53 protein-coding genes (1 of these 53 running past the window's edge) are annotated in these 56252 nt (G+C 67.2%); 29 read left to right on the forward strand and 24 right to left on the reverse strand.

The annotated features are described in order from the left end of the window. Positions 1–132: 132 nt before the first annotated feature. The 4 genes from AC1RM6_RS12395 to AC1RM6_RS12410 form a co-directional block, all read right to left on the reverse strand. The gene (locus tag AC1RM6_RS12395) at positions 133–405 is read right to left on the reverse strand and encodes a hypothetical protein (protein WP_493101588.1); all 273 of its coding nucleotides are present in this window, start codon (positions 403–405) and stop codon (positions 133–135) included. A gap of 189 nt (positions 406–594) precedes the next feature. Further along, on the reverse strand, positions 595–3096 hold the full coding sequence (locus AC1RM6_RS12400) for an ABC transporter permease (protein ID WP_493101590.1): 2502 nt from the start codon (positions 3094–3096) through the stop codon (positions 595–597). 130 nt (positions 3097–3226) lie between these two features. Further along, on the reverse strand, positions 3227–3907 hold the full coding sequence (locus tag AC1RM6_RS12405) for an ABC transporter ATP-binding protein (RefSeq protein WP_493101592.1): 681 nt from the start codon (positions 3905–3907) through the stop codon (positions 3227–3229). Between the two features lie 14 nt (positions 3908–3921). After that, entirely contained in the window at positions 3922–5223 is a 1302-nt protein-coding gene (locus AC1RM6_RS12410) for an efflux RND transporter periplasmic adaptor subunit (protein ID WP_493101594.1), read from the reverse strand. A gap of 243 nt (positions 5224–5466) precedes the next feature. Here AC1RM6_RS12410 and AC1RM6_RS12415 point away from each other — a divergent pair, with 243 nt between their 5' ends. The 4 genes from AC1RM6_RS12415 to AC1RM6_RS12430 all read left to right on the forward strand — a co-directional run bounded on the left by AC1RM6_RS12415 (position 5467) and on the right by AC1RM6_RS12430 (position 8767). Further along, positions 5467–6003: a hypothetical protein gene (locus AC1RM6_RS12415; RefSeq protein WP_493101596.1), complete on the forward strand. Its 537-nt coding sequence runs from the start codon at positions 5467–5469 to the stop codon at positions 6001–6003. A gap of 103 nt (positions 6004–6106) precedes the next feature. Next, on the forward strand, positions 6107–8002 hold the full coding sequence (locus tag AC1RM6_RS12420) for a CHASE2 domain-containing protein (protein WP_493101598.1): 1896 nt from the start codon (positions 6107–6109) through the stop codon (positions 8000–8002). A 103-nt stretch (positions 8003–8105) separates the two neighbouring features. Further along, a complete protein-coding gene (locus tag AC1RM6_RS12425) occupies positions 8106–8333 on the forward strand; it encodes a hypothetical protein (RefSeq protein WP_493101600.1) in 228 nt (75 codons plus the stop codon). Then, positions 8330–8767, forward strand: coding sequence for a TA system VapC family ribonuclease toxin (locus tag AC1RM6_RS12430; RefSeq protein WP_493101602.1), 438 nt, complete (start codon positions 8330–8332; stop codon positions 8765–8767). The genes AC1RM6_RS12425 and AC1RM6_RS12430 overlap by 4 nt, the downstream gene beginning before the upstream one ends. Positions 8768–8861: 94 nt before the next feature. On the opposite strand, the gene AC1RM6_RS12435 is transcribed toward AC1RM6_RS12430, so the two are convergent. Continuing rightward, on the reverse strand, positions 8862–9275 hold the full coding sequence (locus AC1RM6_RS12435; RefSeq protein WP_493101604.1) for a YybH family protein: 414 nt from the start codon (positions 9273–9275) through the stop codon (positions 8862–8864). Positions 9276–9480: 205 nt separating this feature from the next. After that, positions 9481–10047 (reverse strand): hypothetical protein, encoded by a 567-nt coding sequence (locus tag AC1RM6_RS12440; RefSeq protein ID WP_493101606.1) that lies wholly within the window; start codon positions 10045–10047, stop codon positions 9481–9483. A gap of 278 nt (positions 10048–10325) precedes the next feature. On the opposite strand from AC1RM6_RS12440, the gene AC1RM6_RS12445 reads away from it, so the two are divergent. Next, a complete protein-coding gene (locus AC1RM6_RS12445; RefSeq protein WP_493101607.1) occupies positions 10326–12731 on the forward strand; it encodes a PQQ-dependent dehydrogenase, methanol/ethanol family in 2406 nt (801 codons plus the stop codon). A 259-nt stretch (positions 12732–12990) separates the two neighbouring features. Beyond that, complete coding sequence (locus tag AC1RM6_RS12450) at positions 12991–14181, forward strand: cytochrome P450 (protein WP_493101608.1); 1191 nt, start codon at positions 12991–12993, stop codon at positions 14179–14181. A 146-nt stretch (positions 14182–14327) separates the two neighbouring features. On the opposite strand, the gene AC1RM6_RS12455 is transcribed toward AC1RM6_RS12450, so the two are convergent. Beyond that, positions 14328–15317, reverse strand: coding sequence for a L,D-transpeptidase family protein (locus AC1RM6_RS12455; RefSeq protein WP_493101610.1), 990 nt, complete (start codon positions 15315–15317; stop codon positions 14328–14330). An 81-nt stretch (positions 15318–15398) separates the two neighbouring features. On the opposite strand from AC1RM6_RS12455, the gene AC1RM6_RS12460 reads away from it, so the two are divergent. The 4 genes from AC1RM6_RS12460 (at position 15399) to AC1RM6_RS12475 (ending at position 20257) form a co-directional block, all read left to right on the forward strand. Further along, positions 15399–16562 (forward strand): AraC family transcriptional regulator, encoded by a 1164-nt coding sequence (locus tag AC1RM6_RS12460; RefSeq protein ID WP_493101612.1) that lies wholly within the window; start codon positions 15399–15401, stop codon positions 16560–16562. A gap of 74 nt (positions 16563–16636) precedes the next feature. Then, positions 16637–18106, forward strand: a complete 1470-nt coding sequence (locus AC1RM6_RS12465; protein WP_493101614.1) for a S41 family peptidase — start codon at positions 16637–16639, stop codon at positions 18104–18106. A 100-nt stretch (positions 18107–18206) separates the two neighbouring features. Then, the gene (locus AC1RM6_RS12470) at positions 18207–18467 is read left to right on the forward strand and encodes a hypothetical protein (RefSeq protein ID WP_493101616.1); all 261 of its coding nucleotides are present in this window, start codon (positions 18207–18209) and stop codon (positions 18465–18467) included. 116 nt (positions 18468–18583) lie between these two features. Continuing rightward, positions 18584–20257 (forward strand): DUF885 domain-containing protein, encoded by a 1674-nt coding sequence (locus AC1RM6_RS12475; protein ID WP_493101618.1) that lies wholly within the window; start codon positions 18584–18586, stop codon positions 20255–20257. 160 nt (positions 20258–20417) lie between these two features. On the opposite strand, the gene AC1RM6_RS12480 is transcribed toward AC1RM6_RS12475, so the two are convergent. From AC1RM6_RS12480 to AC1RM6_RS12490, 3 genes are all read right to left on the reverse strand, one after another. Continuing rightward, the gene (locus AC1RM6_RS12480; RefSeq protein ID WP_493101620.1) at positions 20418–20906 is read right to left on the reverse strand and encodes a methyl-accepting chemotaxis protein; all 489 of its coding nucleotides are present in this window, start codon (positions 20904–20906) and stop codon (positions 20418–20420) included. Between the two features lie 5 nt (positions 20907–20911). Further along, entirely contained in the window at positions 20912–21454 is a 543-nt protein-coding gene (locus tag AC1RM6_RS12485; RefSeq protein WP_493101622.1) for a heme NO-binding domain-containing protein, read from the reverse strand. 108 nt (positions 21455–21562) lie between these two features. Then, positions 21563–22660, reverse strand: a complete 1098-nt coding sequence (locus AC1RM6_RS12490) for a calcium:cation antiporter (RefSeq protein ID WP_493101624.1) — start codon at positions 22658–22660, stop codon at positions 21563–21565. Positions 22661–23055: 395 nt separating this feature from the next. Here AC1RM6_RS12490 and AC1RM6_RS12495 point away from each other — a divergent pair, with 395 nt between their 5' ends. Beyond that, the gene (locus AC1RM6_RS12495) at positions 23056–25005 is read left to right on the forward strand and encodes a transglycosylase domain-containing protein (RefSeq protein WP_493101626.1); all 1950 of its coding nucleotides are present in this window, start codon (positions 23056–23058) and stop codon (positions 25003–25005) included. A 146-nt stretch (positions 25006–25151) separates the two neighbouring features. Here AC1RM6_RS12495 and AC1RM6_RS12500 read toward each other — a convergent pair whose 3' ends face one another. Both AC1RM6_RS12500 and AC1RM6_RS12505 read right to left on the reverse strand, forming a co-directional pair. Continuing rightward, positions 25152–25592, reverse strand: coding sequence for a chemotaxis protein CheW (locus AC1RM6_RS12500; RefSeq protein WP_493101628.1), 441 nt, complete (start codon positions 25590–25592; stop codon positions 25152–25154). A 24-nt stretch (positions 25593–25616) separates the two neighbouring features. Then, positions 25617–27056: a methyl-accepting chemotaxis protein gene (locus AC1RM6_RS12505; protein ID WP_493101630.1), complete on the reverse strand. Its 1440-nt coding sequence runs from the start codon at positions 27054–27056 to the stop codon at positions 25617–25619. Positions 27057–27416: 360 nt separating this feature from the next. Between AC1RM6_RS12505 and AC1RM6_RS12510 the strand changes: the two genes are divergently transcribed. The 5 genes from AC1RM6_RS12510 to AC1RM6_RS12530 all read left to right on the forward strand — a co-directional run bounded on the left by AC1RM6_RS12510 (position 27417) and on the right by AC1RM6_RS12530 (position 32303). Further along, positions 27417–28802: a sigma-54-dependent transcriptional regulator gene (locus AC1RM6_RS12510; protein ID WP_493101632.1), complete on the forward strand. Its 1386-nt coding sequence runs from the start codon at positions 27417–27419 to the stop codon at positions 28800–28802. Positions 28803–28928: 126 nt separating this feature from the next. After that, positions 28929–30293 (forward strand): sensor histidine kinase, encoded by a 1365-nt coding sequence (locus AC1RM6_RS12515; RefSeq protein ID WP_493101634.1) that lies wholly within the window; start codon positions 28929–28931, stop codon positions 30291–30293. A 173-nt stretch (positions 30294–30466) separates the two neighbouring features. Next, a complete protein-coding gene (locus AC1RM6_RS12520) occupies positions 30467–31108 on the forward strand; it encodes a hypothetical protein (RefSeq protein ID WP_493101636.1) in 642 nt (213 codons plus the stop codon). 227 nt (positions 31109–31335) lie between these two features. After that, complete coding sequence (locus AC1RM6_RS12525) at positions 31336–31635, forward strand: UrcA family protein (protein WP_493101638.1); 300 nt, start codon at positions 31336–31338, stop codon at positions 31633–31635. A 203-nt stretch (positions 31636–31838) separates the two neighbouring features. After that, positions 31839–32303 (forward strand): GreA/GreB family elongation factor, encoded by a 465-nt coding sequence (locus AC1RM6_RS12530; protein WP_493101640.1) that lies wholly within the window; start codon positions 31839–31841, stop codon positions 32301–32303. Between the two features lie 53 nt (positions 32304–32356). Here the strand turns inward: AC1RM6_RS12530 and AC1RM6_RS12535 are convergent, their stop codons facing one another. Together AC1RM6_RS12535 and AC1RM6_RS12540 are read right to left on the reverse strand one after the other, a co-directional pair. Beyond that, entirely contained in the window at positions 32357–32647 is a 291-nt protein-coding gene (locus AC1RM6_RS12535; RefSeq protein ID WP_493101642.1) for a GIY-YIG nuclease family protein, read from the reverse strand. 78 nt (positions 32648–32725) lie between these two features. Beyond that, on the reverse strand, positions 32726–33658 hold the full coding sequence (locus AC1RM6_RS12540) for a LysR family transcriptional regulator (protein ID WP_493101644.1): 933 nt from the start codon (positions 33656–33658) through the stop codon (positions 32726–32728). Between the two features lie 107 nt (positions 33659–33765). Between AC1RM6_RS12540 and AC1RM6_RS12545 the strand changes: the two genes are divergently transcribed. The 4 genes from AC1RM6_RS12545 (at position 33766) to AC1RM6_RS12560 (ending at position 36580) form a co-directional block, all read left to right on the forward strand. Then, positions 33766–34098, forward strand: a complete 333-nt coding sequence (locus tag AC1RM6_RS12545; protein WP_493101645.1) for a hypothetical protein — start codon at positions 33766–33768, stop codon at positions 34096–34098. Positions 34099–34178: 80 nt separating this feature from the next. Next, the gene (locus AC1RM6_RS12550; protein ID WP_493101647.1) at positions 34179–34877 is read left to right on the forward strand and encodes a pirin family protein; all 699 of its coding nucleotides are present in this window, start codon (positions 34179–34181) and stop codon (positions 34875–34877) included. A gap of 272 nt (positions 34878–35149) precedes the next feature. Further along, positions 35150–36073, forward strand: a complete 924-nt coding sequence (locus AC1RM6_RS12555; RefSeq protein WP_493101649.1) for a pirin family protein — start codon at positions 35150–35152, stop codon at positions 36071–36073. Positions 36074–36196: 123 nt separating this feature from the next. Then, positions 36197–36580: an OsmC family protein gene (locus AC1RM6_RS12560; RefSeq protein WP_493101651.1), complete on the forward strand. Its 384-nt coding sequence runs from the start codon at positions 36197–36199 to the stop codon at positions 36578–36580. A 144-nt stretch (positions 36581–36724) separates the two neighbouring features. On the opposite strand, the gene AC1RM6_RS12565 is transcribed toward AC1RM6_RS12560, so the two are convergent. The 4 genes from AC1RM6_RS12565 to AC1RM6_RS12580 all read right to left on the reverse strand — a co-directional run bounded on the left by AC1RM6_RS12565 (position 36725) and on the right by AC1RM6_RS12580 (position 40630). Further along, positions 36725–37915 carry a M48 family metallopeptidase gene (locus AC1RM6_RS12565; protein WP_493101653.1) on the reverse strand — a complete coding sequence of 397 codons (1191 nt, stop codon included), beginning with the start codon at positions 37913–37915 and terminating at the stop codon, positions 36725–36727. Positions 37916–38072: 157 nt separating this feature from the next. After that, a complete protein-coding gene (locus AC1RM6_RS12570; protein ID WP_493101655.1) occupies positions 38073–38489 on the reverse strand; it encodes a c-type cytochrome in 417 nt (138 codons plus the stop codon). Positions 38490–38491: 2 nt separating this feature from the next. Next, entirely contained in the window at positions 38492–40078 is a 1587-nt protein-coding gene (locus AC1RM6_RS12575; RefSeq protein WP_493101657.1) for a flavin monoamine oxidase family protein, read from the reverse strand. Between the two features lie 51 nt (positions 40079–40129). After that, a complete protein-coding gene (locus AC1RM6_RS12580) occupies positions 40130–40630 on the reverse strand; it encodes a RidA family protein (protein ID WP_493101658.1) in 501 nt (166 codons plus the stop codon). Positions 40631–40925: 295 nt separating this feature from the next. On the opposite strand from AC1RM6_RS12580, the gene AC1RM6_RS12585 reads away from it, so the two are divergent. The 5 genes from AC1RM6_RS12585 (at position 40926) to AC1RM6_RS12605 (ending at position 47315) form a co-directional block, all read left to right on the forward strand. Further along, complete coding sequence (locus AC1RM6_RS12585; RefSeq protein ID WP_493101660.1) at positions 40926–42179, forward strand: bifunctional alpha/beta hydrolase/OsmC family protein; 1254 nt, start codon at positions 40926–40928, stop codon at positions 42177–42179. Positions 42180–42375: 196 nt separating this feature from the next. Then, positions 42376–42705 carry a hypothetical protein gene (locus AC1RM6_RS12590; RefSeq protein ID WP_493101663.1) on the forward strand — a complete coding sequence of 110 codons (330 nt, stop codon included), beginning with the start codon at positions 42376–42378 and terminating at the stop codon, positions 42703–42705. Positions 42706–42961: 256 nt separating this feature from the next. Further along, the gene (locus AC1RM6_RS12595) at positions 42962–44185 is read left to right on the forward strand and encodes an HlyD family secretion protein (protein WP_493102281.1); all 1224 of its coding nucleotides are present in this window, start codon (positions 42962–42964) and stop codon (positions 44183–44185) included. Continuing rightward, positions 44182–46287 carry a peptidase domain-containing ABC transporter gene (locus tag AC1RM6_RS12600; protein ID WP_493101665.1) on the forward strand — a complete coding sequence of 702 codons (2106 nt, stop codon included), beginning with the start codon at positions 44182–44184 and terminating at the stop codon, positions 46285–46287. Before AC1RM6_RS12595 ends, AC1RM6_RS12600 begins: the two co-directional genes overlap by 4 nt. Positions 46288–46466: 179 nt before the next feature. Then, on the forward strand, positions 46467–47315 hold the full coding sequence (locus tag AC1RM6_RS12605; RefSeq protein ID WP_493101666.1) for a transglutaminase-like domain-containing protein: 849 nt from the start codon (positions 46467–46469) through the stop codon (positions 47313–47315). A gap of 28 nt (positions 47316–47343) precedes the next feature. On the opposite strand, the gene AC1RM6_RS12610 is transcribed toward AC1RM6_RS12605, so the two are convergent. The 4 genes from AC1RM6_RS12610 to AC1RM6_RS12625 form a co-directional block, all read right to left on the reverse strand. After that, positions 47344–48135, reverse strand: a complete 792-nt coding sequence (locus AC1RM6_RS12610) for an SIMPL domain-containing protein (protein ID WP_493101668.1) — start codon at positions 48133–48135, stop codon at positions 47344–47346. 107 nt (positions 48136–48242) lie between these two features. After that, complete coding sequence (locus tag AC1RM6_RS12615) at positions 48243–49733, reverse strand: tetratricopeptide repeat protein (protein WP_493101670.1); 1491 nt, start codon at positions 49731–49733, stop codon at positions 48243–48245. Positions 49734–49833: 100 nt separating this feature from the next. Then, complete coding sequence (locus tag AC1RM6_RS12620; RefSeq protein WP_493101672.1) at positions 49834–50586, reverse strand: SDR family NAD(P)-dependent oxidoreductase; 753 nt, start codon at positions 50584–50586, stop codon at positions 49834–49836. Between the two features lie 231 nt (positions 50587–50817). After that, positions 50818–51831, reverse strand: coding sequence for a hypothetical protein (locus tag AC1RM6_RS12625; protein ID WP_493101673.1), 1014 nt, complete (start codon positions 51829–51831; stop codon positions 50818–50820). 86 nt (positions 51832–51917) lie between these two features. Here AC1RM6_RS12625 and AC1RM6_RS12630 point away from each other — a divergent pair, with 86 nt between their 5' ends. The 4 genes from AC1RM6_RS12630 (at position 51918) to AC1RM6_RS12645 (ending at position 55453) form a co-directional block, all read left to right on the forward strand. Further along, entirely contained in the window at positions 51918–52391 is a 474-nt protein-coding gene (locus AC1RM6_RS12630) for a GNAT family N-acetyltransferase (protein ID WP_493101675.1), read from the forward strand. A 114-nt stretch (positions 52392–52505) separates the two neighbouring features. Continuing rightward, the gene (locus AC1RM6_RS12635) at positions 52506–53327 is read left to right on the forward strand and encodes a DUF2711 family protein (RefSeq protein ID WP_493101677.1); all 822 of its coding nucleotides are present in this window, start codon (positions 52506–52508) and stop codon (positions 53325–53327) included. Between the two features lie 123 nt (positions 53328–53450). Next, positions 53451–55040, forward strand: coding sequence for a flavin monoamine oxidase family protein (locus tag AC1RM6_RS12640; RefSeq protein WP_493101679.1), 1590 nt, complete (start codon positions 53451–53453; stop codon positions 55038–55040). 2 nt (positions 55041–55042) lie between these two features. Further along, the gene (locus AC1RM6_RS12645; protein ID WP_493101681.1) at positions 55043–55453 is read left to right on the forward strand and encodes a c-type cytochrome; all 411 of its coding nucleotides are present in this window, start codon (positions 55043–55045) and stop codon (positions 55451–55453) included. A gap of 55 nt (positions 55454–55508) precedes the next feature. Here the strand turns inward: AC1RM6_RS12645 and cofC are convergent, their stop codons facing one another. Continuing rightward, positions 55509–56081: a 2-phospho-L-lactate guanylyltransferase gene (cofC, locus tag AC1RM6_RS12650; RefSeq protein ID WP_493101683.1), complete on the reverse strand. Its 573-nt coding sequence runs from the start codon at positions 56079–56081 to the stop codon at positions 55509–55511. A gap of 21 nt (positions 56082–56102) precedes the next feature. Continuing rightward, positions 56103–56252 carry the end of an NADPH-dependent F420 reductase gene (npdG, locus tag AC1RM6_RS12655; protein WP_493101685.1) on the reverse strand. Its footprint extends 507 nt past the window's final position, so only the last 150 of its 657 coding nucleotides appear in the window; its start codon lies off the right edge, out of view; the stop codon is at positions 56103–56105.

A 56252-nucleotide genomic window follows, 5' to 3' on the forward strand; every position in this document is an offset into this window, starting at 1 on the left:
CCTGAAAAGCCCCGTGGCAGCGTCGCAGCGCTTGCACGGGGCAGACCAGCCCGCGCTGCGCGCTGCTTCTCGCCACGAGCCTTTTCAGGGCAATCCCGGTGGGTCAGATTTACGGCTTGCTGCTCTAACGCCTCAGCTCTTCTTGTTGCGGTTGGTGAACAGCAAAGCGGCGACGATCGCGGCGGAGCCGATGCCGATCGCGGCGCCGGCGGCATATTTGCCGACATTGGATTTCTCGCCCTCGGCCTTCGGCTTCTTCGCCTTGGGTTCGGGCTTGGGCTTCTTCTCGGCCTTGGTCTTGGCCTTCTTCGCGACCGGCAGGTCGGCGCCGGGCTTGGCGACCGGCTCGGGCTGCGCGGGGAAGGGGGGCGTCGCGGCCTCGGGGACGGGGGGGACGTCGCTCATTCTTCGTTCTCCATACGCTGGCCGGTCAACGGGGTGGAGGGCATTTGGGTTCCGAGGCGCGCGAGGTCAAGGGCTGTGGGAGGGCGTGAGCCATCCGAGCGTTGCGCAACGTAAAGACCAAGGGCATCGAGCCCTTGGTCTTTACCACCCACCCCCTGCCCCTCCCTTGAAAGGGAGGGAATCGAAGGGTCACTCGTACCTGAGCGCGTGGATCGGGTTGGCGCGGGCGACCTTGATCGCGTGGGCGGCGATGGTGGCGATGGCGATGGCGAGCGCGATGCCGCCGGCGAGCAGGAAGGGCAGCGGCCCCAGCGCGATGCGGGTGTCGAAGCCGTTGAGCCAGTCGCGCATCACCCACCAGGCGACCGGCCAGGCGATCAGATTGGCGATCAGCACCGGCCGGGTGAACTGCCACACCAGCAGCCGGACGATGTCGCGGGTGCGCGCGCCCAATACCTTGCGGATGCCGATCTCCTTGGTGCGGCGTTCCGCGGTGAAGCTGGCGAGACCGAACAGGCCGAGGCAGCCGACCAGCACCGAGAGCAGCGCGAACGCGGCGAAGATCTCGGCGCGCGACGTTTCGGCCTTGTAGAGCCGGCCCATCACATCGGTGCTGAATTCGGCCTGATAGGGGACGGTCGGCGCCATCCGCTTCCAGACCTTTTCGACCCGGTTGCGCACCGCCTGCGGATCGCCGGTGTAGCGTGCGATCACATAGTCGCCATTGGTGTCGTCGCGATAATACATGATCGGTTCCATCGGCGTACGCACCGAGCGGAAGCGCGAGTCCGACACGACGCCGACGATCGTCACCGGGGTCGGGCCATATTTGCTGTCGACCATCGTCGTCCGGACGGTCTTGCCGATCGCCGCCTGCGGGCTGGCGAAGCCGAGCCTTTTGGTCGCGAGTTCGTTCATCACCACGTTGATGCCGCGCTTCGCCAGCGCCGCCTCGGCCGCGGGGACCGACGGGAAGGGGGTGGTGGCATCGTCCATCACCCGGTTGCGATCGAGCCGGCGGCCGGCGATCAGGCGGATCCCCATCGTGTCGAGGAAGCCCGGATCGGTGGCATAGGTGCCGATCGTCACCAGATCGGTGCGGCCGTCGACCTGGAAACCGCGGTTCGACGAGTTGCGGGTGTTGACCCCGATCGCGGTGGTCGCCACCGAGGTGACCCCGTCGGCGCGGCGGATCTCGTCGACCATCGCCTGCTTGGCGCCGGCGTCGCGGATGCGGCCGATATTGTCGATCTGGAGCAGGCCGTCGCGGTGGAAGCCGGGATCGACGGTCTGGGCATAGATGGTCTGGCCATAGATCACCGCGGTGCAGATGATCAGCCCGATCGACACCGCGAACTGGCCGACCACCAGGATCGAGCGCAGCCGCCCCGACCCCTGCGCGTCGGCGCTCGACTTGTTCGCCTTGAGCACCTGCGCCGGGCGGAAGCCCGACAGGATGAAGGCGGGATAGAGACCGCCGGCGACGCCGACCAGCAGCACCAGCGCGATCATCGGCAGCAGCACCCCGTCGATGCCCCAATAATAGAGCTTGAGATCGGCATCGAGGAAGTTGGCGAACATCGGCAGCAGCAGTTCGACCATCGCCAGCGCGACCAGCATCGCGATCGCCGAGATCAGCACCGATTCCCCCAGGAACTGGCCGATCAGCTGGCCGCGGCTGGCGCCGAGTACCTTGCGCAGCGCGACCTCGCGCGCACGCTGGCTGGCGCGGGCGGTGGCGAGGTTGGTGAAGTTGACGCAGGCCATGCCGAGGATCAGCAGCGCGATGATCGCGAAGGTGACGACGGTGCGGCGATCATTGCCGGGGGTCATCGACCCGCCCTGCGCCTTGCCGAGATGGATATCGCGGATGTTGGTGAGCACCCAGTCCTGGTCGTCGCCGGCATTGGTGCGGATCTGGCCGACATTCTCGTCCTGGATGTTGCGCTTTTCCCAGGCGGGCATCTGCGCCTGCATCGCCTTGATGTCGGTGCCGGGCTTCGTCGAGAAGAACACCCAGCCCGACTGCCAGCCCCAGCTGTCGAGGAATTCGGGGATTTCGGCGAAGAAGCTGGCGACGTCGATGCGGCCGACCATGCTGAGCTTGATCGCGCTGTTCTTCGGCGGATCCCGGACGACGCCGGTGACGTGATAGTCGGTCATCTTGCCGCGGCTCATCATCGTCAGCGTCTTGCCGACGATGTCGATCGACCCGAAGCGCTTGCGCGCCTCGGTCTCGGTCAGCACGATCGATCCGGCGGCGTTGAGCGAGGTCGCGCGGTTGCCGCGGACGAAGGGGAACTGGACGACGTCGAAGAAGGGGCCGTCGACCAGGATGACGTCGTCGGTCGGGCTCGCCTCGCCATCCTTGATCACCACCGGGTTGCCGCCGAGCGCGTAGACCAGCTTGTCGATCTGGGGAAAATCCTTCTTCAGCCGCGCGCCCGAGACATAGGCGGTCATCTGCAGGTCGTTGACCTCATTGGTCTCGCGCGACGTGTAGTGCGCCTGGAGCTCATAGGTGTTCTCGACGTTGGGCAACGTCTTGTCGTAGCTCAGCTCGTAGCGGACGAAGAGCAGGATCATCAGGCAGGCGGCCATGCCGATCGCCAGCCCGAGGATGTTGATGAAGGCATAAGCGCGGTTCTTCGCCAGCGCGCGGATGCCGACCGTCAGATAGTTGCGCCACATGGCCCCGTTCCTTCTCTTCGTCGTTCTTGCCCTCCCTCGTCATCCCGGACTTGTTCCGGGATCTCGGGAGGTGAGGGCACCGTCCTTGCCGCCTGAGATCCCGGCCTCCGCCGGGATGACGGGATGCGCTTCACGCCGCGCGGCGGCGCTCCACCAGGATGCGGCCGTCGAGCATGTTGACGACGCGGCTGGCATAGTCGGCATGCGCCGGCGAATGGGTGACCATGACGATCGTCGCGCCATCCTTGTTGAGCGCCTGGAGCATGCTCATCACCTCCTCGCCATGCTGGGTGTCGAGGTTGCCGGTCGGTTCGTCGGCGAGGATCAGGTCGGGCTTGCCGACCACCGCGCGGGCGACCGCGACGCGTTGCTGCTGGCCGCCCGAGAGCTGGCTCGGCCGATGATCGGCGCGGTGGGCGATGCCGACCCGGTCCATCGCCGCGCCGACCCGCTTGCGGCGCTCCGACGCCGGGATGCCGTGATAGAGCAAGGCGAGCTCGATATTCTCGGCGACGCTGAGTTCGTCGACGAGGTTGAAGCTCTGGAAGATGAAACCGATGTGGCGTTTGCGGACATCGGCGAGCTTCGCTTCGCTCAGGCCGGCGACCTCCTGATCGTGAAACAGGTAGGACCCCCCGGTCGGGCTGTCGAGCAGGCCCAATATGTTGAGCAGGGTCGATTTGCCGCAGCCCGACGGGCCCATGATCGCGACGAATTCGCCGGCGGCGATGTCGAGGTCGATCGCGTCGAGCGCGGTCGTTTCGACGGTGTCGGTGCGGTAGGCGCGGGAGAGGTTGCGCAGGGTCAGCATGGGCAGGATCCTTTTCAGTTGCGCGTGATGTCGAGGCCGGTCTTGTCGACCAGGCCGGTGTAGGAGGAGGTAATCACCCGCTCGCCGGGATCGAGCCCGTCGAGCACCTCGATATAATCGGCGTTGCGGCGGCCGAGCCGGACCTGGCGTTTGACCGCGCTGCCGCCGTCGGGGGCGACGACGAACACCCAGGTCCCGCCGGTGTCGTTGTAGAAGCTGCCGTTCGGGATCAGCCGGGCGGGGGTGGGGTCGCCGAGGGTCAGCTTCGCCTGGATCGTCTGGCCGCGCTGGATGCCGGCGGGTTCTTCGCCGAGGAACCACAGGTCGACCTCGAACTCGCCATTCTTCACCTGCGGATAGATTTTGGCGACCTTCATCCGGTAGGTCTTGCCGTCGCGGTCGAGGGTCGCGGTCTGGCCCGGCTGGACCCGGCCGAGATAATATTCGTCGACCCCGGCGACCAGCTTGGTCTTGCCCGGGCTGTCGATCTGGCCGATCCGCTCGCCGCGCTGCATCGACTGGCCGACCTGGATCGAGAAGGCGGTGAGCTGCCCCGCAACCGGCGCGCGCAGCTTGAGCTGCTCGAGATTGGCATGGGCGATGGCGAGCGCCGACTGGAGCGAGCTGGCGGTGGCGCGCAGCTGAGCAAGCTGGCTCGACTGGAGCCGTTCGTCATTGGCCTGCGCCTCGCGCAGCACCTTGCCGCGCTTGACCTGATATTGGAAATCGTCGCGGGTGTCGTTGAACACCTTGCCGGCGACGAAGCCCTTGGCGGCGAGCGGCTGCTGCAGCTCATAGACCCGGCGCGCCTTGGTGGCGTCGAGATCGGCCTGGATGATGTTGCGCTCATTATCGAGCCGGGTGCGCGACAGCGCCAGTTCGGTGGTGCGCAGATTGTTGAGCTGCTCGGCGACCTCGGTCTCGCGCGCCAGCGTCGAGAGCTGGAGATCGGCGTTGGACAGCTCGGCGAGGAGCTGGCCCTTCTGGACGGTGGTGCCGTCCTCGACCAGGATCTTCTCGACCCGCCCGCCCTCGACCGCGTCGAGATAGACGGTGAGCAACGGCGTCACCCGCCCGCGCAGCGGCAGGAAATCGTCGAACACGCCCTTCTTCACCTCGGAGATGGTCAGCCGGTCGGCGGCGACCTTCTGGCTGCTGCCGGTCGGCGCGAACCAGATCGCGAGCGCGATCAGCAGCACCCCGAGCGCGGCGCCGCCCGCGATCTTATATTTGCGCGGCAGGCCCTTCTTTTCGATCACCTTGTCCATCGCGCCGCCCGAGGCGGCGGTCGCGGGGCGCGGGGTATCGGATTTCATCGGGACGATTGTCATGCCCGGACAGACGCAAGGGGCGTGCCAGAGCGGAAAGTGCCTGGATTCGGGGGGCTTCGCGACCTGCCGTGAGAAGCGGGTGTCCGATTTCGGACAATCGACTGTCCGGCTATGGACAGTCGGTCAGCGGCGGCAGAGCCTTGGAATGGCGCCGTCCTGCCTGTAGACTGACGGCAGGCGGGAGAGGGCGCCCGTCTTCATGGTGCGTTGCGATCGCAGGAGGTGCGCATGGCCGATGATGGCCCGGGTCTCAACAAGACACAGATCTGGGTGACGGTGATCACCGTCATCGGCGGACTGCTGACCGCGGTCATCGTCAATGCCGACAAATGGATCCACCACGACCCGGCCCCGGCCGCCGCCCCATCGGCCACGACGCCGGCCGGCCCCGGCGCGACGGCCCCCGCCGCCGGCGCGAGCGACAGCAAGGCCGTCGCCGCACCATCCGCGCCGGCGCCCGATGTCGCGACGGCGGCGCCGCCCGTGGCGATCGTCGACATCGCCGGCGAATGGCGCGACGACGACGGCGCGCGCTTCACCTTCACCCAGAAGGGCACGCACTACGACTATGTCCACACCGCCAGCAACGGCACGATGCAGTCGGCGGGCAAGGGCCGCATCTCCGGCCGCGACCTGGCGCACACGTTCGAGATGGCGACCGGCGAGACCGGCACATGCACCGCGCGGCTGAACGCCGCCGGCAACAAGATCACCGGCAACTGCCTGTTCCAGGATGGCGGTTGGACTTTCGTGCTGGAGCGGTGAACGGCGTTTCGGATAATCATGGACGCCCATCGGCGGGCATAGCAGAGTGCGGCGAAATCGATCCCTGCTTCGGGGAGCGCGTATCCCGCTGACCAGGATGGCGATGGCCGACACCTCCGCACGACCTTCGCTCCTCGCGGGCATCGACCGGATCTGGCTGGCGCTGGCGCTGCTGGCGAGCGTGCTGGTCGCCGGGCTGGTGCTCGGGCGGTTCACCGACCGGCTCGACTATATCGTCTACGACCATCTGCTGGCCTCGGCCGAGCGCGCGCCGCCCGAGGACATCGTCATCGTCGCGATCGACAATCGCAGCCTGCAGGCGATCGGCCAGTGGCCATGGCCGCGCAGCGTCCATGCGCAGCTGCTCAACCGGCTGGCGGCGGCGCATCCGCGCTCGGTCGGCTATGACGTGCTGTTCGTCGAGCCGACCGCCGACGACGCCGTGCTGGCGGCGGCGGTGCGGCGCAACCGCACTTTTCTGCCGCTGCTGATCGATGTGCCGGGAAGCAATGGCGCGCCCTATGACATCGCTCCGCCGGCCGGGCCGCTCGCCGCGGCGGCGGCCGGGATCGCCCAGGTCAATCTCCATTTCGACGACGACCGGGTGATCCGCCAGGCCTATATCGAGGAAGGCGACGCCAACCGGTCGTGGCTTCAGCTCGGCGCGGTGATGGCGGGGCTCGCGACGAGTCCGCATGACGGGACGGCCAAGGTGATCGGGGGTGGTGCGGGGCTGCGGCAGGCGCGCCCGGTGCTGATTCCCTATGGCGGTACGACCGGCCATATCCCGACCTTCTCGTTCGTCGACCTGCTCGACGGCAGTGTGCCGCCCGAGCTGATCGCCGGTCGTCATGTGCTGGTCGGCGCCAATGCCGAGGGGCTCGGCGACAGCTATCCGACCCCGACCTCGGGCGAGACCAGCCAGATGGCTGGGGTCGAGATCCAGGCGCACCTGCTCGACGCGCTGCTGCGCGGCGACGCGACGATCCCGGCGTCGCCCGGCTGGATGCTGGCGGTGGCGCTCGCGGCGATCTGGATCGTGCTCGCCGGGCTGTTGTGGCTGCGGCCGCGCTGGACCGCGTTGCTGGCGCTCGGGGTCGCGCTGGCGTTGGTCGCGGCGAGCTTCGGGCTGTTCCGCTTCGCGCATATCTGGCTGCCGCCGATCGCCGGGCTGATCGGGCTGATGTTCGTGATGGCGGTCGCGGCGTGGCGCGAGCGGGTGCGGCTGCGCGAGACGCTTGTGCGCGAGCGGATCGCCGCGGCGGCGGTCGAGGGCGAGATGCAGGCGGCGCGCAGCATCCAGCTCGGCATGCTGCCGCCGCGCGGGGCGCTCGCCAGCCTCGACCCGCGGATCGATGTCGACGCGCTGATCGAGCCGGCCAAGTCGATCGGCGGCGATCTTTACGACGTGATCCGGATCGACGCCGACCGCATCGCCTTCCTGGTCGGCGACGTCACCGGCAAGGGGGTGCCGGCGGCGCTGTTCATGGCGCTGTCGAAGGCGCTGGCGAAGAGCGTGGTGCTGCGCGGAATTCCGGACCTTGCCGAGGCGGCGTCGATCCTCAACGAGGAACTGACCCGCGACAATAGCGAGGCGATGAACGTGACGATGCTGATCGGCATCCTCGACCTGGCGACCGGCGACCTCAGGCTGATGAGCGCGGGGCACGAACATCCGCTGCTGGTGCGCGCCGATGGCAGCGTGACCGTCCACAAGCTCGACGGCGGTCCGCCCTTCTGCATCGTCGACTTCCCCTATCCCGACGAGCCGATGACTTTGCGCGCCGGCGAGACTTTGCTGCTGATCTCCGACGGGGTCAGCGAAGCGCTGAACGGATCGGGGGCGCTGTTCGGCGGCGAGCGGCTGCTCGGCGCGATCTCGGGACAGGCGAGCGCCACCGCGATGATCGAGGCGGTGCGCGGCGCGGTGCGGGCGTTCGAGGACGGGACCGATCCGACCGACGACCTGACGGTGATGGCGGTGCGCTATCTGGGGTGAGGGACCTGGTTACGATCCTGCTCGACCTGCACCGATTGGAAAATCGGCGCGCCCGGTATATATGATGTTTGATGTTTGATGTTTGATGCGTGTGGAGAAGGTCATGCGAACGACATTGGCGATCGACGATGATATATTGATCGCCGCCAAGGCGATTGCGCGGCAGCAACGTAAAAGCCTGGGCGAAGTGGTGTCGGATCTGGCTCGCCACGCGTTGCGACCTCCGCAATCCGGGACTATGCGAAATGGCATCCCGCTCCTGGCGATATCGGAAGACGCGACGGTGGTGACTCTCGATACGGTCAACCTTCTGCGCGATGAGCTTCCGTGACCTTTCTGCTCGACGTCAATGTGCTCATTGCGTTGATCGATCCCGCACATATCAGCCATGATTCTGCGCATCGTTGGTTCGAGACGGTCGGCGGCAAATCATGGGCAAGCTGTCCGATCACCGAGAATGGCGTCATCCGGATCGTCGGCCATGCAAACTATCCCAACCGACCGGGGTCGCCGGCCGATGTTGCGGCCATCATCAAAAAGATGCGCGGTCTGTTGGGTCATGTTTTCTGGGCCGATACGCTCAGCCTGGTCGACGCTGCCGGTATCGATCCGTCACAGGTGCTGACCTCGGCGCAGGTCACGGACACTTATTTGCTGGCGCTTGCTCACGCCCATGGCGGAAAGCTTGCAACCTTCGACAGGCGCCTTTCGACCAAGGCGGTCAAGGACGGGAAAGACGCGCTCCACATCATCGGTCATGCATAGGCGTTCTCGGGGAGAGCCGATCGGACGGGTGTATTCGGAGTAATCCACCGTCGCAGGGGCCCGAACCGACCTCATCCATCGGGGGCGATGACGGCTATGATCTCAGGATCGCGTGCCCGGTGCGCGGGTCCGTCAGCGTGACATTTTCCAGGGCCTGGATACGCCAGGGTCCTGCAATCCGCACCAGCACGGCCTGGATGAGCGTATCGACCTCATGGGGGCCGGCCGGGTGCGACCTGCCGGCGGCGAGGCGGCTCCAGAAATGGATGATCGCGACGTCGGCGCCGACGAACACGGCGTCGATCAACTCGTTGTCGAGCGTGGAATCGCTGTAGATCGTCTGATGGATCGGTCGGTGAAGGTCGATGATCGCGCTTGCGCCCCGCACATAATGGCCGAAGCGGTTCACGAATGTCGCATCGTCGTGGAACAGCGCGCCGAACGCCGCCATGTCGTGCGCATTCCAGGCGAACTGAAATGCCTCGGGGGCATCCTCGGGCCGTTTCATTGAAAGTCCATTGGTCTCTAATGCAAGGACGCAGTTAGTTGAAGCGTTCTGGAGCATCCCCCACATTTACCGTCGAATGTTGACGGCTTAACGGTCGTTCTATAACCTGCAAATGCATAGAGGCGCACTCCTTATGGAAGGGAGTGCGCCTCTATTCCGTACCTCTTGTGGAAGGAGGTCGGGCTATTGCCGTCGCGGGCAAGATTCAACCAAGATCGAGTTTCCGATCGCCTTGGTTATCGGATGAAGGGGTTGCAGCCCCTTCAGTATCTGGGGAGGCTTTGGCCTCCCCATTCTCATAAAGACGTACTTTTAACGCAACTTTCATACCGTCGCGTTCAATTGTGCCATCTTGTTTCATATCTGAAAGGCCGGGCGATACCGAACTCATAGGAATTTCGGCACCCCTTAATTTGCTAGCGTTCTCTTGAACCTCATTGGCGGTAAGCCATAATTGGTCAGCGCGATGCAAAATTTCCCACATGTACGCCTTATTGGTGAACTGGCGATAAGGGTTTTCATAGCGATCGTTCAGGTCAAATTGCTCAGATGTTTGCCGCGATTCCTGGTTATTTATTGCTGTGGTCAGCACGGGATTGAAGCCGCCTAAGCGAGATAGAACTCGTTCGGCTGCCAACAAATCGCCTATCTCACCTTGGAGATCATCAATGCGCTTGCTCGCCGTTTCGATCTCGCGCTTGGCGGTCTCAATCTCAGCGTTCACCGCGTCAATGCGGTCTTTTATGGTTTCATATGTGAGTGCGATCGCCATGATTCGGCTTTATGCTAACTCCTTGGTGATTGCAAGCGTAAAGGGCCAAATCGAGAACGAATCGCCAAGCCATCAATGGAATATTCAGATCCGTACAAACTTGCGACAATGTCCCCCCTTCCGTGAAATCCGCTTGCAGAACGTAAGTAGGCGGGACCGATAGCGCGAATTGACCATCGCTCCCACAGTATGAGCCATCCTGCCTCATAACATCTTCCCCCCGCCGCGCGGCGATGCTAGCCAGCGTCGACAAGCGATAAACAAGGTGGGGGATTTCCGTGCAGAGCGCTCTCGTTCGATCCATGCTGGCGCCGGCGCTGGCCGCTCTCGTGCTGCTGTCGGCGGGCTGCAACCGCCCGGCGCAGCCGATCGAGGCGGCGATGGTGGCGGATGGCGACGACTGGCCAAGCTGGGGACGGACCGGGCACGAGACCCATTATTCGCCGCTCGACGAGATCAAGCTCGACAATGTCGCCGACCTGAAGCTCGCCTGGCATTATGATCTCGAGCCCGGCTACACCGCGACCCAGCCGCTCGAGGCGGAGGGGAAGGTGTTCCTCACCACCGGCCATTCGCATATCCGCGCGCTCGATGCGGTGACCGGCAAGCAGATCTGGGAATATGATGGTGGCACCCGCGCGCGGGCGACGTCGGCGCTGCAGATGTCGTGGGGCAACAAGGGCATCGCCTATTCGAAGGGCCATGTCTTCCTGGTCACCACCGACGGCTACGCGATCTCGCTCGACGCGAAGACCGGCAAGGAGGCGTGGAAGGTCTATACTTATCCCGACCAGGCGCCGCGCAACTCGAACGGCGCGCCGCGGGTGTTCGCGGGCAAGGTGATCGTCGGCTTCGGCGGCGCCGACATCAGCTCGGCGCGTGGCTTCGTCTCGGCCTATGACGAGGCGACCGGCAAGCTCGCCTGGCGCTTCTACACCACCCCCGGCGATCCTTCGAAGCCGGCGACGACCGCGGCCGAGAAGCTGATCCGGCCGACCTGGAAGGGCGACTGGTTCGGCAAGGGCGGCGGCGGCACCGCGTGGAACGCGTTCAGCTACGATCCCGAGCTCAACCTGATCTATCTCGGGATCGGCAACGGCTTTCCCTATAACCAGAAGATGCGCAGTCCCGGCGGCGGCGACAATCTGTTCCTCGCCTCGATCGTCGCGGTCGACGCGACCACCGGCGACTATAAGTGGCATTTCCAGGTCTGCCCCGCCGAGCAGTGGGATTGCACCGCGACGATGGACATGACGCTGGCGACGCTCAATATCGACGGCAAGCCGCGCAAGGTGCTGATGCAGGCGCCCAAGAATGGCTTTTTCTATGTGCTCGACCGCGCGACCGGAGAGTTCATCTCGGGCGAGAAGATCGCCAAGGTGACCTGGGCCAAGGGGCTCGACAAGACCGGCCGGCCGATCGAAAATCCCGGTATCCGCTACAACGGCAAGCCGGGGCTGTTCGAGAATTGGCCGGGGCCTACCGGCGCGCATAGCTGGATGCCGCAGGCGTACAGCCCGCTGACCGGGCTGGTCTATATCCCGGTGATCGAGAATGGCGCGCTGATCGGCGACGGCCAGAAGGGCGGCGGCGAGATCACCGCGGGGATGGGGGTGACGCTGATCCCCGAGGCGAACCTGCCCGGCGGGCATCGCAGCTTCCTGAAGGCCTGGAACCCGGTGACCCAGACCGAGGCGTGGCGGGTCGAGCTGCCCGGCGACTGGCCGGGCGGGGTGATGACCAGCGCCGGCGGGCTGGTCTTCCAGGGGCATATCGACGGGCGCTTCGTCGCCTATGACGCCAAGACCGGCAAGGAAGTCTGGTCGTTCAAGACCGAGAGCCCGATCGTCGGCGCGCCGATCAGCTACCGGGTCGGCGGCAAGCAATATGTCACCGTCGTCACCGGCAATGGCGGCAATGGCGCGGGGATCACCTCGACCGGCAATGCGCCGTATCGCACCGACTATCTGTTGCCGCGCCGGGTGCTGACCTTCGCGATCGGCGGCACCGACAATATTCCGCCGTACAAGATGCCCGACCTCGTCCCGCCGGCCGATCCCGACTTCAAGCCCGATCTCGCCCGCGCGCAGGCCGGCGCGATGCTGTTCGGCACCCGCGCCTGCCTGGTCTGCCATGGCTGGAACGCGGTCGGGGGCGGCGCCGCCCCCGACCTGCGTTTTTCGCCGGTGATCACCAGCGCCGAGGCGTTCAAGGCGATCGTCAAGGAGGGCGGGCTCAAGATGAACGGCATGCCGCCGTTCCCGGCCTTCACCGATGCCGAACTCGAGACGATGCGCTTCTACCTGCGCGCCCGCGCGGTGCAGGCGCCGGCCGAGCAGAAGGCGCTGCTCGACAAGGCCAAGGCGGCCAAGGCGAGCAACGCCAAACCGGCGGACTTCGCCGGCGCCTGGAACATCGTCATCCAGACCCCGGTCGGGGCGCAGAAGGCGGTGATGACGCTGGCGCCCAAGGGCAATGTCATCACCGGCAAGGTCGTCGCCGAACAGGGGACGGTCGACATCGCCGGCGCGGTCGCCAACGGGCGGGCGAAGATGCAGGGCAAGGCGAGCATGCCGATGCCGATCACCGTCTCCTACGACGTCACGATCCGCGACGGCGAGATGAGCGGGGATAACAGCAATGGGCCGTTCGGGACGTTCCCATTGGTCGGGACGCGACCGTAGGGCCTGCCGCCATTCGGCCCATGCCGGGCTGCAAATGGCGCCGCTCTGCGCTTCCGGTGCTCACGTACATGAAGTACGCTGCGCTCCGGGTCTTGAGCGGCACCATTTTCGCCGCGGCCTGAGCCGAATGACGACAGGCCCAGCGGCACAATTGCGATCCAAGGCAAGGAGCAGCGCCGGGAGCGTCATGTCGCCACGTTGCCGGGCATCTCTGCGAGGTTTATGATCCACAGAATATCATAAATATCAGGAGACCCGCATGGCCACCGCATGTCCGATCGATCCGGACCGTGACGATCGCAAGACGCTGGCGGCCTATGAGCAGGGCGTCACCTTCAAGCCCGGGGCCGAGCTGGTGCGCGATGCCGAGGGGGTGAAGGGGGTGTTGCGCAGCCCGGCGCTGCTGCAGGATGCGCTCGACGCGGCGACGATGAAGAATTTCGCGGTCGACGAAATCCCGCTGATCTTCCTCGACGGCAAGCTCCACCGCGAGCGGCGCAAGCAAATCACCGATTTCTTCTCGCCGCGGTCGATCAAGGAGAAGTTCGAGCCGCTGATGCGCGCGACCGCCGACATGCTGGTCGGCGACCTCGTCCGCGACAAGAGGCTGCGGATCGACGAGGCCTCGTGGCAGATGGCGGTGACCCTGGTCGGCGAACTGATCGGGGTGACCCGCGGCAAGTCGCGCGACGAGATGAAGGCGACCGCGCGGCGGATCGAGCGCTTCCTCTACCGTACTCAATTGTCGGGGATCACCGGCTGGCGGGGGCGGATCGCCAAGCTGCGCAGCGCGGCCTATGCGCTCGATTTCCTGATCCGCGACGTCCGGCCGACGGTGCGCGCGCGGCGCAAGGCGCCGCAGGACGACGTGATCTCGCGGCTGGTCGCCGAGAAATATAGCGAGAAGGCGATCCTGATCGACGCGATGACCTTGTGCGGGGCGGGCATGCAGACGACGCGCGAGTTCATCTCGCTGGTGGCGTGGCACATGCTCGACGATGCCGATCTGCGTCGCCAGTTTCAGGGCGGCGACTATGACGCGAAGATGGCGATCCTCGAGGAGATATTGCGGCTCGAACCGATCGTCTCGACCCTCTATCGCCGCGCGCCCGACGATGTCGCGGGCAAGGCGGCCGAGGCCTGGGCGCCGGGCCGCACCTATGCGGTCAGCCTGCGCCACGCCAATATCGATCCGGCCGCGGTCGGCGCCTGCCCGTTCGCGCTCGATCCGGCGCGCAAGGAACGGCAGAAGGACCAGGGCGCGTTCCTGAGCTTCGGCAACGGCATGCACCGCTGCCCGGGATCGCCGCTGGCGATGAACGAGACGCTGGCGTTCGTCGACCGGTTGCTCAGGGTGCCCGGGGTGCGGCTGGCGTCGACCCCGAAGGTCAAATGGGTGGCGCTGCTGGCGACCTTCGAGATCAGCGACGTGCTGGTGGTGTGCGACTGATCCCAGCGATCGAAATGCCCGACTCTCTTTTCCGTTCGTGTCGAGCGAAGTCGAGACATACATCGGTGGTGGAGCGTGTCTCGACTTCGCTCGACACGAACGGAAAAGTTTAAAGCCGTTAGTATGAGGACGCGATAACTCGTCGCTCAGGGCGTCGGCGCGACCGCGTCCATGATCGTGAGCTTTTCGAGCGGGGTCGTGCCGACGGTCGAGTTGGTGACGAGGACCGTCGCGCCGGGGCGGAGCTGGGCCTTGACCAGGTCGTAGAAACCGCGCGGCATGCGGACGCGGTTGAGGACGGCCTCGTCGACCGGGACGCCCTCATCCTCGGCATGGCCGGGCAGGCCGACATAGACCCAACGCAGCTTGCCGTCGCGCAGGACGAGGTTGATGACGTGCGAGCCCGGATCGTCGTCGGTGATCTCGGCGACGCTGCGGCCGATCTCGATGCCGTTGCGCAGGACGACGACGCGCTGGTCGGTCTTCGACACGATGATCGTCAGCGGGCCGTCGGGGGCGAGTTCGGGCGTCCAGCGATATTCGCGGCCGTCGAGCGGGGCGTGGGCCACCGGCTTGCCGCTGGCGTCGAAGGCGGCGAGCAGGCTGTTGTCGCTGGTGCGGATATGGTCGGCGGCGTCGCCCTGGACGACGACGGTGATGCCGAGATTGGTGATCGCAAACAGCTGCTGCGCGAAGGCATAGGGCAGGTGCACGCAGCCATGGCTTTCGGGATAGCCGGGCAGCCCGCCCGCATGGAGCGCGACCCCGTCCCAGGTCAGCCGCTGCTGGAACGGCATCGGCGCGCTGTTGTAGAGGCTCGAATGGTGATCGGCGTCCTTCTGGAGGATGGTGAACACCCCGGTCGGGGTGTCATGGCCTTCCTTGCCTGACGAGATCGTCGTCGCCGCGATCCGGACGCCGTTGCGGTAGACCAGCGCGATCTGTTTCGAGAGGTCGACATAGATCAGCACCGGCCCGCTGGGCGCGATCTGCGCCGCCCAGACCCATTGGCCGGGCTTCAGCTGGTCGATCATCCGGGCGAGTTCGGGCGGCGAACTGGCCTTGGCGCCCTGCGCACCGGCGGCGACCGGCGCCGCGAACAGGGCCGCTACCAACAGAATCGACGTCCAGCGCATTGTCACCTCCCAGCGCAGAGCCGGTGACTGCCCCGCGCGCCGGCACCCTATGCGCGATCGCAGAACGGGGCCAGAGACGGCGTGGATTACAGCGCGCGGAATCGCCGCTACAGCAATGCCATGCTCGATGGCCTGGTCTTCGGTTGGCGCACCGCGATCCTCAGCGTGGCGGCGGCGATCCTGCTGCCGATCGCGGGCGGGCTGTGGCGTGCGCTCGCCAACCGTGTCGCGGCGCGGACGCTGGCGGCGCTGCTCGTCGTCCTCGTCGGGGTGTTCACGCCCTGGCTGATCGGCTTCGCCGGATTTTACGACCGATGGCGCTGGCTGACCTTCGCGCCCTTGTCTTCGCCTTTGTTCGTGCCGCCCTTGCTCTATCTCTACGGCCATGCGCTCGCCTGGGGGCGCTGGCCGGCCAAGGCATGGCGCTATCTGGTGCCGGGCGCGGTGCAGTTCGGGTTCCAGGCGCTGAGCTTCCTGCTGCCCTGGCCGCTCAAGGATCGCTGGGCGGACATGGCGACCCCGGCGGCCAATGCGATCTTCGCGGTCGCGCTGACGATCAGCTTCGTCGTCCATGGGCGGGCGGCGCTGGGGCTGCTGGTGTGCTATCGGGCGGCGCTGGCGGGGGCGCGGAGCGACGATGCCCGGTTCGCGGCGCGTTGGCTGGGGCGGTCGGTGGTCGCGCTCGGGGTGCTGTTCCCGGTCTGGGCGGGGACCTTGCTGTGGGATGCGGTCGCGCCGATCGGCTATCTCGGGCTGATGGGGCTCTATGCGGCGATCGCCGCCTTCGCGCTCTATCTGGGGATCGAGGGCTGGCGGCATGCGCTGCTGCCCTTTCCGACGATCGATGCGCTGGAAGACGCGCCGCCGGTTGCCGAGGCCGCGCCGCGCGACTGGCGCGCGCAGGGCGAGGCGTGGGCGGCGGCGGTGCGCGCGGGCGGGTGGCAGGCCGATCCCGAGCTGGGGCTGAAACAGCTCGCGCGGCTGCTCGGCACCAACAGCGCCTATCTGTCGCGCGCGCTCAACGAGGGGCTGGGGATGAGCTTCTCGACCTTCGTCAACGGCCTGCGCTGCGAGGCGGTGGCCGAGGCGTTGCGCGCCGGCACCGATCGGTCGCTGCTCGACCTCGCGTTCGAGGCCGGATTCGCGTCGAAGGCCAGCTTCAACCGCGCCTTCCGCCAGCGCTACGGGGTCACCCCGCGCGGATATCGCGGCGACGTCTCATCGGATGAATTTTCGCAGGCCTGACATGATCTGCGACGCCGGGGCGGCGGGGGACGGATAGGCGAAGCGCTCCTTCTCGTCATAATCCGGAGACGATCATGCCACCCAGCCGTCGCAGCTTCCTTGGCGGCGCACTCGCCGCGACCGGCGTCGCTGCGCTGCCAGCCTATGCCGTGCCTACACCAGACGGGCTCGCGCCCGCGGCGATGGCCGCCGACGTGCGGCTGCTGCGGCGGGCCTATGAGACGCTCCATCCGGGGCTGCTGCGCTATGCCGGCGCCGGCGAGATGGCGGCGCGGTTCGACCGGCTGGAGGCGGCGACGGTGCGACCGATGACGCTCGCGGCCTTCTACATCCTGCTGTCGCAATTCCTGGCGTCGGTGCGCTGCGGGCACAGCTATGCCAATTTCTACAACCAGAGCGAGGCGGTGCAGCGCGCGCTGTTCGACGCGCCCGATCGGCTGCCCTTCCATTTCCTGTGGATCGGCGACCGGATGATCGTCACCGATCCGCAGGGCAGCGGGCTCGCGCCCGGCGACGCGATCCTGACGATCGAGGGGCGGCCGGCGGCGGCGATCCTCGCGGCGCTGATGACGGTGGCGCGCGCCGATGGCGGTAACGACGCCAAGCGCCGGCGGCTGATGTCGGTGCAGGGCGAGGACGGTTATGAGAGTTTCGACATCTTCTATCCGCTGCTGTTCGGCGGACGGGCCGCCTATCGGCTGGAGGTGCGCGGCGCCGACGGACGGCGGCGGCGGGCGCGGGTGGCGGCGATCTCGCTCGCCGCGCGCCGGGCGCAACGGCCGCCGCGCGCGCCCGACAGCGGCGACGCGCCCGGCTGGACGATCGAACGGCGCGGCACGGCGGCGGTGCTGACGATGCCGGGCTGGGCGCTCTACGGCAGCAAATGGGACTGGCGCGGCTGGATCGACGCCGCGGTCGACCGGCTGGTCGCCGATGGCGTCGCCGGGCTGGTCGTCGACCTGCGCGCGAACGAGGGCGGGCTCGATTGCGGCGACGCGCTGGTCGCGCGGCTGATCGAGACGCCGGTGGCGGCGAGCCCGGCGCGGCGGCTGGTGCGCTACCGCCGGATCCCGGCCGATCTGCGGCCGCATCTGGCGACCTGGGATCGCAGCTTCGACGATTGGGGTGCCGACGCCACCCCCTATGATGCGCGCTATTTCACGCTGGCGCGGCGCGACGACGAAGGCGCGACGATCGTGCCGAAGGGCGGGCGCTTCACCGGCAGGGTCGCGGTGCTGATCGGGCCGCAGAACAGCTCGGCGACGTTCCAGTTCGCGCAGCTCGTCCAGCGCGAGCGGCTGGCGACGCTGGTCGGCGAACCCAGCGGCGGCAACCGGCGCGGGATCAATGGCGGCGCCTTCTACTTCGTGCGGCTGCCGGCGACCGGGCTGGAGGCCGACCTGCCGCTGATCGGCTATTTCCCGCCGACCGCCGAGCCCGATGCGGGGATCATGCCCGACCGGCTGGTGCCGGTGACCCAGGCGGCGATCGCGGCGGGACGAGACGAGGCGATGGCGCGGGCGCTCGAACTGGTCGCGGGGTGAAACGGGTGCGATCCGCGCCGTCCGCCGCGAGTGGCGGGAACATGGGCCGGCCGTGCGCATTTGTGCACCGAGCCCGCTTCCCGGGCATCGAAAGGATCCCATGAAAATCTCGCATATTCTCGCCGCCGCGGGGCTGGCGGTTGCCGCCCTGGGCATGAGCACCAGCGCGAATGCCCAGCCGCGCCCCGACAGCGCGCGCCACGACGGCAACCGGCATGACAATGGGCGCTACGACAATGGCCGGCATGATAATGGCCGCCACAATGGCTGGAGCAACGGCAATCGTCGCGGCTATCATGGCCATCGCAAGCATTGCCGGACCGAGTGGCGCCATCATCGCCGGGTTCGCGTCTGCCGCTGATCGGGACGCCGGCGCACATCGCGCCGGCATGACCGTCATGCCGTCCTCGCATTGACCTTCCGATCATGCGGGCTAACCTTGCCGCCGGCGCAACGGCGCGCCCGGGGGATGCGAGCATGCGGCGGTTGATGGCGGCACTGATGGGCGTGACGATGCTGGCGGGGATCGCTCCGCCGGCCGGCGCGCAACCCGCGCCCGCAGTGCAGGCGATGCCGGCGGGGCAGGCGGCGCTGGTGACGTTCGCCGCCGACTGGCGCGCGTTCATCGAGCCGGCGATCGTCAAGGGCGTGCCCGATTATGGCGCGGCGGCGATGGCGGCCAAGGCGGCGGCGCTGCCGGGCTGGAAGGCGCGGCTCAAGGCGATCGACACCACCGGCTGGCCGGCGGCGGCCGTTGAAGACCATCGGCTGATCGAGGCCGAGATAAACGGCTTCGATTTCTTCTTGCGGGTGTTGAAACCCTGGGCGCGCGATCCGGGCTATTATCAGACGATCTTCGGCGAAGAGAGCGACGTGCCCGCGCATGAGGGGCCGTCGGCGAGCCCGACGATCGATCTGTTCAAGGTCAAATGGCCGCTGTCGCGCGCCGACGATGCCCGTCTCACCGAACTGATCGGCGCGGTACCGGCGATGCTCGCGCAGGCGCGCACCAACCTGGCCGACAGCAATGCCGCCGATCTGTGGCGCTATGGCGACCGCGGCTTCAAGGGGCAGAGCGAGGTGCTCGCCGAACTCGAGGCCGGCACGCTGAAGATGCGCACGCTCGACGGGCCGGTGGCGGCGTCGCTGGCAGGCGCGAGCCCGAAACTCAAACAGGCGGTGCGCGCCGCGCGCGAGGCGACCGATGGGTTCGCGGCGTGGATCGCCGCTGAGGCGCCGAAGAAGACCGGGCCGTCAGGCGTCGGCAAGGCCAATTACGACTGGTATGTCGCGAACGTCACGCTGTCGCCTTATGACTGGGAGCAGCAAAGGGTGCTGCTGCAGCGCGAGCTCGACCGGGCGATCGCGTCGCTCAGGATCGAGGAGCTGCGCAACCGCAAGCTGCCGCCGATCGCGACGATCGACGACCCCGTTGCCTATCGGGCGATGGCCGAGGCCAAGACCGCCAAGTTCAACGACTTCATGGTCGATGCCGGGCTGGTGCCCGACAGGCCCTATTTTCGCGCGGCGATGGCGGCGCAGACCAGCGCCTATATCGCGCCGGGCGACCGCGACTTCTTCGGCCATGGCAGCATGCTCGATCCGCTGCCGCTGCTGTCGCATTCGAGCCACTGGATCGAACTGGCGCGGATCCGATATGAGCCGCGCGCCGACCCGATCCGCCAGACCCCGCCGCGCTTCAACATCTTCGCCGACCGCTCCGAGGGCTTCGCGACCGCGATGGAGGAACTGCTGATGCAGGCCGGCCTCTATGACGATATCCCGCATGGCCGCGAGATCGTCTGGATCATGCTCGCCAACCGCGCCGCGCGCGGGCTCGCCTCGCTCCACGTCCAGGCGAACGAGATCGACCTGGCCCAGGCCGGGCGCTTCCACGCCGAATGGACCCCGCGCCACTGGTCCGACGCGACCAGCAAGCTGGTCGGTTTCGAGCAACTCCTCTATCTGCGCCAGCCCGGCTATGGCCCGAGCTATATCGTCGGCAAGATGCAGCTCGACCATCTGTTCGCGCTCGCCTCGCACGAGGCCGAGCAGAGCGGGAAGCCGTTCGTGCTCGGCGAGCAGTTCGCGCGGATCATGGCGCCGGGGATAGTGCCGCCGGTGCTGATCGAGGCGGAGATGGCGCCCTGATCCTCCCTGAAGCGCAGCTTTGGGGAGGGGGACCAGCGTAGCCGGTGGAGGGGTTTTCCGACAGCGACGCCATCGTAGGTGCCGAGGTTCTGCATTACCCCTCCACCATCCTGCGGATGGTCCCCCTCCCCACGCTACGCGCGGGGAGGATCTGGAAAGGTCACCCCCAGAGCGTGGGATCGGCCGTCGGCGCTTCCGCGCGTGCGGTAAGCCCCTCCGGGCGGGCCGAGGAGAGCATCGCGGTGGCGGCCTCGGTGGCGGCGCGGGTGTCGCTCGACAATTTCTTGACCTCGCTGGCGACCACCGCGAAGCCGCGGCCCGCCTCGCCGGCACGGGCGGCCTCGATCGTCGCGTTGAGCGCGAGCAGGTTGGTCTGCGAGGCGATCCGGCCGATCGTGCGCACCACCCCGGTGAGCTGGCCGAGGGTATGTTCGAGCTGCGCCTTCTGCGCCTCGAGCGCGTGCTGCGACGCCAGCGTCGCCGCCATCTGCGCCTCGAGCTCGGCGTTGAGCTCGACCAGGCGCTGGTTGGTGCCGAACAGTTCGAGGCTGCGGCTTTCGAGCAGTTGCTCGGCCTCGGCGCGGGCGCGGCGCTCGCGGTCGAGCTTGCGCTCGAGCCGGGCGATCATGTCGGGCTCGGCGTCGGCCATTATCGTCAGTGGGTCCGTTCGATGTCGAAGCGCACGAACGCGCCGCCCGGGCCGGTCTGCTGGGCGTGGCGGATCGTCACCGGGGTGGCGAGATGGCGCGACGCACCCTTGATCACCCCGCAGGCGAGATCGGCGAGCGGCTTGCAGCTATGATAGTCGAGCACCAGCCGGCGGGCGTCGCGGCTGGCGACCTTGAACGACGGCAGCTCGGCATCGGGATAGAGTTTGCGGACTTCGCTCTCGTGGAAATCGTCGATGCCGGCGAGGACGTCGAACAGCGCCTTGCCCTCGAACCGGCCCGGCGCCTGCGAGACCCAGCTCGCGAAGCAATATTCGCCGAACGCCTCGAGGATCGCCGGCATCGTCCGGCCGGTCAGCTTGACCGTCGACACGACCAGCGCGACCATCTCCTCGAACGGATAGGTGCCGACGCTGGTATAGGCGCCGCCATGCGGCAGCGCCGCGCCGTCGATAATATCCTCGAGCACATCCTCGCCGAAATTGCTCTCGCAAAAGGCGTAGAATGTGGTGAAGACCAGACCCTTCATCACCGGACTCCCAGAAACACGAGTCCCGGCGATAGCGGCGATGTCCTAAGCGCGGGTTAAGTATGCGCGGTTTGATCCATGTTTGCTTCCGGTACCGGAAGGCGCCGGTCAGGGATTGAACACCAGCACCAGGAAGATCGCGAACATCGACAGGTGGACCGCCCCCTCGAGCATCGTCGTGCGGGTGCCCGAGAAGGTCGCGCTGTTGAGGATCAGGGTGACCGCGAGCAGCACCATGTTCGCCGCCGACAGGCCGAGCACCACCGTCTGGCCGGTGAGCAGGCCGATCACCAGCACCGCCGGCACGGTCAGCCCCAGCGTCGAGGTGGCGGCGCCGAGGCACAGGTTGATCGCGCGGGTGAGCTGGTTGGCGGCGACCGCTTTCAGCGCCGAGATCCCCTCGGGGGTGAAGACGATCATCGCGATGACGATGCCGCCGAGCGCGGGCGGGGCGCCGAGCGCGTCGATGCCGTGATCGAGCAGCTTGGCGAGGCTTTTCGACAGGATCACGATCGGCAGGATGTTGGCGAGCAGCAGCAGGACATGGCGGCCGTTGCCGCCGCTGGCGGCGTCGCCATGCGGGACATGGCTGCCATGGTCGTCGCCCGCCCCGGCGGGGACGAAGAAGCCGCGGTGTCGGCCGGTCTGGAGCCAGAGGAACAGGCCGTAGAGCCCGATCGTGAACAGCGAGAAGACGCTCGCCTGGAGCAGCGACAGGGTGCCGTGGCCGCTCGAGGTGGTGAAGTTGGGCAGCACCAGCGCGACCACCGCCATCGGGATGATCACCGCCAGATAGGCGCTGGCGCCCTGGAGGTTGAAGCTCTGCTGGTGATGGCGGATGCCGCCGATCAGCAGCCCGAGCCCGACCACCAAGTTGAGCACGATCATCAGCACCGCGAACATCGTGTCGCGACCGAGGGTCGGCACCCCCTTCGACCCGAGCATCACCGCCGAGATCAGCGCGACCTCGATGATCACGATCGACAGGGTCAGGATCAGCGTCCCGAACGGCTCGCCCAGCCGCTCGGCGAGCTCCTCGGCCTCGTGCACCACCCCGAAGGCCGACCAGATGATCACCCCGAACAACCCGATGAAGGCGAGCCCATCGACCGCCGGATGGCCGACGCCGAGGATCTGCGCGCCGGCGAGCAGGAACAGCGCGACGGTGGCCCAGGCGACAGCGAGGCGGAGGGTGGAGCGGGTCATGTCGCGGGTGTAGCGGCTGGGGGCGGGGATGGCGAGGGAGGGGCTTCTTCTGCTCCTCTCCCGCTTTTCGCGGGAGCGTGAGGCGGTCGGTTCTGCCCCCGGCAGAACCTAAGTTATGCCGGGGGCATAACTTACCGCTCACGGGGTGAGGGTCTTCTTCTGTCTACTGTGCGGCTGGAAGAAAAATTAGAAGAAGAGCCCTCTCCCTACCCTCTCCCAAGAAGTGGGAGAGGGGCCCTTGTGGCCAAGTTGGCGCCTGTAGGGTCAAGCCCGGGATGACGAAATCGGGGCCACTCCGGCGTAACGGCGATCCATGCCGTTCGTCGAATCCGGTCGTCGCATCGTCGTCGAACCATTTGCCGCGCGTGTCCGTGTCGCCTAATACACCGCGGTTCATGAGCGACAGCGACATCCCGAGCCGCGACGCGGCGATCGTCGAACCGGCAGACCCGCCGGTTTCCGCGGCCGATCCGACCCCGAATCCCGTCACGCCCCCCGTCCCGAAGCCGCCGTCGCGGGTCCGGCGCGCGGTGAAGCGCTGGGGGATCAGGCTGGCGATCGCGGTGCCGCTGCTGGTGCTGATCTGGCTGATGGTGGTGGCGCCGCCGTGGCGGATCAACGATGCACCGGCCGAGGGGCTCACGGTGCAGGCCGCCGACGGCAGCACGCTGGCGCGGATCGGCGGGGCGCCGGGCGGGCCGGTCGACGCGGCGAGCCTGCCCGAAAATGTCCGCAACGCCTTCATCGCGATCGAGGACCGGCGCTTCTACCGCCATTTCGGGGTCGATCCCTGGGGGATCGCACGGGCGACCTGGCACAATATGCGCGCCGGCGGGGTGGTCGAGGGCGGATCGACGATCACCCAGCAATATGTGAAGCGGGTCTATCTGAACAGCGATCGCACCTATGGCCGCAAGCTCCGCGAGCTGCTGCTGGCGCCCTGGGTCGAGATGTGGCTGGGCAAGGACGAGATATTGTCGGCCTATCTGTCGAACGCCTATTTCGGCGACGGCGCCTATGGCCTGACCGCGGCGGCGCGCCATTATTTCGACCGGACGCCGCAGCAATTGTCGCTCGACCAGGCAGCGCTGCTGGCGGCGCTGGTCAAGGCGCCGTCGCGGCTGGCGCCGACCCGCGACCGCGCCGCGGCGGTCGCGCGCACCCGGGTGGTGCTGGCGGCGATGGCCGATGCCGGCTTCATCACCGCGCAACAGGCCGCGCACACCCCGAACCTGCGGTTGCGGCCGGGCCGCGACGACGTGCCGACCGGCAGCTATTTCGCCGACTGGGTGGCGAGCGGGCTGCAGCCCGACCAGCGGGTCGGCACCGTCCGCACCACGCTGGAGCCCGCGATCCAGCGGCGCGCGGTGCAGGCGGTCGCCAATGCCCAGCTCGGTGGCGCGCAGGTCGCGCTGGTGGCGATGCGCCCCGACGGGCGGGTTGTGGCGATGGTCGGCGGGCGCAGCTATCGCACGAGCAGCTTCAACCGCGCGACCCGCGCGCGGCGGCAACCCGGATCGACCTTCAAGCTGTTCGTCTATCTGGCGGCGCTGCGCGACGGCGCCAGCCCCGACATGACGATCGACGATTCGCCGATCACGATCGACGGCTGGCGGCCGACCAATGCCGATGGGCAATATCGTGGGCAGATCAGCCTGCGCGACGCCTTCGCGGTGTCGAGCAATGTCGCGGCGGTGCGGGTCGCGCAGGTCGCGGGGCGCGACAAGGTCGCGGCGATGGTGCGCGACCTGGGGATCGAGACCCCGCTGCCCGAGGGGCCGAGCTATGCGCTGGGCACCGGCACGATGACCCTGCTCGAGCTGACATCGGCCTATGCGGCGGTGGCGGCGGGCGCCTATCCGGTCCACCCGCATGCGATTGCCGGGCCGATCGATCCGCAGCAGCCGTTCGACCGGGCGCGGCTATGGTCGCCGATGCTCGACATGCTGTGGCAGGCGGCCAATGCCGGGACCGGCCGGCAGGCGGCGCTGTCGCAGCCGACCTTCGGCAAGACCGGCACCACCCAGGACAATCGCGACGCGCTGTTCGTCGGCTTCGCGGGCGACCTGGTGTGCGGGGTGTGGATCGGGCGCGACGACAACAAGCCGGTGCGGGGCCTGAGCGGCGGCAAGCTGCCCGCCGAGATCTGGCGCCGCTTCATGCAGAGCGTGCCGCTGCAGCCGGTCGAGCGCGGCTTCGGCGAACGCGAGATCGCGGCGCGGCGCGCCGAGATGGCGCGGATCGCCGAGCAGCGGCGGCGCGAGGCCGAAGAGCGCGAGGAACGCGCGCGCGACGACGATCTCGGCGGGCTCGGGCGGTTTTTGAAGGGGTTGTTCGGGGGGTAGGCTTTGCCCCGCCCCTTCGTCATCCTGAACTTGTTTCAGGATCCACTCTTCAGCTCGGGAACGGCCCCTTGGCGCACGGTGGACCCTGAAACAAGTTCAGGGTGACGAAGAAGAAAGGGGCGGGCGCCGAAGGCGTCCGCGGAAGATCAGGCCGCCTCGGCTTCCTCGACCGCGATCTCGTCGGCCAGTGCATCGAGCGAGAGCATCAGCACCAGCCGGTCGCCATGATTGGCGAGGCCGGTGAGGAAGGGCGAGGCGCGGCCGCCGGTGTCGGGGACCGGCTGCATCTCCTCGTCCTCGATCCGGACGATGTCGTTGACCCCGTCGACGATCAGCCCGCAGAGCTGCTCGCCGGTCTGGACGACGATGATGACATGGCGCCCGGTCGGATCGGTCACGCCCCAGCCGAGCCGGTGGCGCAGGTCGAACACCGGCAGCACCACGCCGCGCAGATTGACCACGCCCTTCATATAAGCGGGGGCGTTGGGGAGCGGGGTGGCGACGGCCCAGGCGCGGATCTCGCGAACCGCCATGATGTCGACGCCGAGACATTGATCGCCAATGTCAAAGGTGATGAGCTGGTGCATGACCTGTCCTTATCCCGCGACCGATTAAAATTCCGACCAGTCGTCCTGGTTAACGGCGACGGCAGCATTGCCGCGCGACGTCCGCACCGAACGCGCCATCTCGCGGCCGGCACGCGCGGCGCGGTCCTGCAGCTGGTGGACCGGAGCACCCGACCGGGCGGCCGGCTGGCGATGCGATGCGCCGCCGTCGCCGAGCTTGAAGCGGGCGACCTCATTGGCCAGCGCATCGGCCTCGACCGCGAGGCTGCGCGCGGCGGCGGTCGCCTGTTCGACCATCGCGGCGTTCTGCTGGGTGACATTGTCCATCTCGGACACCGCGGTGTTGACCTGCTGGAGCCCGGTCGCCTGCTGGTCGGCCGACGCGGCGATGTCGGAGACGAGCGTGCTGATCTCGGCGATGCGGCCGATGATCCGCTGGAGCGCCTTGCCGGTCTCGCTGACCAGCGCGACCCCGGCGTCGACCTGTTCGGACGAAGCCATGATCCGCGACTTGACGTCCTTGGCGGCGTCGGCCGAACGCTGGGCGAGCGCGCGCACTTCGGAGGCGACCACCGCGAAGCCCTTGCCGGCATCGCCGGCGCGGGCGGCCTCGACCCCGGCGTTGAGCGCGAGCAGGTTGGTCTGGAAGGCGATGCCGTCGATCACGCTGATGATCTCGGAGATTTCCGACGAGGTCCGCTCGATCCCGCTCATCGCCTCGACCGCGCGGCGGACGATCTCGCCCGATTCCTCGGCCTCGGTGCGAGCGACGCCGACGATGCTGTTGGCGCGGTTGGCGCCCTCGGCGGTGTGGCGGACGGTCGAGGTGATCTGGTCCATCGCCGCCGCGGTCTCCTCGAGGCTGGCGGCCTGCTGCTCGGTGCGGTGCGACAGATCGTCGGAGGCCTGGCGGATGTCGCTTGCCCCCGAATTGATCCCGCCGGCGGTTTCGGTGACGGTGCGCATCGCCGCCGAGACCGAATCCATCGCAGCGTTGAAATCGGCGCGCAGCTTCTCGTAATCGGCCGCGAAGCGCATATCGATGCGGTAGCTGAGATCGCTGTTCGCGAGACGGTTGAGGCCTTCGCCCAATCCGCTCACCACGATCTGGGCCGCCTCGCCGGCGTGGCGGATATCCTCGGCATTCTTGCGGAACACCGCCATCGCGCGGGTCAGCCGGCCGACGCAATCCTCATGGTCGGTGAAGCGGATCTCGCTGGTCAGGTCGCCGGCGGCGAGCCCCTCCATGCGCACCACGGTCGCGACATAGGGATCGCTGATCACCTTGCCGCTGTACCAGGCGACCAGCACCGGCAGGAGGGTGAGGCCGGCGGCCATCAGGACGAACTGGCCGGCCTGGGAAGGCTCGGTATTGGCGGCCATATAGGCGACCCAGAGATTGGCAGACGCGATCGCGAGGTTGATGCCGATGATCGCCTTGAACTTGGCGCGGATGGGCGCGCGCTTCTTGAACCATGACAGCATATTGGGTCTCCGCAGGGGGCCGGAATGTCGATGTCGAGGTAAGTCAGTCATTTTCGATGCAGTGCCGGTTTGCCCGGCCGATAGGGGGAATTACGTATGGTCGCGTAAAGATCGGGTTAAAATCGCTGCTGACAGCGCGGTTAGTTTCCCGGAAACGCACGGTTTAACCATGATATTGCGACTGGATTGCAATCAATTGTAACTTATGGTCCGACAGAGGGTTCGAACCGCACCGATCCGATGCGCGCCGCAGCTTCGGCCAAGCGTGCGTTCAGCAAAGCGACAGGGCGCGTGCCTTAGTTAGATAATACGCTTGATTGTCCGGTTCCGGACACTCATGCTGCGGGGGAAGAGGGGAGCATGCCGAAACCAGTCTATGATCTGGCGCTGATCGTCGACGACGATGCCGACATATTGCTTGCCGCCCGGTTGACGCTGCGCGACCTGTTCGCCGAGGTGGTGGCGACGCCGTCGCCCGAGGAGGCGCTGGCGCGGCTGGCGAAAGGCTCGCCCGACGTGATCCTGCTCGACGCCAATTTCGCGCGCGGCGCGACCAACGGCGCCGAGGGCTTCCTGTGGCTCGACCGCTTCCTCCAGGCCGACCCCGACGCGGTGGTGGTGCTGATCACCGCGCATGCTGGGGTGCAGATCGCGGTCGAGGCGATGAAGCGCGGGGCGACCGATTTCGTGTCGAAGCCGTGGAGCAACGAGCGGCTGCGCGCGACGATCTCGACCGCGGCGCAACTCCGCCGGTCGCGTCGCGCGACGGGGGTCGAGAAGGCTAAGGTCGCGACGGTCGCCCAGCCCGCGCACGAGACCCCGCTGCTGGGGGAATCGCGCGCGATCCGCCAGGTGCTGTCGCTGATCGAGCGCGCCGCGCCGACCGAGGCCAATGTCCTGATCCTCGGCGAGAACGGCACCGGCAAGGAACTGGTCGCGCGTGAGATTCACCGTCGATCGCGCCGCGCCGCCGGCGCGCTGGTGTCGGTCGACATGGGCGCGATCGCCGACAGCCTGTTCGACAGCGAACTGTTCGGCCATGTGAAGGGCGCCTTCACCGATGCCCGCGCCGATCGGATCGGCCGGCTGCAGGCGGCCGATGGCGGCACGCTCTTTCTGGACGAGATCGGCAATCTGCCGCTCCATCTCCAGCCCAAATTGCTGACCGCGCTTGCCCAGCGCCAGGTGACCCCGGTCGGCGCCAACAAGCCGGTCGAGATCGACATAAGGGTGGTGTCGGCGACCAACCTGTCGCCCGATCGGCTCGGCGACGAGGGCATCTTCCGCCCCGACCTGCTGTTCCGGCTCAACACCGTCGAGATCGAGCTGCCCCCCTTGCGCGACCGGCGCGAGGATATCCCGCTGCTGCTCGGCCATTTCCTCGAACTCTATGCACGCAAATATGGCGCGCCCGATCGCGAACTGCCGGGCGAGGTCGTCGCGGCGCTGCAGGATTATGCCTGGCCGGGCAATGTTCGCGCGCTGCGCCACGCCGCCGAGCGCGCGGTGATCCTGGCGCAGGGCGAGGCCTATGCGATCGCCGATTTCCCGATCCAGCGCGGCGGCCAGCCGGTGCGGATGGCCTCAGCCGAGGCGGCGCCGGCCGATCTCAACCTCGACCGGGTCGAGCGCCAGATGATCGAACGCGCGCTGCAGATGCACGCCTACAACATCTCGGCGGCGGCGGGCGAACTGGGGCTGACGCGGGGATCGCTCTATCGGCGAATGGAAAAGCATGGGCTTTGATGTTCCGGCAAGATCTCCCGGCCGTTCGTGTCGAACGCAGTCGAGACACCACGCGCAGTCGGGGGCAGGCGTCTCGACTTCGCTCGACGCGAACGGTCGTTTTTTGGTTTTCCAAGAGCGTCGGCCTTGAGCGCCGATAATCCGCTGCAGGGGATCAGTCGCTTCGCGCGCAGCTTCACCGTCGGGCTCGCCTGGCGGATGGTGGTGATGACCGCGGCGCTGCTCGGCTTCGGCTATGCGATCGCGACCCCGGGGCTGCGCGCGACCGAATTGCTGACCGGGCTGCTGTTCGGGGCGAGCATCGTCTGGGTCTGGGCCTATGTCCGGCGGACCAATGTCGAGCTCGCGCGGTTCGTTCAGGCGCTCGACCATGGCGATCTGTCGCAGAGCTTCGTCGCGCGCCGCACCGATGGCGGGTTCGATACGCTGGGGCGGGAGCTCGATCGGGTGATGCGCAAGCTGCGCGACGAGCGTGCCCGCGCCAACGAGGCGTCGCGCTACAATGCCGCGCTGGTCGACGAGGTGCCGCTGGCGCTGGTGGTGGTCGACCATGACCGGGTCGAGCTGGCCAACAAGGCGGCGCGTAGGCTGTTCGGGCGGGCCGGGCCCGATGGCGCCGGCGGGGTGCGGATCGCCGATTATGCCGGGTTCGGGCCCGATTTCGTCGCGGCGCTGGGCGGCGCCGACAAGGGGCTGTCGCGGATCGTGCTCGACAGCGGCAGCCAATGGGCGATGCTGCTCGGCACCCGCATCCACCGGCTCGGCCGGCCGCTCCGGCTGGTCGCGGTCCAGCCGATGCAGGGCGAGGTCAATGCGGTCGAGATTTCGGCGCAGGCCGATCTGGTGCGGGTGCTGACCCATGAGATCATGAATTCGATGACCCCGGTCACCAGCCTGGCGCAGACCGCCGCCGGGCTGATGGCGGCGGTCGAGAGCGACGATCCCGACATCGCCGATGCGCGGATGGCGGTCGAGACGCTCGCGCGGCGCGCGCAGGGGATCATGCATTTCGTCGAGGGCTATCGCGAGTTCATCCGCGCGCCGAAGATCCGGCCGCGGCGGTTCGGTGCGCAGGGCTGGGCCGAGGAACTGGCGCGGCTGTTCGGTGCGACCGAGGCGGGGGCGCAGGCGACGATGGCGGTGGCGGTGCGGCCCGCCGACCTCGTGCTCGACGCCGATCCCGACCTGTTGGCGCAGGCGGTGCTCAACCTGCTCAAGAACGGCGCCGAGGCGGCGGCGGGCCATGTCGCGGCGCCGCGACTGGAACTGACGATCGCGCGGGCGGCGGGCGGGGTCTCGATCCGGGTCGCCGACAATGGTCCCGGGATTTCGACCGACCATGCCGGGGACATCTTCCTGCCCTTCTTCACCACCAAGGCGGCGGGTACCGGGGTAGGTCTGAGCCTGGTCCGAAGGATCGTCGTCGCGCATGGCGGGACGATCGCGATCGTCGGCGGGGACGAGGGCGCCTGCCTGGAAATACTTCTCTGAAGCGACCGCCGCGCGACAAATCCGCACACGGATGCGATCGATTTTTTCATAATTGAATCAGACCGATGACCCCGAAAGCATGTGGTGTGAGCGCGCCAATGTCGCCCCGGATACGGAACCGGGCGGACAGCGCGACCGTTCTGCCGGCCACTAGTTTGATCAGGAGTGGACATATGAACCGGATTTTCTTCACCGCGTCGGGCGCGGCCATTTCGGCCCTGGCGCTGCTGGCGTCGCCCGTCTCGGCCGAGGGCAAGGCCGATCGTGCCCGTGCCGCGATCGCCGCGGCCAGCGCCAAGGTCGAGACCGCCGACAAGCTGGGCGCCAGCGGCGACGTGCCGCGGCTCCAGGCCGAAGCGCAGTCGACGCTGCGCACTGCCAAGGAAGCGCTCGCCGCCGGCCATAAGGAACAGGCGATCGCCGAGGCCAATCATGCGATGGAACTCGCCGACACCGCGATCGGCCATTCGCAGCAGAAGCAGGCGGCCGCCACTGCCGACGCCGCCGCTGCCGCCGCGGACGCCCAGCAGGACGCCGCCGCCGCCAATGCCCGTGCCGACAATGCGGCGCAGGTCGCCGCCGCCGCGCAAGCCGATGCCGCCGCCGCCCGTTCGGCGCCGCCGGTGATCGTCGCCGCGGCACCGACCCCGGCGCCGACCACCACGGTGACCACCGAGACCGTCAAGAGCAGCGGCACCACCGCGCGTAGCACCACGGTCAAGCGGCCGGTCGTCAAGCAGGTGACCCGTGCACCGGTGCGCGCGAGCACCAGCGAGAAGACCACCACCACGGTGACGACCACGCCGAACGGCTGATCTTTCATCGCGTAGCCGACTGGCCGGGCCGCCGATGGCGGTCCGGCCTTTTTATGCGCGCTGTCTGTGCATCGATATATTGCGATGAAATGGTGAAAAACACCGATCAATGGCGCTGAAAATCCAGCATGATTTTCCGAAACGTTGATTTTGCTAGATTTTTAAAACTGGCACGGTCCCTGCAATGTAGTTGGCAACACCAACACACAGATGAAAGGGACCATGACATGACCAACCTGAAGAACCGCTCGATCGCCGGCCTGGGCGCGATGATCGCGACCGTCATCTCCTTCACCGCGGTGAGCCCGCTGCGCGCCGAAACCGCGATCCCCGTTTCCTATGCCGATCTCGACATCGGCAGCGCCCATGGCGCGAAGATGCTCGACCGCCGCCTGCGCCATGCGGCGATGCAGATCTGCGACAATGGCGCCGCGCCGATCGCCGTGATGCAGTGCCGCCAACAGCTGGTCAACGAAGCCAAGACCAAGCTGGCATCGGCCGACAGCATCAAGCTGGCCTCGCGCTGATGGTCATGCGCCACTGCCCGGTCCCAGCCCTGCGCACCCTGACGGGTGGCGAGCGGCGGGACGGGCGGTAAAGGCGCTGGCGGCGGGGAGCCCGGCTCCCTATCTAGCACCGGCCCGCTCCCGCATCCGATGCCCTGTTCGAGGGTGGTCGGATGCGGGAGCGGGCCGATCGTTTTTGCCAAATCGGCCTTGAAGGAACAGCAATGAGCGTCGCGTTTCGCCGCGAAGGGGATGACGAGCACAAGGAGCCCGAGTTCGAGCTGCCGATCCCGGTCGGCCCGAATCTGGTGACCCCGCGCGGACTGGCGCTGATCGCCGCCCGGGTCGTCGAGCTCGAGGCGCTGATCGCCGCGACCGCCGACGAGGCCGAGGTCAAGAAGCTGCGGCGCGACCTGCGCTACTGGAACACCCGCCACGCCACCGCCCAGCCGATGCCGCCCGCCGAGGACGACGGCGAGGCCCGCTTCGGCACCCGGGTGCGCTATCGGATCGATGGCGGCGAGCAGGCGATCGACATCGTCGGCCATGACGAGGCCGACCCCGCCAACGGCCGCATCGCCTTTTCGGCACCGCTGGCGCGGGCGATGATCGGCGCCGCCGAAGGCGAGAGCGTCGATTGGGCGGGGAAGCGGATAGAGCTGGTCGAGGTGGCGCCCTTATCGGTTTAGCGCTGCTTCTTCTTCCGTCTTGCCAGCGAAGGCTGGTATCCATGTCTGATGCGTCAGGCGTTGAGCGTCAGGTAAAGATCGTCCCAGTCGGGATTTGCTCTGGCAATCAGATTGAGTTTCCACGCGCGCTTCCAGGCCTTCAAGGCTTTCTCGCGCGCGATTGCGTCTTCGATCCGGTCATGCGCTTCGATGTAAACCAGCCTGGTCAGTCCATGCTCCCGGCAGAAATCCGATGCGGTGCCGCTTCGATGTTGATAGGCGCGCGCGGCAATGTTGGCGGTCACGCCCGTATATAGCGTGCCGCTCGGTTTGTTGGTCATGATATAGACGTAGCCGCCCTTCATGGAGCGCAGCTTGCGTGGAGATAGACATGGATGCCAGCCTTCGCTGGCAAGACGGTATGGTTTTAGCTTCGCCGTCCCTCACACATTCGCGAAGCCGATCGCGTCATGATCCCATTGCGCGGGGTCGGTGAACTGGTCGAGCAGCCATGACGCCGCCGGTCCGGGCGGGGTGTCGCTGCGCGAGATCGCGAAGAAGCCGTAGCGGCCGCCGGGGGATTCGGGCATCTGCAGGCGAACGAGGGTGCCGGCGACGAGGTCGCTTTCGATCATCGGCAGCGGCATATTGCCCCAGCCGATCCCCTGTTTGAGCAGATTATGCTTGGCGCCGAGATCGGCAAGCCGCCAGGTCCGCGCGCTCATCACCGCGAAGTCGCGCCCTTCGGTCAGCGGCGAGCGGTCGCTCAGCACGAGCTGGACATGGTCGCGTCCGGCATTGGGTGGCAGCGGATGGGTGAGCGCGAGCGGGTGGTCGGGGGCGGCGACCGGGACCATCAGCACCGATCCCGCCGCGACCCGGTCGATCCCCGCCGCCTCCGCGGCGAGCGGCCCGGCGATTGCCAGCACCGCCTGGCGTTCGAGCACCAGCGCGTTGACCGCGCCCATCGCCTCGACATGGAGGCGCAGCGACACCGTCGGGAAGCGGGCGCTGAACGCGCGCAGCACCTTGCCGAGCCGTTCGGAGGGCAGCATCACGTCGACCGCCAGGTTGACCTCCGCTTCCAATCCGTCGAGCAGCCCCTTCACCTTGGCGCGCAGGCCGTCGATCCCCTGGCCGACCGCGCGCGCCTCGGCCAGCACCGCGCGGCCGGCGACGGTGAGCACCGGTTTGCGGGTGCCCTCGCGGTCGAACAGCAGCACCCCGAGCTGCGCCTCGAGATTGCCGATGCCATAGCTGATCACCGACACCGCGCGGTTCAATTTGCGCCCGGCACCGGCGAAGCTGCCGCAGTCGACGACCGCCAGGAAGATGCGCAGCTGATCGAAGGTCGGCATTCCCGGTTCGGACGACATTTCAACTTCCTCGAATGTTCCGGACGATTTTATCCATCTGATCCGACATGTCGAGGGACGATAGAAGGGCTCCAACAGATCGAGTGAACGAACGAAGGGGACACGAGATGAGCATCGCCACCCAGAACTTTGGCTTCAACCAGCCCAGCCTGAGCCGGACCGAATGGAAGGCCGTCTCGATCGCGCTGAGCGACGCCGAAAGCTATAGCTGCGCCCCGGCACAGCGCGGCGTGATCGGCGAGAAGATCTCGAACGTCTTCCACATGCTGACCGGCATCGAGCGCAAGCGCCGGCTGGCCGATCCGAAGCTGGAGACGCTGCGGGAATTCGTCTGCGCCACCCGCCGGACCCGCAAGGCGCCCGAACAGCTGGTCCCCAAGCTGCTCGACCAGGGCTTCAACTATGCCCAGGTCGAGGCGCTGGCCCTGCTCGCCGCCTGATCGCCACCCGACCGTTCGCAACACCCGATTTTCCGGCCCGAACCTCTCGGGCCGATCCACGACCACCAGGAGTATGGACCATGATCGAACTTCGCCCTTTCAACAGCCTCGGCGGTGAAAATCACGGCTGGCTCGACGCCAAGCATCATTTCTCGTTCGCCAACTATCATGACGCCAAGCGCACCAACTGGGGCAATCTGCGCGTCTGGAACGACGATGTGATCGCCGCCAAGACCGGCTTCCCGCCGCATCCGCATCGCGACATGGAGATCATCACCTATGTCCGCGAGGGGGCTATCACCCACCAGGACAATCTCGGCAACAAGGGCCGCACCGAGGCGGGCGACGTCCAGGTCATGTCGGCCGGCACCGGCATCACCCACAGCGAGTATAATCTCGAGGATGTCGAGACCCGGATTTTCCAGATCTGGATCATCCCGACCCGCGGCGGCGAGAAGCCGAGCTGGGGCGCCAAGCCTTTCCCCAAGGGCGACCGCGCCGGACAGTTCGTGGTGCTCGCCTCGGGCCTGGCCAACGACAATGACGCTCTCCCGATCCGCAGCGATGCGCGGGTGGTGGGTGCCACGATCAAGGCCGGCGAGACCGTCGAATATCCGATCGGCAAGGATCGCCGCGGCTATCTCGTCCCCGCCACCGGGCGGATCGAGATCGACGGGATCACGGTGAACGCCCGCGACGGTGCCGCGATCAGCGACCTCGACACGATCCGGGTGACCGCGATCGAGGACAGCGAGATCGTCCTGGTCGACGCTGCCTGACTTACCTGACCGGCGGGGTTACCTCCCCCTCAACCCCGCCCGCTGCCGGACCACGCTCCCCCTCGGGTCCGGCAGCCCCTTTTTGTTGGCCCAACGATGTTGGGCAGCCCTCAGACGCCGGGCGGCGGGCATCCGCCCGCCTTGGCTTCCTCGCATAAGCTCGGGCGGCCGTTCGGGCCTTGCGGGCCTGCGGCCCGTTCCAGCGCCCCTTCTCGACGGCAGGAAAGCCAGAGGGCAGAAGGGGCTCAACCAATCCAGCTAGAGGACCTTTCATGACCCAGCGCAGCAGCGAGATCGACGGTGTCGACATGGTGATCCTGCCCCCGGTCCGCGACCTGGGCGACGGCTTCACGGTGCGCCGTGCGCTGCCGTCGGTCCATCGGCGGATGGTCGGCCCCTTCATCTTCTTCGACCAGATGGGGCCGGCGGCCTTCACCGGCGGCGAAGGGCTCGACGTGCGGCCGCACCCGCATATCGGTCTGGCGACGATCACCTATCTGCTCGACGGCGAGATCATGCACCGCGACAGCGTCGGCAGCGTCCAGGCGATCCGCCCGGGCGAGGTCAACTGGATGACCGCCGGATCGGGCATCGTCCATTCGGAGCGCACCCGGCCCGAGATTCGCGCCAGCGGCGGCAGCCTGTTCGGGCTGCAGACCTGGGTGGCCTTGCCCGAGGCGCATGAGGAGACCGACCCGAGCTTCGCGCACCACAAGGCCGACGAGATCCCGACGATCGAGGATGGCGGCGCCAGGCTCACCCTGATCGTCGGGTCGTCGGACGGGCTCAGGTCGCCGGTCAAGACCTTCTCCGACATGGTCTATGCCGACATCGTGCTGGTCGACGGCGCGCGCTACCAGCTCAAGGCCGAGCATGTCGAACGCGCGGTCTATGTCGTGTCGGGCGCGGTCGAGGTCGCCGGGCAGAGCGGCGGTTTCGCGACCGGTGAGCTGATCGTCTTCAAGCCCGGGGCCGAGATCGTGCTGGCCGCGGTCGGTGGCGGAGCGCGGCTGATGCTGATCGGTGGCGAGCCTTTTCCCGAGGGGCGCAACATCTACTGGAACTTCGTCTCGTCGCGCCGCGAGCGGATCGAGCAGGCCAAGGACGACTGGCGCGCACAGCGTTTCGCGCGGGTGCCCGACGAGGACGAGTTCATCCCGCTGCCCGAAGATCCGAAGCCGGTTCGCTATCCCTGAGGCCTACCTCGACCCGTTCGTGTCGAGCGTCGTCGAGACACCTGCCCCAACGTCGCGCGTGGTGTCTCGACGACGCTCGACACGAACGGTTGGGGTGGCAGCCAGAATCAGACGGAGCATCCCATGACCCACGCCACCGCCCAGATCGGCCGCGACGCCTACGCTACCCAGATCGAGGTGAGCGGCTATGCGATCACCGCCGACGAACCCGCCAAGCTCGGCGGCGCGGATGCCGGCCCGGCGCCCTACGACCTGCTGCTCGCGAGCCTCGGCGCCTGCACCGCGATCACCCTGCGCATGTATGCCAATCGCAAGGGCTGGCCGCTCGAAACGCTCGGCGTCGACCTGCGGCTGGTCGGCGCCGCCGACGACCGCCGGATCGAGCGGACGCTCAGCCCGGTCGGGCTCGACCCCGACCAGGCGGCGCGGCTCGCCGAGATCGCCGAGAAGACCCCGGTGACGCTGACCCTCAAGGGCGGAATCGCGATCCACACGGAGCTGGCGTGAGCGCGACTTGATCGTCGCCCCGGCGGAGGCCGGGGCCGCGCAAGAGGTTCGCGACAGATTGGTTAGAAGCCGGTTTTGCTGACCTGGCGATGCAAGAGCCTTGCGCGGCCCCGGCCTCCGCCGGGGCGACGATGATATCTTCGTCTATTTCCCCACCAGATCGGGATGCTCGGCCTTCCACAACATCGCGCGGTGCACCCGCCGCTCGACGCTCGGGTGATCGTAGAAGATCGCTTCCTCCAGTTCCGAAGGCGATGACGCGCGGTAGGCGATCGTCTTGACCAGCGCCTTCGACAGCCCGTCGGGTTCATGGGCGTGCTCGAGCGAGAAGCGGTCGGCGTCGCTTTCCTGGAGGCGGGTGAGGGTGCTGGTGATCGGGGTGGCGAGCAGGCCGAGGGTCGCGAGGATCACCGACAGGATGGGCATGCCGGCCGGGTCGGCGATGCCGGCGATGCGGGCGCTTTCGCCGGTGCGCGCGACGACGGGGCCGAACAGCCGGTCGGTCAGCCAGAAGAAGGCGACCGCGAGCAGGCCGAGCACCAGCGTGCTGATGAAGATATGGCCGCGGGCATAATGGCCCATCTCATGGCCGACGACCCCGCGCACCTCGGCGAGGTCGGCGCCCTGCTTGAACATCGTGTCGCTCATCGCCACCCGCGCGCTGCCGAACAGCCCCGAGACATTGGCGGTGTAGCGGTCGGACTGTTTCGACCCGTCATAGAGGAAGATCTTGTCCGACGGCACGCCCGAACGCTGGGCGAGCGCGACGATCGCGTCGCGGGTCGGACCGGCGGGGGCGGGGGTGTATTTGTTGAAGAGCGGCTCGATCAGGACCGGGGTGATGACGACGAACAGGATGATCATCACGACCGACACCCCGCCCGACCAGGCCCACCAACTGCGCGGGCGATGCCGCATCAGCGCGTAGATCGCCAGCGCGAGCAGCGAGAACAGGATCGCGCTGATCGTCGTGCCGAGCAGATTCTCGCCGAGCCAGCCGGTGAAGGGCTGATGGGTGAGCCCATAGTCGCGTTCGCGCCACCAGCCGGCATAGGCGCTCCACGCGAGTTCGATCACCCAGTCGGCGGCGAGGAAGGCGAGCATGCACAGGAACACCGCCAGATTGGGCCGCGGCCGATCGCGCTCGATCCGGGTGCGCAGCTTCGCCAGCATTCCCGATTTGAGGATCAGCAGGCTGGCGGCGACGGTGACGACCCAGCCCCACAGCTTCAGCCATTCGCCGCCATGGGTATAGGCGATCGCCTTGGCATGCGCGGCGGGCGATAGCGTTGCCATATAGGCGGCGGTGGCGATGTCGGGATCGAAAACGGCCATGTGGGGTCCCCTGGTGGCGATGCATATTTCGTCGCCCCGGCGGAGGCCGGGGCCGCCCAAGAGGCTCGTAACAATTTGGCCTAAGAGGTCCCGCCTTGCCAAGAGGTTGAAGCTTGAGCCTTGGGCGGCCCCGGCCTCCGCCGGGGCGACGGGATTCTTACTCCCCGCTCTCCATCCCCTCGGACGCCTTCTTCACATCCTCCACCGTCACCGGCTGCGGATAATCATTGCCGAAATGGGTGCGCACATAGCCTGCCACCCCCGCGACCTGTTCGTCCGACAGCATGCCGTGGAAGGCGGGCATGCCGCCCTGGCCGCGGACGATGCGGTTGAGGGTGAAGGCGGGGTCGGCGAGGTGGGGGTTCTTCGCCAGCGCGGGGACGATGCCGGCGCCGGTGCCGCCCTCGGCATTCGGCATGTGGCAGGCCTGGCAGATCTCGCGATAGACCTGCTCGCCGCCGGTGCCCGAGGCGCCGGCATGGCCGCTGCCCGAACTGTCGCCGATGCCCTGGGCCAGCGCGGCGCCCGCGGCGACGATCGCCGCGAGCGCGGCGATTGCGATCCTGCGCGCCATCGTCAGGCCGCCTGCGCCTTCTGGTGGAGCCGGGTGATCGCGTCGAGCGACGACAGCAAGGCCGCCTCCATCCAGGCGCCGATATAGGAGGCATGTTCGCCGGCCAGCACCACCCGGCCGTCGATGCCGACGAGGTTCTGATAATGTTGCTTGCGGATATCGTCGCTCCACGTCGAGGCGCAGCCGAGGATCCACGGGATGCGGCTCCACGCGACCGCGACGCCGTTGGAGAATTCCGAGCGATATTGCTTGTGGAACACCGATCCCTGCTTGAGCGCCTCCTCGATCCGCTGCTCGGGGGTCATGCCGCCGAAGGCGAACGCCGCGGCGCCGCCGGCATAGGCGCCGAGCAGCACCGACGGGCCCTTCTTGAAGAAGCCATAGCTCGGATAGGAGAGCTGCGAGATCGACTGGGTGGTGAAGCTGTGGCCGCCATAGATCTGCTCGTCCTCTTCCCAGAAGCGGCGCTTCATCTCGAGCCCGACCTTGCACGACGAATGATAGGGCACGCTCTTGATCGCGGTCTTCATCGCGTCGGAGACCTGGACGTCGATCTGGCTGAGGATCGGCAGCGGGATCGTGCAGACGCACCAGTCGGCCTTGGCCTCGCTCTTCTTGCCCGAGGCGACATCCTCGTAGGACACGGTGACCCCGGCGCCGTCCTGGGCGATCTTCGTCACCTTGCTGTTATAGCTGATCAGCCCGGCGAGCTGCTTGGCGAAGCCCTTGCCGATCATGTCCATGCCGCCGACCGGCTGGAACATCGTCGTCTGCATGACATTGCCGAGATAGAAGCCGATCGTCCCCCACATCCGCGGATCGAGCACGTCGCCCAGGCCCGCGACCTGCGACGGGGTCGGCGCGCCCTTGACCCCGCCGCCGGGCGGGATGTCGTAGCCGCGCTGTGCCGAGACCTTCAGGCTGCTGGTATAGGCCATGTCCTTGTCGAGCACGCCCCAGCCGCGCATCGCCTCGATCAGCTTCTGCTTGTCCTCCTTGCTCAGCGTGTCGTCGAGCGCGTTGCGGTTGACCGCCTTGGCGAGCAGTTCGGCGACATGGCCCTTGAAGTCGACCGCGACCTCGGCATAGCGCTGCGGCTTGCCGCCATAGGCCTTGTCGCTGTGGACATAGCCATTGTGGTTGATCTGCACGAACGGCTCGAGCGCGACCCCGAACTCCTGGCAATAATGGAGCAGCGCCTGGTGGTGATAGGGAATGCGCCACGGGCCGGGGTTGAGATAATTGCCGGGCGCGAACTTCACCTGCTGGACCGCGCCGCCGACCTCGGGGATCGTATCGCCGCCGCGCACCGTATAGTTCCGGCCGCCGGGACGGTTCTGATATTCGATGACGCGGACCTTGTAGCCCGCCTTGCGCAGTTCATAGGCGGCGAGCATTCCGGCGAGGCCGGCGCCGAGCACGATCACCGACGCGCCCTTGCGCGCGCCCGAAAGCTTGGGCGGGCCGTCGAACTGGGTTGGTTCGGCATGACCGAGCGCGGTCATCGCATGATAGAGCGCGGCGGTGCCGCCGACCTTGCCGATCGCGGTGAGAAGCTGGCGCCGGCTGGGCGCGGTATATTCGGTCATGGAAACGGGACTTTCGAAAAGATCGTTGCAGTCGGGGAGCGGGCGCGGCGCTTAGGGCGCCTTGGCGGCGATCGCTTCGATCTCGACGAGGGTCTGCGGGCGGCCGAGGGCGGCGACCTGGACGGTGGTGCGGGTGGGCAGGTTGGGCTGCTCGGCGGTGCCGAAGAACATCTTGTACGACACCGTCATGCCGTCGCGGTCCATCTTGCCGCCCTTGGCGGGATCGCCGACCAGGAACACGGTGAGCTTGACGATGTCGCCCATGCCGAGGCCCATTTCGGCGAGCTGGGCCTTCATCTTGGTGAGGATGCTGAGGGTCTGCGCCTGGGTGTCGCCGAAGGCGGTCGGGCTGTCGGTGTCCTTGGGATTGATCGGCGATCCGGTCGCGCCCGACAGGAAGATCAGCTTGCTGCCCGCGGGCACCACCGCCGAGCTGGCGATCACCGCGGTCGGCGAGCCCTGCTTGCGCTCGATGCCGGCGGCTTGCGCGCCCGAGGCGAGCGGGGCGGCGAGGCCGGCGAGCAGGAGGGCGGCGGCGATCTTGTGGTTCATTGGAAGGGCTCCCTGGGCGTTTCTCTATGCAAGACGAACGTCCGCCGCGAATCCGCGCGTGCGGCCGACCATCCCGGCATCTCTCCCATCGCGCCCTGGACCCCCCACAGGCCGGCGCCCCGTCTTTTTGTGCACTGCGGCAGAGCGAATAAGGACCATGGGACATCGGCCGGTCAATCGCTAAAGAAGGGGCTGCCGGCGAAAGATTTGCCGCGGAGCGTGCCGTCCGGGCGGCAACCGCGGAAAAGCGCCGATGCCGGCACAGGACGTTCGAAGACCATCGAAGGAGTTTGCCATGCCCACCCGTCGCTTCGACATCGACAGCCCGGGCGGCTACCGCCTGTCGGGGCGGATCGAGCTGCCCGAGGGGCAGGTGCGCGGCTGGGCGCTGTTCGCGCATTGCTTCACCTGCGGCAAGGACGGGCTGACCGCGGTGCGGATCGCGCGGGCGCTGGCGGCGCTCGGGATCGGCACGCTGCGTTTCGATTTCGCCGGGATCGGCGGCAGCGGCGGCGATGCCGAGGGCGGCAGCTTCGGCGCCGACGCGCGCGACATCGTCGCGATGGCGGCGGCGATGGCGGCGCACGACATGGCGCCGACGCTGCTGATCGGCCACAGCCTGGGCGGGGCGGCGGTGCTGGCGGCGGCGGCCGAGATCGGCTCGGCCGAGGCGATCGCGACGATCGCGGCGCCGTTCGACGTGTCGTCGGTGCTCGACCATTTCGATGCCGCCGCGATCGACCGGATCGAAAGCGAGGGCGAGGCCGAGGTGACCTTGGCGGGGCGCGCCTTCACCGTCGGCAAGGCGTTTCTCGACGATCTGCGCCATCACGACCTGGGCGCGCGGATCGAGCATCTGCGCCGGCCGCTGCTGATCCTCCATGCGCCGTTCGACCAGGTGGTGGCGATCGACAATGCGACCAAGATCTTCCTCGCCGCGCGCCATCCCAAGAGCTTCGTCTCGCTCGACCGCGCCGACCATCTCCTGTCCGAACAGGCCGATGCCGATTATGCCGCGGCGCTGATCTGCAGCTGGGCGTCGCGCTATCTGCCGCCGCTGAACGAGACCCGCGACGATGGCGGCGCGACCGACGTGGTCGCCGAGGAGACCGGCGCCGGCCGCTTCCAGACCGCGATCCGCGCCGGCGGGCTGCGCTTCCTTGCCGACGAGCCGGAGAGCGTCGGCGGGCTCGGATCGGGGCCGACGCCCTATGACCTGCTGTCGGCGGCACTCGGCGCCTGCACGACGATGACGCTGCGCCTCTATGCCGAGCAGAAGCAGTTGCCGGTCGATCGCATCCGCACCGCGGTCGGCCACGCCAAGCGCGCCGGCGAGACCCCGCCCGACCATTTCACCCGGCTGATCTCGATCGACGGCGCCATCAGCGACGAGCAGCGCGCGCGCATGCTCGAGATCGCCGACCGTTGCCCGGTCCACCGGACGCTGGAGCGCGGTGCCACCGTCGAGACCCGCGCCGGCGAACCGCCGGCCGAGGCCGAGCCGATCGAGGCGCATGTCGAGGCGGTCGAGCGGATGCTGGCGGGGTGATGTTGGTAAGATGTAAGCTCGATCCGAGCGATCGGGAGAGTAGATAGCAGTCGATTGCTTATCGATCGCGGTGCGAAATAAATGTTAACAACGGTTAATTTTCACTCCAATTTGGATATTGTTGTTTTTTATCAAAATTGACGTGCTTGATTTGATTGATAAATTTTGATTCCCGACTCATATGAAGGGAATGGGAATGAAGATGATCGGAAGCGTCAAGGAAATGTCGCGGATTGTTGATCTCACTGAAGATGAGATCAAGGTTGTTTCCGGTGGCGAAAACGGATATACGACTGCCGATGGAAGTTCATTCACTTGGATTGGGCCTAATGGTCTAGCTTATCATGATATTGTCTTCGTTGGAACGCATTTCATTGAAGATATTTATGGTGCTCGTGAATATTATGCCGACGCATTTGCGGTTCAAACGCTCCCGTTGGGGAGTGTTGAGGGTTTCGCCAATAATATTGGTGTACCAGTCTATAATGTGACTTACACCGCTTGGCTCGGTAATCCTAACCCCTGAAATTCGCTATAGCCGATAGTCATGCCATGACGTCGGGAATGATATGGCTGTAGAGGGGCCATGCCTTCGACTTGCTTGCCAGTCGCTGGTATGGCTTCCTCTAAATATTTGATCATCGAAAACTATTGTGGGATTCGGTCATTGGCGTGCGGAGCATATGCCGCGTTGCATCTCCCGCATCCGATCGCTGGCTTCCTTGCATGGCACATGGTCGGCCGCATGAGGTGGGGCCTGTTTGGGGATTCGCGCTTTGGAGATGTTTCGGCCCGAGGCGATCGAACATCGCCGCCAGCGCCTCGAAGGCAATATCCGGCTGGATATGCCGATCGCCTGGCATCTGATCGGCCTGCTGATGTTCGCCTGCGTGGTCGTCGCGGTGCTTTTCCTCAGCCTGTCGAGCTATTCGCGGGTCGAAACCGCGAGCGGAGCGATCGTGCCCAGCAAGGGGCTGGCGCCGATCATGCCGAGCCGCAGCGGCACGATCACCGCGATCGCGGTGCACGAGGGGCAGCGCGTGCGCGCCGGCACTGCTTTGTTGTGGGTGCGGGTCGAGGAAACCGGCGCCGCGGGTTCGACGATGTCGGCATCGCTCCGCAACGCGCTGCAGGACCAGCGGGCCGGGCTCGTTTCCCAGGCGGACAATCTCCAATATGCGGCGGCATCGGATGGGGCGCGGCTGGCGGTGCAGGTGGTCGGCCTCAAGGGTGAGATCGCGGCGCTCGGCGAGCAGGTGGCGATGCAGGAGACGTTGGTGGCAAGCGCCGAGCGCGAGCTGCGGATCGCCAAGGAGGTCGCGGCGAACGGTTTTATCTCGCGTGCCGACCTGCAGCGTCGCGAGGAAGTCGCGCTGCAGCGGCGCCAGCAGTTGAACCAGCTCGCCTCGACCCGTGACAGCAAGGCCGCGCAGGTTCGCGAAGCGGTCGAGCAGCAGCGCCAGGCTGGCGCGCTGGCCCAGGCCCAGGTCGCCTCGCTGCGCGCCTCGCGCGCCGAGGTGAATCAGCAGCTCGCCCAGGTCGACGGATCGCGCGGGTACAGCATCGTCGCGCCGATCGCCGGCCAGGTCGCGGCGTTGACCGCGCGGATCGGGCAGGCGGTCAATCCGCAACTCCAGCTCCTGTCGGTGATTCCGGCGGGCTCGACGCTCCACGCCGAGCTCTACGTCCCGACCAATGCCGCGGGCTTTCTCGCGCTCGGCCAGGAGGTCAACGTCGCGATCGACGCCTTTCCCTATCAGCAGTTCGGCACGATCAAGGCGCGGATCGTCGAGATATCGGGTACGCCGGTCAGCCGGCCCGACGAGCGCGGCGCGCCGCAACCGGTCTATGTCGTGACCGCCGCGCTGCCGACCGACGCGATCGTCGCGTTCGGGCGCCGCCAGGCGATATTGCCCGGCATGCAACTTAGCGCGAGGATCGTCACCAGCCATCGCAGCCTGATGGAGTGGCTGATGGAGCCGCTGCTCGCGGTGGCCCGGCGATGAGCGGGGTTCTCGACACATCGATGTTCGAACGGCGGACGATGCCGGTCGTCCGGCAGAGCGAAGCATCCGAATGCGGGCTCGCCTGCATCGCGATGGTCGCCAATTTTCACGGTTTCGATATCGATCTCGGCACGTTGCGCCGGCGTTTCGTGCCGTCGCTGCGCGGGATGACCTTCAAGCAGCTGATCGGCATAGCGGATCGGGTCGGTTTCGCCGCACGGCCGGTCAAGCTGCCGCTGGAAGCGCTGCGCGACCTGGCGATGCCGGCGATCCTCCACTGGAATTTCAACCATTTCGTGGTGGTGGAGCGGGTGACTCGCGACAGGGCGCTGATCCACGACCCCGACACGGGATCGGCCTGGCGCGACCTTGCCGAGGTGTCGCAGCATTTCACCGGCGTGGCGCTCGAGCTCCACCCGGCGGCGGGGTTCGCGCCGCGATCGGAACGGCAGCGGCTGGGCGTCACCCAATTGTGGCGCGGCGTGACCGGCTTCCGCCGGATGATCGGGCAGACGCTGCTGCTGTCGGTCATCCTTCAGCTCTACACTTTGGTGTCGCCCTTCTACGCGCAGATCGCGATCGACACGGTGGTTCCCGCCCACGACTATAATCTGATGACCGTGCTCGCGGTCGGTTTCGCGCTGTTGCTGCTGATCAACACCGGCGCGTCGGTACTGCGGTCGTTCGTGCTGCTGTCGACCGGTACGACGATGAGCGTGGGCCTGGCCACCAACCTCACCCGGCATCTGCTGCGCCTGCCGGTCGACTGGTTCGAAAAGCGCCATGCGGGCGACGTGCTGTCGCGCTTCCAGTCGGTGTCGCCGATCCAGGCCGCGCTGACGTCGGGGCCGGTATCGGTGGCGATCGACGGTGCCATGGCCGTGCTCACCCTCGCGCTGATGTTCTTCTACAGCGGCATCCTGACGATGGTGTCGATCCTGGCCTTCCTGCTCTATGCCGGGGTGCGCGCGGTCACCTTTCCGATGCAGCGCCGTGCGCAGGACCAGGTGATCGCCAGCGGCGCCAAGCAGCAGACGACGATGATCGAGCAGATTCGCGGCATCGCGACGATCCGGCTGTTCAATCGCGAGGCGAAGTCGCTGACGCTGTGGCAAAACCGGCAGGTCGATGCGAGCAACGCCGCGATCCGGCTCGCGCGGATCGGCATCTGGCAGGGGGCCGCCAACACGGTGCTGTTCGGGATCGAAGGCATCGTCGGCACCTGGCTCGCCATCACCTTCGTGATCGATGGCGGGTTCAGCGTCGGCATGGTCTTCGCCTTCATGGCCTATAAGGGCCAGTTCACCGGCCGCGCGACGTCGCTGATCGACCAGTGGCTGAGCTTTCGGATGCTCGGACTGCATCTCGAACGGATTTCGGACATCGCGCTGTCCGATCTGGATCGTTCGTTCACGCAGGAGTTGCCGCCCGAACGCACATTCAGCGGGCGGATCGAGCTGATCAATGTCAGTTTCCGTTACAGCCCAGCCGATCCGCTGGTGTTGTCGGATGTCAGCCTCGTCGTCGAGCCGGGGCAGAATATCGCCATCACCGGCCCGTCGGGTTGTGGAAAATCGACGCTGATGAAGCTGGTGCTCGGTCTGATGGAGCCGAGTTCGGGTGAGATCCGCGTCGATGGCGTCCGCCTCGACATGTTCGGCTATGCCCATTTCCGCGATCAGGTCGCCGGCGTCCTGCAGGACGACAATCTGTTCGCTGGATCGATCGCCGAGAATATCGCGATCTTCGACGACGAGCCCGACATGGATCGGATGCGAGCCGCTGCGAGGGCGGCGTCGATCGACCATGACATCCGCGCGATGCCGATGGGATACGATACCTTCGTCGGCGACATGGGGTCGAGCCTGTCGGGTGGCCAGAAGCAGCGGGTGATCCTGGCGCGCGCTCTCTATCGCGAACCGCGGATGCTGGTGGTCGACGAGGGCACCTCGCATCTTGACGCCGCCAACGAGGCCAAGGTCAGCGGCGCGATCCGGACGCTCGGCGTCACCCGGATCATCGTCGCGCACCGTGCCGAAACCATCGCCGCTGCCGATATGGTCTATCGAATGGATAAGGGGCGGATCGTCCCGGTCGGCTGAAATCGATCGGCGTCGGCCACCGGGCTCGGCGGCGCCCAGGATTCGTGCACTTATGATCATAATATGGCTGAAAACCGCTATTTTCGTCCGGCGCATGCCCGAACGCGACGGGGCGCGGATCGAATGCGCGGCCGGAGGGTTCTGCCAGACCTGATAGCAAGCGACCCGAGGCGTGTACGATGTTGATCAAGGCCGGTTTCGACATAGAATTTTCGGCCGATGCGCCGACGCCGATGCTGGCGCTGCTCAACATCCATCCGTCGCGCAACCGCGACCTGCGGACCCCGCACCGGATCGAGACCGTGCCGGGCATCGCGCCTTATGATTTCGTCGACGGCTTCGGCAATGTCTGCACCCGGCTGACCGTGCCCGCCGGCGGGGTGCGGCTGCGCACCGAATTCCTGGTCGCGGACAGCGGCCTTCCTGACGTACGCGCGCCCGAGGGACCATTGACCCCGGTCTCCGAACTGCCCGAGGAGGTGCTCGTCTTCCTGCTCGGCAGCCGCTATTGCGACACCCAGCATCTGATGGGCGAGGCCTGGGCGCGCTTCGGCCACATCGGCACCACCCGCGGCCGGGTCGAGGCGATCGTCGACTTCGTTCACGACCATATCGCCTTCGGCTATCATCATGCCCGCTCGGACCGCACCGCGTTCGACGGTTTCCGCGAGCGGGTCGGGGTGTGCCGCGACTTCGCGCATCTGGCGGTGACCCTGTGCCGCTGCATGAACATCCCGGCGCGCTACTGCACCGGCTATCTCGGCGATATCGGCATCCCGCCTGTCGATGCGCCGATGGACTTCAGCGCCTGGTTCGACGTCTATGTCGAGGGCGGCTGGTACACTTACGACGCGCGCCACGCGACGCCGCGGATCGGCCGCATCCTGATGGCGCGCGGCCGTGACGCGACCGACGTCGCGCTGACCACCGCCTTCGGGCCGGTCACGCTGCGCAAATTCGAGGTAACGACCGACGAGGTCGACGACGATGCGCTTGCGGGGCAAAATGGCATGAGGCTCGCCGCGTAGCGGCTTGCAGTCCGCAAGGCGTTCGCATTTACATCGGTTTCAGCACGACATCCATTTCAAGCGTCGCTTTGGTCTGCACGCTGTCCACCTTGCTATCGTCGGGGCGCAAATCCGTGGTCTGGGTGATCACTTCTATGATCGAACTCCGCTTATCCTCATCCGAACAGTCGGCAACGCGAATTACCCTGTCGAGCCGCATGGCCATGGCGCCGGCATAAAGCGCGGCTTCGCGGCGTGCGTTCGCCAGTGCCTGCTCGACCGCCGATCGCCGTGCCGCGGTCGCGTCGATCAGCGAATAGGCGATCGGCATGACCTGGACATGAGGCCTGTTCCGCAACTGCATCCCGGCAGGATCGACCAGGGCCATATCGGTGAGGCGAATTTTCAGCGAAGATATGGCGAAGCCGCCGGGACGAACTTTGTCTGCCAATGCGCGCGGCGTTTCGTCCGGCTCTTCCTCTCCATAAGCCTCGTTGCCGATGAACCCCATTTTCGCGACGTGCTCATCAGAGCTCATTTCGATGGCCGAGCGAGCGACTCCCAGCGTGGACAGGTCGCGGATGAGCTTGTCGACGACCGTCTTGTTGAAGGCCCTGGCCGCGGCATTGTCCCTGGCGCTGGTGGTAACGATGACCGTGATCACGGCGATATCGGGCTTGCTGAATTGTATCGCGCTACCCTTCACGGTCAGCAACACCTCGCCGGGCGCGAGCCTCGCATCGGGCGCCGGTGGGGAATCCGCGCCGGGCGTTGTCTTGGCCGAAACCGTGGTGGACAGGCAGGCCAGGGCCAATATGCCGGCCAATGGCAATGGTTTCATTATATTTCCCCCAATCCAGATGCGGCTCGTTGCGCCGCCATCACGATAGTCCTGCTATTCCGGCCGATGCGAGCGAGATCATATCGCCATGTCCGATTTGGGTTCGGCTAATTCGAGGACGGGCTTGCCGGCGCAGCCCTGATCCGGTCGAGCAGCGCACGGGCGCGATCGACATTGCCGCCATGCGGATTGGTGGCGATCGGGATCAGCGCGGCGGCGGCCTCGTCGTCGCGGCCGCGCGCATGGAGCGCGGTCGCGGCGTCGATCGCGATGTCGCCGACCAGCGGTGCGAGCAGGTGCGCGGTGACGAGCCGGGCGAGCGTCTCGTCGGAGACCATGCCGTCGGCCGGGGTGGTCTGGGCGAGCCGGTAGAGCGCGGCATAATAGGTCGGGTCGGCCTCGACCGCGCGCGCGAACCACGGACGTGCGGCGGCGAGCAGCGCGGTGCGGTTGGCGGTGTCCTTGCGGCTGGGGAAATAGTCGACGGTGCCGCGGATATAGAGAAGCTCGGCATCGCGCGGGCTCGCCTCGATCAGCCGCTCGACGATCGTCCGGCCGACCGCACGGTCGCCGCCGGCGACCTCGGCGCGGGCGAGCACGTGCAGCGCGAACCGATCGTCGGGATAGCGGGCGGCGATTTTGCGGATCGTGGCGACGGTGGCCGCCTCGCGGGCGGGATCGGGAATGCCGAGCGTGAGCGCGGCGTTGAGCAGCAGCAGATCGTCGGCGGACGGCGGCAGCACGCGGACGGCGATGGCGATGTCCGGCGTGGCGGCGCGGCCGATCGTGCCATAGCCGATCTGCCCGTCGCGATAGGCTTTGAGCGCCTTTTCGAACCCGGCATGGTCCTGGCCGAAAGCGGTGCGGAAAGCCGATGGCTCGGCGATGCCGCGGTGGAGATCGGCGAGATAGCGGGTGAGCGCCTCGCGCCGCTCGGGTGTCGCGAACAGATAATGGACGATCAGCCAGCTCTGGGCATAATATTGCGCGGTCCGCTCGCGGTTGAGCCCGGCGATCCCCGCGCCCAGGATCCGGTCGAGCGGCATCCAGCTGCCCTGCACCAGCGATGCCGCGCGGCCCGGGCTGACGCGGCCGATCTCGATCCGATCGGGCCGGAAATGCGCGGTCATCACATATTCGGCGAAGCCCTCGCCATACCAGGTCGGATAATAAGCCGGATAATAGCGCATCGCGAAATGATGCGCATATTCGTGGAGCAGCACCTGTTCGCCGTCGAGCCCGGGCTGGTCGCCGCGCACTGCGAAGGCGGCGGTCATGCCGACCCGGGCGGTGTAGAAGCCGAGCACGCCCGGACGGCTGTTGCCGAGGGCCGCCAGCGCCTCGGGCGATCCGACCCGGTAGATCCTGAGCGGGCTGGCCGAGGGCGGGGCGGTGGTGCCGGTCAGCGTGCGGAGCAGGCCGTCGAAATCCTCGAGCCGTTGCACCGACTGGCGCAGATCCGCTTCGCCGCCATCGCTGTAGACGACGAAGTTGGGCGAGCGCGCCTCGAGCCAGCGCGCCTCGGCGGTCGACGGGAGCGCCAGCGCGAAGGCCAGCAGGGCGGCGAGGCGGGCGGCAAGGTGGACGGCGAAGCGCATGCCCCGTCGTGGGTCATGTGCTAATGATTATCAATGCCGACTATATCCATTACCGATCAGGTTGCGCCCGACCCGCGCCCAAACCCCTTTTCGGCTGTCGTCAGGCCGATCCCATATAACGGCCGCCATTGGTGCTGATCGTCTGGCCGGTCATGTAGCTCGCCTCTTCGGACGCGAGGAAGGCGGCCGCGGCGGCGATGTCCTCGGGGCGGCCGAGGCGCTTGACCGGCAGCGTCTTGCCATAGGCCTCGGCGTCGACCGGCGCCCCGCGCAGCATCGGCGTGTCGATCGATCCCGGCGGGATCATGTTGACGGTGATGCCGGTGCCGCCGAATTCGCTCGCCAGCGCCTTGGTCATGCCGAGCAGGCCGCCCTTCGAAGAGACATAATGGACGAGGTTGGGCGCGCCCGATTGGGTCGAGGACGAGGTGATGTTGATGATCCGGCCCCAGCCGGCGGCGAGCATGTCGGGGATGATCTCCTTGGTCATCAGATAGGGGCCGCGCAGATTGACCCGGATCACCGTGTCGAACAGATCGTCGTCGAGGTCGAGAAACGCCTTGTAGGGCGAGATGCCGGCATTGTTGACGAGGATCGCGATCGGCCCGAGTTCGGCGCGGGTGCGATCGGCGGCCGCCTTGATCGCCGCCTTGTCGGCGCAGTCGGCGGTGATCGCGATCGCCTTGCCGCCGGCCTCGACGATCGTCCGCGCGGTTTCGGCGGCGCCGTCGGGGTTGAGATCCCACACCGCGATCGCGGCGTCGTCCTGTGCGAGGCGGATGGCGATGCCCCGCCCGATCCCCGAACCTGCGCCGGTCACGACCGCGACCCTGCCTCCGAGCGATTTGGTCATCATCCTCTCCCTGATCGATTATCGTCGGCGAAAGTCTGGCGCAGCCGGCGCGGGTACGGCTTGATCCATTCGGACAAAATCGGCGGCGGTTCGATCCCCGCGGTCAGCTGTCGCGGATCGGGGATCATCCGCCAAAGCCGTTCGTGTCGAGCGCAGTCGAGACACCCTATGCTGTCCCCACCGCGCATGGCGTCTCGACTGCGCTCGACGCGAACGGATCGTGGGGCGTCGCTATTGGGATGAAGCGCCAGTGGCGACCGCCCGCGCGCCCTGCGGATAAGGTGGCCGCGGCCGCACCGCGATGCTGCCATCGGTTGCATCGTAGAGGATGTCGAAGGCGAAATAGGCGAGCAGCCCCGACCGGATGCGCGGCCCCGCGACCCGATCGTCGCGGACGAAGGCGACGCGCGACGCCTGGGCGCGGCGCCCGATCTCGAAAGCGACCGCGGGGGCCCCATCGTCCTTGCCGAGGGTCAGGCGGGCCGACGCGCCGTCGCGCCACGCGGCCTTGGCGGCGCGGTTGACGACATCGATGCCGGGGGCGCCACTGTCGATCAGGGTCGGCGCGCAGACCCGCTCGCTGCCGTCGGCGAGCGCCAGGCAGGCGTCGACCGCATCGTTGCGGCGCCCGCGCCCGCGATCGGCGAGCGGTAGTTTGGCGAAGCCCGCGCGTTCGTCGTCGGCCGGGTCGAGGATCAGCCGACCGGGCCGCGCTTCGCCGGGCCGCGGAAGTTCGACGATCCAGCGTCTGACGCCGAGCGCGGCGAGCGGATTGGGCAGCGCCGCCGATGCCAGCCCGGTGCCGAGGATCGCGCGAAAGCCTTCGCCGGGCAGGCCGTTGCCCTGGAGCCCGAACTGGCCGGGCATGACCTTGCCGGCGGGACAATCGGGGCGGGTCGCGGCGCAGCCGATCGCGCGGACCGCCTGGACGCGGATCGTGGCCTCGGCCGTGCCGATCGCCAGCGGCGCCTCGGCGACGACCCCGTCGAGGGTCGTGCCGGCGCCATAGCCGATATGTTCGGGGGTGGTGCCCGGGCGCGTGCCGACCGCGGCATCGGGCAGCAGCCGCAGGCCGACCGAGCCGGTGTCGAGACCGGCGGTCACCGGATGGCCGGCGACGAGCAGGTCGACCGCATAGCGGCGGGTGCCGTCGCTGAGCACGACCTCGCGGATCGGCACTTCGCGGCCCGGCGGCGCGGCGTCGGCGGAGGTCGCAACGGCGGCGACGGCAAGCAGGGCGAGCATTGGTCTGCGATCCCGGTCGAGCTCCGCCGGACCTGATTGGCGCGGCGGCCTTGGCGAAACGATCGTCGGCGGGATATGTGCCGGTCATGTCTCCGGCCATGACCCTCCGCCGCGCCTTGCCGACCGACGCCGCGGCGCTGACCGCGCTGATGCACGGATCGGCGGCCTATCGCGGCGATTATGCGGCGATCCTCGACGGCTATGCGGTGACGGCGGATCAGGTCGAACGCGATCTGATCTTCGTCGCCGATGCGGACGGACGCATCCTCGGCTTCTACAGCCTCGCCCTCGGCGACGATCCCGAACTCGACCTGATGTTCGTCGCCGATGCGGCGCAGGGGCGCGGGCTCGGGCGCCGGCTGTTCGATCATATGCGGCGGATGGCGGCCGGTCAGGGGATCGCGAGCGTGGCAATCGTGTCGCATCCGCCGTCGGTGGGTTTCTACAGCAGCATGGGGGCGGTGCCGGTGGGGGTGAAGCCGGCGGGCGGCAAGGCGACATGGGATCGGCCGGTGCTGCGGCTGGCGATCGTCGAGGAGGCCAGGAAATCGCGCGAATGAGGCGGCGCCGCGGTGTGTGCTAAAAGTGCACTGTCACCGATTTGATCCGGTCTGGTCGAGGGCGGCTTCCGGGATGGTGGCGACGTCGCGTGTCGGATCGGTTATGCGTCGGGCATGGATAACCCGGACCGGCACCTTTATCTCCCGCCCGACGACGAACCCATTTTGCCCTGGTATCGCGGCACTTATTCGCACGGCTTCGTTGCGCTCCATCCTTTCTACACGATCGACGGGCTCAGTCCGGCGCATTGCCGATATCGTCCTTTGATCCTGGACGGCCATGCGGACCGGCAAGGGATGGAACTGGTCGAATGGACCGACGCCGAATATGCCGCGGCGCAGGTGGGCAAGGAACTGGACGACGATGCGGTGGCGGGACTGGCCAAGCGGTTCGCTGCGACGATCGGCTGGAAGACCATCTGTCGCGAAGTGCATTTCGCCGATCATCGCGACCTGAACCGGGCGTTGCGGACCGATATCGGCGGTCTCAGATCGAATTTTTCCGACAAGGCCGGTGCGGAGCGGCTTCGTGCTTATTGTGAGCGAGAAGAGCTGTTCCTTCCCGGGCACGGCATGGTGGAGCCGCATATGGAGCGAAACCTGGTCGAATTTTTTCGACGGGCGAGGCTCGATCGGGTCGTCATCGCGGACGAATTCGACGCCTGGCAGACCGAGGTCGGTCTCGACGTGCTGGATATGGAAGGATCCTGGCGCAATGCCGAGGCGGTGCTGGTCAACTGTCCAAGGCGGCGGCTGTTCGCGGCCGATGGGACATTGCTGGTGGCGGTCCACTGGGACAGCTTTTTCACCCTGATCCTGGGCACGGCCGAGCGGCTGGCCGAAACGCGACTGTCGGATTTGTTCGAAGGTTTCTGGTGTTCGGCGGACACGACGATCGACTGGCTGTTCGAGGATGCGATTCCGCTTGTCGATTGAACGATCGGTGCTGCCGCGCGGCGCGGTCGATGGCGGTATTTCCCGCGCCGTCCGTCTTTCCTGGAAAGACCGTTCTCCGCTGGATCACGGTGCTTCGTAACCGGGCCGCAGGGGGACGAGATCATGGACATCACCGGCAGGGCGCCGACCCGGCGCGAGCTTCTGACCGCGGTGGGGAAGACCGCGGGGATGGCGGCGCTCTACCAGGCGATGGAATCGCTCGGCCATGCCGCCGAGACCCAGTTTGCCGGTCCCCCGCAACTGTCGGGCGCGCGCAAGGGGGCGTCGGTGATCGTGCTCGGCGCGGGGCTCGCCGGGATGCTCGCCGCCTATGAACTCGACAAGGCGGGCTACAAGGTCCGCGTGCTCGAATATCAGCCACGGCCCGGCGGGCGGAACTGGTCGCTGCGCGGCGGCGACAGCTATACCGAGCTCGGCGGCGCGACCCAGAAGGTCGGCTTCGCGCCGGGCAATTATCTCAACCCCGGCCCGTGGCGGATTCCGCACCACCACCGCACCCTGCTCCATTATTGCAAGAAATTCGGGGTGGCGCTCGAGCCGTTCATCCAGCTCAACCATAATGCCTATATCCACAGCACCGATGCGTTCGGCGGCAAGCCGGTGCGCTACAAGGCGGCCAAGGCCGATTTCGACGGCAACGTCGCCGAACTGCTCGCCAAGTCGATCGACCAGAAGGGGCTCGACAAGGCGGTGACCGGCGAGGATCGCGACCGGCTGGTCGAGGCGATGCGCGGCTGGGGGCTGCTCGACGAGCATCTCCAATATGCCAGCAGCCTCAAGACCGCGGCGCGGCGCGGTTACGACCGGCCCCCGGGCGGCGGGGTCAACGGCGCGCCGACCCCGTCGGCGCTGCTCGACTTCCACGACCTGCTCGACCCGACGGTGTGGTCGACGCTCTCCTTCTTCATGAACTACGAGATGCAGACGACGATGTTCCAGCCGGTCGGCGGCATGGACATGATCGGCAAGGGGTTCGCGAAGCAGGTCAAACAGCTCATCACCCACAATGCCAAGGTGACCAAGATCGCCCAGGATGCGGCCGGGGTGACGGTGAGCTATTCGGACGTGACGAGCGGCGCGGTCAGCGAGGCGAAGGCCGACTGGTGCGTGTGCACGATCCCGCTGTCGGTGCTCAGCCAGATCGACACCCAGGTCTCGGCGCCGATGAAGGCGGCGATCCGCGCAGTGCCCTATACCGGCCAGGTCAAGATCGGGCTCGAGTTCAAGCGGCGCTTCTGGGAGGAGGACGAGTCGATCTATGGCGGGATCAGCTTCACCAACCAGGAGATCGGGCTGGTCTCCTATCCCAACAACAAATTCTTCGACGACGGCCCGGCGGTGATGCTCGGCGCGTTCGCGCGCGACATGGGCGCCTATCATCTGGCGGGGATGACCCCGGAGGCGCGGATCGAGGCGGCGCTGGCGCAAGGATCGGTGATCCACCCGCAATATCGGTCCGAATTCACCACCGGGGCCTCGGTCGCGTGGAGCCGGGTGCCGTGGACGCTCGGCTGCTGCGCGCGCTGGAACGAGCAGACCCGCAAGGATCATTACCAGACGCTGGTCGGCATCGACGGGCGGATCGCGCTGGCGGGCGAACATGCCTCCTATGTCGGCTGCTGGATGGAGGGGGCGCTGCTCTCCTCGATCGATGCGATCACCCGGCTCCACAAGCGCGCGCAGGAGGCCTGACCATGACGATGAAACTCCGCCTCGCCGCGCTGCTGCTCGCCGGCCTCGCCATCCCCGCGCAGGCCGACGAGCCGGGCGGCGGCGGCACCAAGGCGCCGGTGCCGGTGACCGGCGAAGAGGTCTACCGCACCGTTTGTCAGGCGTGCCACATGGCCGACGGCAAGGGCGGCAGCGGCGCCGCGACGATCCCGGCGCTGGCGGGCAACCCGCGGCTGGGCGTCGCCGCCTATCCGCTGACGATCGTGATGCGCGGCAAGGGGGCGATGCCGTGGTTCAGCGACCTGCTGACCCCCAAGCAGGTCGCCGCGGTGGTCGGCTATGTCCGGGTCAATTTCGGCAATGCCTATCCCAAGCCGGTGACCGAGGCCGAAGCGAAGGCGATGATGGGGCCGGCGATCACGGGCGCGCATTAGGAGAGTGCGCCTCAACAACCGTCGCCCCGGCCTCCGCCGGGGCGACTGCGAGCTTTTATCCCCGCAGCTCCGCCAGATCCTCGGGGCGGTCGATGTCGAACGCCAGACCGGGCGAGCGGACGGGCGCAACCGACAGGCCGAGGCGCGCGGCCTCGGCGCTGTGCCGCGCGAAGCTGTCGTCGCCATAAGCGAAGCCGAAATCGGCGGCGGCGGGCAGAGGGAGCGATAGGGCGTTGGTGCCGGTGCCGGCGCGGTCGGGGGCGATGCCGATCCTATCCGTACCGATCGTCAACAGCGCCTCGACATCGGCCCGGGTCACGCGCGGCAGGTCGGCCGAGACGAAGACGAGCCGGTCGACGCCCGCTGCCGTCGCCGTCCGGGTCGCGCTCGCCAGCGCGGGATTGAGGCCGGTGCCGGGATCGTCGAGCAAGCGCAGCGTATCGGGCAGGCCGTGGCGCGCGGGGCCGAGCAGCAGCACGTCGCTGTCCGCGATCGCGCTGGCGGCGGCGACCGCGGCGGCCAGCATCGACGCCACCAGATCGCGCCGGCCGGCGTCGTCGAGCACCGCGCCCAGCCGGCTCTTGCCGTCGCCGGGCGCCTTGACCGGGATGACGATCCAGGCGGTCATGTCAGCCGAACATGCGCCCGATCAGGGGATTGGCGGGGCGGTGGTGAGGCCCGTGAAGCGGATGCCGGCGCCGTCGGCGGCGTAGGTCTTGTTCATCAGGATCAGGATCGAGGTCAGCGCCTCGGCCGCGGCGGCGTTGACCAGCGCGCCGCCGGCGAGGCCGCGCAGGCC

Source organism: Rhizorhabdus sp. GW822-FHT03C02, from assembly GCF_058801765.1.

Coding starts and splice junctions, on each gene's coding strand:
- AC1RM6_RS12395 (WP_493101588.1), bottom strand. CDS start 405: ATGAGCGACGTCCCCCCCGTCCCCGAGGCCGCGACGCCCCCCTTCCCC.
- AC1RM6_RS12400 (WP_493101590.1), bottom strand. CDS start 3,096: ATGTGGCGCAACTATCTGACGGTCGGCATCCGCGCGCTGGCGAAGAAC.
- AC1RM6_RS12405 (WP_493101592.1), bottom strand. CDS start 3,907: ATGCTGACCCTGCGCAACCTCTCCCGCGCCTACCGCACCGACACCGTC.
- AC1RM6_RS12410 (WP_493101594.1), bottom strand. CDS start 5,223: ATGAAATCCGATACCCCGCGCCCCGCGACCGCCGCCTCGGGCGGCGCG.
- AC1RM6_RS12415 (WP_493101596.1), top strand. CDS start 5,467: ATGGCCGATGATGGCCCGGGTCTCAACAAGACACAGATCTGGGTGACG.
- AC1RM6_RS12420 (WP_493101598.1), top strand. CDS start 6,107: ATGGCCGACACCTCCGCACGACCTTCGCTCCTCGCGGGCATCGACCGG.
- AC1RM6_RS12425 (WP_493101600.1), top strand. CDS start 8,106: ATGCGAACGACATTGGCGATCGACGATGATATATTGATCGCCGCCAAG.
- AC1RM6_RS12435 (WP_493101604.1), bottom strand. CDS start 9,275: ATGAAACGGCCCGAGGATGCCCCCGAGGCATTTCAGTTCGCCTGGAAT.
- AC1RM6_RS12440 (WP_493101606.1), bottom strand. CDS start 10,047: ATGGCGATCGCACTCACATATGAAACCATAAAAGACCGCATTGACGCG.
- AC1RM6_RS12450 (WP_493101608.1), top strand. CDS start 12,991: ATGGCCACCGCATGTCCGATCGATCCGGACCGTGACGATCGCAAGACG.
- AC1RM6_RS12455 (WP_493101610.1), bottom strand. CDS start 15,317: ATGCGCTGGACGTCGATTCTGTTGGTAGCGGCCCTGTTCGCGGCGCCG.
- AC1RM6_RS12465 (WP_493101614.1), top strand. CDS start 16,637: ATGCCACCCAGCCGTCGCAGCTTCCTTGGCGGCGCACTCGCCGCGACC.
- AC1RM6_RS12470 (WP_493101616.1), top strand. CDS start 18,207: ATGAAAATCTCGCATATTCTCGCCGCCGCGGGGCTGGCGGTTGCCGCC.
- AC1RM6_RS12475 (WP_493101618.1), top strand. CDS start 18,584: ATGCGGCGGTTGATGGCGGCACTGATGGGCGTGACGATGCTGGCGGGG.
- AC1RM6_RS12480 (WP_493101620.1), bottom strand. CDS start 20,906: ATGGCCGACGCCGAGCCCGACATGATCGCCCGGCTCGAGCGCAAGCTC.
- AC1RM6_RS12485 (WP_493101622.1), bottom strand. CDS start 21,454: ATGAAGGGTCTGGTCTTCACCACATTCTACGCCTTTTGCGAGAGCAAT.
- AC1RM6_RS12490 (WP_493101624.1), bottom strand. CDS start 22,660: ATGACCCGCTCCACCCTCCGCCTCGCTGTCGCCTGGGCCACCGTCGCG.
- AC1RM6_RS12495 (WP_493101626.1), top strand. CDS start 23,056: ATGAGCGACAGCGACATCCCGAGCCGCGACGCGGCGATCGTCGAACCG.
- AC1RM6_RS12500 (WP_493101628.1), bottom strand. CDS start 25,592: ATGCACCAGCTCATCACCTTTGACATTGGCGATCAATGTCTCGGCGTC.
- AC1RM6_RS12505 (WP_493101630.1), bottom strand. CDS start 27,056: ATGCTGTCATGGTTCAAGAAGCGCGCGCCCATCCGCGCCAAGTTCAAG.
- AC1RM6_RS12510 (WP_493101632.1), top strand. CDS start 27,417: ATGCCGAAACCAGTCTATGATCTGGCGCTGATCGTCGACGACGATGCC.
- AC1RM6_RS12520 (WP_493101636.1), top strand. CDS start 30,467: ATGAACCGGATTTTCTTCACCGCGTCGGGCGCGGCCATTTCGGCCCTG.
- AC1RM6_RS12525 (WP_493101638.1), top strand. CDS start 31,336: ATGACCAACCTGAAGAACCGCTCGATCGCCGGCCTGGGCGCGATGATC.
- AC1RM6_RS12530 (WP_493101640.1), top strand. CDS start 31,839: ATGAGCGTCGCGTTTCGCCGCGAAGGGGATGACGAGCACAAGGAGCCC.
- AC1RM6_RS12535 (WP_493101642.1), bottom strand. CDS start 32,647: ATGAAGGGCGGCTACGTCTATATCATGACCAACAAACCGAGCGGCACG.
- AC1RM6_RS12540 (WP_493101644.1), bottom strand. CDS start 33,658: ATGTCGTCCGAACCGGGAATGCCGACCTTCGATCAGCTGCGCATCTTC.
- AC1RM6_RS12545 (WP_493101645.1), top strand. CDS start 33,766: ATGAGCATCGCCACCCAGAACTTTGGCTTCAACCAGCCCAGCCTGAGC.
- AC1RM6_RS12550 (WP_493101647.1), top strand. CDS start 34,179: ATGATCGAACTTCGCCCTTTCAACAGCCTCGGCGGTGAAAATCACGGC.
- AC1RM6_RS12555 (WP_493101649.1), top strand. CDS start 35,150: ATGACCCAGCGCAGCAGCGAGATCGACGGTGTCGACATGGTGATCCTG.
- AC1RM6_RS12560 (WP_493101651.1), top strand. CDS start 36,197: ATGACCCACGCCACCGCCCAGATCGGCCGCGACGCCTACGCTACCCAG.
- AC1RM6_RS12565 (WP_493101653.1), bottom strand. CDS start 37,915: ATGGCCGTTTTCGATCCCGACATCGCCACCGCCGCCTATATGGCAACG.
- AC1RM6_RS12570 (WP_493101655.1), bottom strand. CDS start 38,489: ATGGCGCGCAGGATCGCAATCGCCGCGCTCGCGGCGATCGTCGCCGCG.
- AC1RM6_RS12575 (WP_493101657.1), bottom strand. CDS start 40,078: ATGACCGAATATACCGCGCCCAGCCGGCGCCAGCTTCTCACCGCGATC.
- AC1RM6_RS12580 (WP_493101658.1), bottom strand. CDS start 40,630: ATGAACCACAAGATCGCCGCCGCCCTCCTGCTCGCCGGCCTCGCCGCC.
- AC1RM6_RS12585 (WP_493101660.1), top strand. CDS start 40,926: ATGCCCACCCGTCGCTTCGACATCGACAGCCCGGGCGGCTACCGCCTG.
- AC1RM6_RS12590 (WP_493101663.1), top strand. CDS start 42,376: ATGAAGATGATCGGAAGCGTCAAGGAAATGTCGCGGATTGTTGATCTC.
- AC1RM6_RS12595 (WP_493102281.1), top strand. CDS start 42,962: ATGTTTCGGCCCGAGGCGATCGAACATCGCCGCCAGCGCCTCGAAGGC.
- AC1RM6_RS12600 (WP_493101665.1), top strand. CDS start 44,182: ATGAGCGGGGTTCTCGACACATCGATGTTCGAACGGCGGACGATGCCG.
- AC1RM6_RS12605 (WP_493101666.1), top strand. CDS start 46,467: ATGTTGATCAAGGCCGGTTTCGACATAGAATTTTCGGCCGATGCGCCG.
- AC1RM6_RS12610 (WP_493101668.1), bottom strand. CDS start 48,135: ATGAAACCATTGCCATTGGCCGGCATATTGGCCCTGGCCTGCCTGTCC.
- AC1RM6_RS12615 (WP_493101670.1), bottom strand. CDS start 49,733: ATGCGCTTCGCCGTCCACCTTGCCGCCCGCCTCGCCGCCCTGCTGGCC.
- AC1RM6_RS12620 (WP_493101672.1), bottom strand. CDS start 50,586: ATGACCAAATCGCTCGGAGGCAGGGTCGCGGTCGTGACCGGCGCAGGT.
- AC1RM6_RS12625 (WP_493101673.1), bottom strand. CDS start 51,831: ATGCTCGCCCTGCTTGCCGTCGCCGCCGTTGCGACCTCCGCCGACGCC.
- AC1RM6_RS12630 (WP_493101675.1), top strand. CDS start 51,918: ATGTCTCCGGCCATGACCCTCCGCCGCGCCTTGCCGACCGACGCCGCG.
- AC1RM6_RS12635 (WP_493101677.1), top strand. CDS start 52,506: ATGGATAACCCGGACCGGCACCTTTATCTCCCGCCCGACGACGAACCC.
- AC1RM6_RS12640 (WP_493101679.1), top strand. CDS start 53,451: ATGGACATCACCGGCAGGGCGCCGACCCGGCGCGAGCTTCTGACCGCG.
- AC1RM6_RS12645 (WP_493101681.1), top strand. CDS start 55,043: ATGACGATGAAACTCCGCCTCGCCGCGCTGCTGCTCGCCGGCCTCGCC.
- cofC (WP_493101683.1), bottom strand. CDS start 56,081: ATGACCGCCTGGATCGTCATCCCGGTCAAGGCGCCCGGCGACGGCAAG.